We start from the raw sequence: 57671 nt of genomic DNA, 5'->3' as shown, positions 1-57671 counted from the left end.
CGGGAGCAATGGTTGCTTTAGTACTTTCCTGGGGTAAAAACTTTCCGATATTAACTGATTTCTTTATCGATCATGTTCCTATGTATGATAAGTTTAGAGCAGTTTCTTCTATACAGGTTATTTTAGAATTATGTTTCCCAGTTCTTGCAATTATGGGATTACAATCTTTCTTTAAACTAAAAGACATTGACCCAAAACTACAGCAAAAAGGATTGGTGCAAACAGGAGTATTTAGTATTGGTGTTTTACTAATATTAGTTTTCTGCAAGAGTATGTTTAATTTTTCAGGAGGTAGCGATAGTTATTTTTTAGAGAATTACGGACCTGATTTTGTAGATGCATTAAAAGAAGATAGAAGAACATTATACTCAGCAGATTTGTTGCGTTCTGGATTCTTTATAGTAGTTACTTTTGGAGTATTATGGTTCTTTATCAAGAATAAATTATCTCAAAATGCAGCATTAATTATTGTGAGTGTTTTTATGATTTTTGATTTGTTCTTTGTTGATAAAAAATATGTTTCGGCCAAAGATTTTGTAAGCGGAAGAGAGGTTGCAGTTCCTTTTCAGGAAACACCTTCGGATGTGCAAATTTTAAAAGACACTACACATTATAGAGTTTTTGAAGTAAATGGTAACTTATCAAGTGCTAGAGCTTCTTATTTCCATAAATCAATTGGTGGATATCATGCTGCAAAACCAAGAAGAATGCAACAGTTATTTGACTATCAGATAGCCAAAAATAATATGGAAGTATTGGATATGTTAAATATAAAATACATTATCCAAACAAATAAAGAAGGACAAGAATTCCCGACAATAAACCCAAATACTAACGGTAATGCTTGGTTTGTAAAAGATGTTAAATTGGTAAATACTGCCGATGCCGAAATGAAACTTTTGGATCACTTAGATACTAAGAATGTAGCAGTGTTTAATATTCATGATCATGGTTCTAAATTTAAAAGTGCTCGATTAAAGAAAAAATGGGATGCAAGCGGAACTATAAAATTAGACGTTTATAAACCAAATTATATTAAATATACATCGGATAACTTAAATGATGGTTTAGCGGTATTCTCTGAGATTTATTACGAAAAAGGATGGAATGCTTACATTGATGGAAAACTTACAGATCATTTTCCTGTAGATTACGTGTTAAGAGCACTTGAGGTTCCTGGAGGAAAACATACAATCGAATTTAAATTTGAGCCACAAGTTGTTAAAACTGGTAGTATGATTACACTTGCTAGTTCAATAGGTATGCTAGTTCTTTTAATCGGAGGAATTTATTTTGAAAGAAAAAAATCGATTGGCGTTAAGTAATCGGTTTTCAATCTCAGTTTGCAACTTTAAACATTAAACCACTTTTTTCTTGGAACAAAAGAAACTCCTAATTATAACATATTACTTTCCACCAGCTGGAGGGCCTGGCGTGCAACGTTGGTTGAAATTTGTAAAATATTTGCCCGAATTTGGTGTTCAGCCAATTGTATATGTACCAGAAAATCCAACATATCCTATTGTTGATGAAGGTTTGATGAACGAAGTTTCGGATCAGGTAATTGTTATTAAGAATAAAATTATTGAGCCTTATCAATTAGCTTCATTTTTTTCGAAAAACAAAACAAAGAAAATAGCTTCTGGAATTATTCCGAATCAGAAAAAGCAATCTTTTCTGGATAAAATATTCCTTTGGATTCGTGGTAATTTATTTATTCCTGATGCTCGTGTTTTATGGGTAAAGCCATCGGTTTCTTTTTTAGAAAAATATATTGTTGAAAATAATATTGATACGATTGTAACTTCTGGGCCACCACATAGTTTGCATCTTATTGGTTTAGAATTAAAGCAGAAATTAAACGTAAAATGGTTTGCCGATTTTCGTGATCCATGGACTACGATAGGTTATCATAAATCATTGCGTTTATCAAGTTATGCTGCTAAAAAACATAAGAAATTAGAACATCAGGTTTTAAATACTGCCGATACTATTCTTGTTACAAGTAAAACTACCAAAGCAGAATTTCAGGAAATAACAACAAAACCTATTGAAGTTATTACCAATGGTTATGATGTAGAAAATGTAGAGAAGCAAACATTAGATACCAAATTTACTTTGGCGCATATTGGTTCTTTTTTATCCGAAAGAAACCCTCTTTTTTTATGGGAATGTTTGGTTGAGTTATTGCAGGAAATCCCTGAATTCAAACAACACTTGCAGGTAAAACTAATTGGTGCAGTTAGTCAGGAAGTATTAGAAACAATCGAGAAGTTCAAACTGAATGATTACCTGAATAATTTAGGTTATGTTTCGCATAACGAAGCTATTGCTCATCAAAGAAAATCTCAGGTTTTATTGTTAATCGAAATAAACTCAGAAGATACAAAGAGTATTATTCCTGGTAAGTTGTTTGAGTATATGGTTTCTAATAGACCAATAATTGCAATTGGACCTAAAGGTTCTGACTTCTCAGATATTATAACTCAGACAAATACGGGTGTGTTTTTTGACTATTCTGAAAAAATGAAATTAAAAAGTGTAATTTTGGATTTTTATAATCAATTTTTAGAAGGAAAACTACAATCAAACGGAGTTGGATTGCAGCAATATTCTAGAAAAAACCTAACAAAACAGTTAGCACAATTGATTAAATAGAATACTTTTTAAAATTTCAATAAAAAACATAAATACCTTCAATGGGCATAGTCTTAAATCAGTCTTTTAAAAATACTATTATAACATATATTGGTTTTGGTATTGGTGCAATAAACACGCTTTATTTATATCCGATTTATTTAGGCGAAACGTATTATGGTTTAACAAATTACGTTACTTCAGCGGCAAATGTTATCATGCCTTTGTTTGCTATCGGGATGCAAAATACATTGGTCAAGTTTTATTCTCAATATAAAACAGAAGAAGAAAGAGAGCAGTTTTTGTCCTTTACAGCACTATTTCCTGTTTTAATGTGTATTCCTTTGGGAATAATTGGACTTTTCTTTTTTGATGATATCACGGCTTTTGTATCAAAGAAAAATCCTGTTGTAAAAGAGTTTATCTTATTGATTCCTTTTATCGGAATTTGTATGGCTTATTTCGAGATTTTTTATGCTTGGGCAAGAGTACATATGCATTCCGTTTTTGGTAATTTTATCAAAGAAGTTGGTTTAAGATTGTTTTCTACACTTGCTTTGGTAGGATTATATTTTGATTGGATAACCTTAATTCAATTTGTATATGTGACGGCTGCAATTTATTTTATAGCTTTTATCGTAACGATGTTTTATGCTTTTAGTATTAAAAAGCCTAAGTTTCAGATTACAATACCAGCAAATGTAAAAAGTGTAATGGAATATACGTTTTACATAATCCTTTCAGGAAGTGTAGCCAATTTGCTTTTGGATGGAGATAAGCTTATGCTTAATCAGTATATGAAAATTGAGAATATTGCTTATTATTCGGTAGCAACATATATAGCCCTGGTAATCTCGGTTCCAAGTCGTGCTATGCATCAAATTGTATATCCTATTACGGCTAAGTTAATGCACGATGATAAACACGATGAGTTGAATGATTTGTATAAAAAGACATCTATTAACTTACAGATCGTTGGTGGATTTGTGATGTTGTGTATTTTCGTAAATATTAATCAGTTATACGAAATCGTTCCTGAGGAATATAGAGGAGGAGTTCCTGTTGTTTTTATGATTGGATTGTCTAAATATTTTGATCTTATTTTAGGGAATAATAATGCTATTATTTTTAATACAAAATATTACCGAACGGTATTGTTCTTAGGATTAGGTTTAGTTGTTTTAACCTTTGTTTTAAATATAATTTTTATACCGATTTATGGTATTACAGGTTCTGCATTTGCAACGTTGCTATCTATTACAGCATACAGTTTGGCAAAATTACTTTTTGTAGTTAAGAAACTTCATTTGTATCCTTTTACTAAGCAAAATTTGTATTCATTACTGGTTACAACGGTATTGTTTCTATTATTTTACTTTTGGGAATTTCCAGTTTATCCTTTAATCGGAATTGCTTTAAAATCAGTTATTGTGACTGTTTTTTATGTGTATTTAAACTATAAATTCGCTATTTCTAAAGAAATTAATGATGTGATTAATAAGTTTATAAATAAGCTTGGAATTAAAATTTAGTAAGAAATAAGGTCACGAACTAAAAGTGATGCATTTTGTTTTTATATTTGTTATAGCCGCTTGTGGTTTTATTACATACAAATATGAAAAAGAGAGTAATTGTTTTTCTGTTTATTTCGTTGCTATTAGTTTCACAAGTTAGTTTTGCTCAAAAGGCAAAAATGCAACCTGAAAAAGAAATCGTTCAAGGTAATACTGTCGATACGATTGCTAAAATTAATTTAAGGGGATATCCTGTAACACCTTTTAAAGACACCCTTTTTTATGTTTATAATAAAGTAGGTTCATTCTCTGCCGAGAATAGAGCCAAAGCTATTTCTGACAAAATAAAAAAACTTTATGAAGATGCTTTTTTTGTAAGCGATTCTCTAAAAATTATTCCTTCGGATATAAGTTTGGATATTGTTTACGAAAGTGATTTTGTAATAATGTCGATTCTTGAAGCGGATGCGAAATCAGAGAATATGCCTGCTGCCAATGTTGCCAAGCGTAATTTTACGGCAATAAAAAGAGCTATTCTTTTTCAGAATGAAAACTATTCTTTATTACCAAAAAGACTCGGATTTACGGCTCTGCTAATATTAATTCTTGGTCTTGTATTGTTTTTTGTAGGCAAACTTTTTAATAAAGGAAGTCTTTATGTATCCAGAAATAAAAAAAAGTATTTTACAGGATATAAATACAATGAGATAACTATTCTTAGTCCGCAAAAGCAACACTTTTTGGTATTACGATTAATAGGAGCTATAAAGGTTTTCGTTTTGTTATTAATTGTGTATTTATCTTTACCAATACTCTTTAGTATTTTTCCTGCTACCGAAGGTTATACAACAACTTTATTACGATGGATTCTTACGCCTGCAAAATTGGCTGTAATGGGGTTTCTGGCATTTCTTCCTAATTTGTTTACAATACTTGTAATTGCATTTATTTTTAGATACACCTTAAAAGGGATTAAGTTTTTTGTAGATGAGATTAGTAAAGGGAACATAAAAATAGATGGTTTTTATAGTGATTGGGCAAAACCAACCTTTAATATCATCCGCTTTTTAATGTATGCCTTTATGTTGGTTATTATTTTTCCGTACTTACCAGGTTCAGATTCACCTATATTTAAAGGAGTTTCGGTTTTTGTGGGAATCTTATTTTCATTAGGATCGTCTAATGCAATTGCTAATATGGTTGCAGGACTTGTAATAACCTATATGCGTCCTTTTAAAATAGGAGATTTTATAAAAATAGGAGATGTAAGCGGAGAAGTAATCGAAAAAACGGCTTTGGTTACGCGTGTAAGAACACCAAAATTTGAAGACATTACAATACCAAATTCAACTGTTTTATCGAGTACATCGACTAATTATTCGGCAAATACAAAAGAAGATGCAAGAGGATTGGTTATGCATTCTACAGTTACAATTGGATACGATGTGCCTTGGAGAGATGTTCATAAAGCATTAATTAATGCAGCTACAAAGACAGATTTTATAGAAACTACTCCGGCTCCGTTTGTTTTGCAAACAAGTTTGGATGATTTTTATGTTGCCTATGAAATTAATGCTTATACCAAAGAGCCTCAGAAACAACCTCAAATTTATTCATCCCTACATCAAAATATTCAGGATAGTTTTAACGAAGCTGGTATCGAAATTATGTCGCCACATTATAAAGCGCTGCGTGATGGAAATAAAACGACAATACCCGAAGACTATTTAGGTAATAATTACGAAACTCCTACGTTTAATATAAATGGCAAGTTATAATTTGTTTAAAAGGAATTAGATAGCTGAAAAAAAGAGAATTGCCTTATGTGTAATGAAACTTTTAATAAGGGACTCTATCTTGTGGAATTAATATTTTTTAGTGTTTTATGATGAAAAATTAATTGTAATATCACTAAAAGTGGGTATTGTGTAGTTTCTGATTGTGAGCTAATTTTGCTTTCTAAATTCCCCCAAATAAATTATTAAAGTAAATAGCTAAAATAATTTTAATTAACGATTATGAAAAGCCCACAGTTTACACAAGAAGAAAGTCTACAAGTATTTTCGAATATAATTTCAAATAAAATACATAACGGTTTTATCTTAGAAGAAAGAAACGATGAAATGCTTTTTGCAGTTTTATCAAAAGGGGAGAGAGTAGTTGATCATAGTTTTAATTTCCTGATTTGTTGCTTAACATTCGGATTATGGTCTATTGCGTGGTTATACTTAACCATAGAATCATCTAAAAACAAAAAGATATTAGTTGCCATAGATGAAGATGGAATTCCTTTTGAAGATAAATGTTACTACGAATAATTTAAGATTACAGCTTGTCTTTTAGATAAATACCTGTTATAGATTTTTTTACTTTAACGATTTCTTCTGGAGTTCCCTCGGCCAATAATTCTCCACCATTTTCTCCACCTTCTGGACCTAAATCTATTATCCAGTCGGCACATTTTATAAGGTCAAGATTATGTTCAATAACAATTATTGAATGACCTTTGTCTATCAATGCATCAAATGAAGCCAATAATTTCTTGATATCATGAAAATGAAGTCCGGTTGTAGGTTCATCGAAAACAAATAAAGCTTTGTCTTTTGTCGCTCCTTTTACCAAGAACGAAGCCAGTTTTATACGTTGTGCTTCACCACCAGAAAGAGTCGAAGAGGATTGTCCTAATTGTACATATCCTAAACCAACATCTTGTAGAGGTTGCAATTTTTGAGTAATCTTAGTCTGATTGTTTTTAGAAAAGAAACTAATAGCATCATCAATTGTCATGGTTAAGATGTCATTGATGTTTTTGTCGTCAAAAGTAATTTCTAAAACTTCTTTTTTGAAGCGTTTTCCACCGCAAGTTTCGCATGGCAACTGTACATCGGCCATAAAAACCATCTCGACGTTAATAGAGCCTTCACCTTTACAAGTTTCGCATCTTCCACCATCTACGTTAAAAGAAAAATGTTTGGCTTGGTAGCCTCTTATTTTTGATAGTTTTTCTTTGGCATATAATTCTCGTATATCATCATAAGCCTTAATGTAGGTTACAGGATTAGAACGCGAACTTCTTCCAATAGGATTTTGATCGACATATTCGATATGTTTTATTTGCGAGAAAGAACCTTTTATTTCGGTAAATTGACCAGCTTTTTCGGCTGCATTATCTAGTTTTTTCTGAATTGCAGGGAATAAAATCTTTTTAACAAGCGTACTTTTTCCGCTACCAGAAACTCCCGTAATTACAGTTAAAACATCTAATGGGAAAGTAACATCTATATTCTTAAGGTTGTTTTCGCGAGCACCAATAACCTGTACGAAGTTTTTAGATTTACGGCGTTGTTTAGGAACAGTAATTTCTAAATCGCCATTTAAATATTTAGCCGTTAGAGAAGTTGATTTTAATATTTCGTCATACGTTCCCTGAGCTACTAATTCTCCTCCAAAAGTTCCTGCTTCAGGACCAATATCGATGATCATATCGGCAGCTTTCATGATGTCTTCATCATGTTCTACAACAATTACCGTATTACCTAAATCACGAAGAGAAAGTAATACTTTTATCAATCGTTCAGAATCCTTAGGGTGCAAGCCAATACTAGGCTCATCTAGAATATACATAGATCCAACCAAGCTACTTCCTAGAGAAGTTGCCAGATTGATACGCTGAGATTCTCCACCAGAAAGAGTCGAAGAATTTCGGTTTAAAGTAAGATAAGATAATCCGACTTCCGTTAAAAAGGATAATCTATTATTAATTTCGACCAACAAACGTTTTGCAATTTGTTTTTCGTAAACGTTAAGATCTATTTCGTTGAAAAAAGTAACTAAATGCTGAATTGGTAAATCGACTAAATCTGAAACCGTTTTGCCATTTATTTTTACATAAGAAGCTTCTATTCGTAAACGTTTTCCTTTACAAACGTGGCATTTTGTTTTTCCGCGGTAACGCGAAAGCATTACTCTGTTCTGAATTTTATAATTTTTCTCTTCTAGTTCTTTGAAGAAATCATTTAAACCTTCAAAATATTGATTTCCTTTCCAGATTAACTCTTTTTGTTCTTCGCTTAATTGAAAGTAAGGTTTGTGTATCGGGAAATCAAATTTATGTGAATTATTTACCAACTGATCACGAAACCAACTCATGCTTTCGCCACGCCATGGGAAAATAGCATTCTCGTAAATAGATAAAGAAGTATTAGGAACGACTAAATCGGCATCGATACCAATAATATTTCCATATCCTTCGCAAGCAGGGCAAGCGCCGTATGGATTATTGAAACTGAATAAATGCGGATTTGGTTCTAAGAATGTGATTCCGTCTAACTCAAAATTATTAGAATAGCTGAATCTTTTATTGGTGTTTAATTCTTGTAAAAAACAAATTCCTTTTCCTTCAAAAAATGCAGTTTGAACAGCATCCGAAAGACGGTTGAAAAATTCTTCTTCGTCTTTTACAACGATTCTATCAATAATCAATAATATATCCTGATCCTTTTTCGCGTCAAGCGAAGAAGCAAATTCATCCAAACGAACCATTTCGTTATCGATTAAGATACGTGCAAAACCTTGTTGTAATAAAACATTAAGTTTCTCTTCTAGTTTTCTTCCTTTTTCAAGATGAATAGGAGCAAGAAGCAACCATTTACTATCTAATTCGAAGCTTTTTACATCGGTAACAACATCGGTAACGGTATTTTTTTTGACTTCCTGACCAGAAATAGGAGAGTATGTGCGACCAATTCTTGCAAAAAGTAACTTTACATAATCGTAAATTTCTGTAGATGTTCCTACAGTCGAGCGCGCATTGGTAGTATTTACTTTTTGCTCAATAGCAATTGCAGGAGCAATTCCTTTTATGTATTCGACTTTTGGTTTATCTAATCGACCTAAAAACTGACGTGCATACGATGACAAACTCTCGACATAACGACGTTGTCCTTCGGCATACAAAGTATCAAAAGCCAAACTTGATTTTCCAGAACCCGAAAGTCCTGTGATAACAACAAGTTTGTTTCTTGGAATGGCAACATCTACATTTTTTAAATTATGTACCTGAGCACCTTTAATGATGATATTTTTCTTTGGGTCGAGTGTAGAAAGGTCAATTTGCATACAAAAAATCAATTTCCACAAAAGTAATCAATTTTCATTTGAGTTATGTTAAGGATAGGGACTCAATTTGTTTAAAATAATGTGATAATTATTGTTTTAGAGTTTAAATAAGTGTGATAAAATACTATTTGTATTTTTATTTCATTTTTTGCCAAAATAGTGTTTTATCAGTTAATAATGATTTATTTTAGTGCAGTTTTAATACTAAATTAATACCACAGATACCATTGAAATCGAAATTTCACCTTTTGTTCGTTTTTTTATATTGTAGTGTTTATTCTCAGGAATTACCACCTATAATTAAGTATCCTCCCAGCGTTTACGGAGCAGGTAATCAGAGTTGGATGATTTCGCAAGACCAAAAGCATTCTTTATTTTTTGCTAATAATGAAGGTCTTTTAGAATTTAATGGAACCAATTGGGAGTTATATCCATCTCCTAACGAAACGATTATTCGATCTGTAAAAGTTATCGATGATAAAGTTTATACTGGTTTTTATATGAATTTTGGTTTTTGGACAAGACAACCAAATGGAAAATTAAAATATACTTCGCTTAGTGATTCTATAAAAAATAAAATTCTTGATGACGAACAGTTTTGGAACATATTAAAATACGATCAATGGATTCTGTTTCAATCTTTAAACAGAATTTATATTTATGATACTAAAACTAAAAAGTTTCAGATAATAGCGCCCAAAAATGGTGTCGTTAAGTCATTTAGAACAAATACTTCGATTTACTTTCAGACAATGAAAGAAGGTCTTTTTGAAATAGAAAGTGGCAAAAAAGTCTTGATTTCGGATAATCCAATTTTAAAAAATAATACCATTGTAAACATTTTTTCTGTTGATGAAGGTTTGCTAATTCAGACGCAATTAAGCGGATTTTATAAGCTAATCGGGGATAGTTTAACCAAAGTTCATACAGAGATAGATAATCAATTAGAAGCTAGTTTTGTTTATAGTAGTCAGCTGCTTTCGGATGGTAGTTTTGCGCTTGGAACGGTATCTGATGGGATTTTTATAATTTCGAAAGAAGGTAAACTCAAGTATCATATTTCTCAAAATAAAGGACTGAGTAATAATACCGCTTTATCATTGTTTGAGGATGATGATAAAAACCTTTGGGTAGGATTAGATAACGGTATAAACTGTATTAATCTTCAGTCGCCCATTCATAGTTTTACCGATGATACAGGGATTCTGGGAACGGTTTATGCCTCGGCAACCCACAACGGAATTTTATATATAGGAACAAATCAAGGGTTATTTTATAAAAAATACCAAAGCACCGAAGAATTTAAGTTTATAAGCGGAACCAAAGGTCAGGTTTGGTCTTTGTTTACCTATGACGGAACTTTATTTTGTGGGCATGATTCGGGAACATTTGTTATAGAGAATAATATTGCTAAAAAGATATTCTCGGCGTCTGGAACTTGGAAATTTGAAACAATCGCGAGTCATAGTAATTTATTGATGCAAGGTAATTATTATGGTATTTCGATTCTGGAAAAGGGTAATAATCAGTGGGGATTTAGAAATAAAATAACAGGATTTGATTATTCGTCACGCTATTTTGAAATTACTAAGAATCTGGAGATATATGTAAGTCATGAGTACAAAGGTATTTTTAGGTTACAACTAGATAATGAACTAACAAAAGTTAAAACATTTTTTGCGTATGCATCGCCCAAGAAAGGGAAAAATGCGAGTTTAATTAAGTTTAATAATTCTATTTATTATGCTTACAAAGGAGGGATTTTTAAGCTTAATAATGCAACAAAACAGTTTGAGAAAGACAAACTGCTAAGTTCTGTTTTTGAGAAAGACGAATATACTTCGGGGAAATTAATTGTAGATAATTCTAATAAAATATGGTTGTTTTCTAAAAACTATATCCATTATTTTTCGGCAAGTAAACTAGGAAGTGAGCTTAAGCAAAATGTTATTCCGATTCCGGCATCGTTAACCAACTCCATGTTAGGATTTGAGAATATTACACAGTTATCCAAATCAGATTACCTCATCGGTACAACAGATGGTTATTATACGTTGAATATTGATGATTTGAGTTTTAAAAATTATGTAGTTTCTATTGCTGCCATTACTACAAATAAACTTAATGAACGAATTGCCAATGAATCTATTCTTGAAGAAGGAAGTTTTAAATCTGACGAGAATAATATAACTTTTAATTATACGGTTCCTGAATACAATAAATACATTAACTCAGAATATCAATATTTACTAGAAGGTTTTCAGGATGATTGGAGCGAATGGAGTGTAAAGCCAGCGGTGAATTTCAAGAACCTTCCACCAGGAAATTATACATTTAAGGTAAGGGCAAAATTTGCCAATAAAGTATTAGAAAATACAGCAACATATTCATTTACGATATTAAAACCCTGGTATCTTACCAATGTGGCTTATTTTATTTATTTGTTATTAGCATTAATCGTAGCTTATTTTATAAATAAAGCTTACAGGAATTATTACCATAAACAGAAAGAGAAACTAATAGAAGAAAACAACTTGTTATTAGAGATTAAAGAGCTCGAAAATGAGCAACAATTAATGAAGTTGCGAAACGAGCAATTAACTCAGGATGTAGATAGTAAAAACAGAGAATTGGCAGTTTCTACAATGAGCTTAAATAGCAAAAACGAATTATTGGCTTTTATAAAAGAAGATCTAAAGAAAACATCCGAAGACGGGGATAAAAATATAAAATCGGTAATTACGACCATCAATAAAAATATCACCGAAGATGATTCCTGGAACGTGTTTAAAGAAGCATTTGATAATGCCGATAAAGATTTCCTGAAAAGGATAAAACAACTTCACCCTTTATTAACTCCAAATGATTTACGACTTTGTGCATACCTGAGATTGAATCTGTCGTCAAAAGAAATTGCTCCATTACTAAATATCTCGGTAAGAAGCGTGGAGATAAAACGTTACCGTTTGCGTAAAAAAATGGATTTGCAGCATGAACAAGGTTTAGTTGAGTATATTCTTGCTGTATAGGAAGCTACTAAACAGAAAATTTTACCTATACATCACCACAACATTAACGTTATTGTTGTGGTTTTTTTATGATTTACATTAATATTTTAACATAATTTAACATTGCTGATTTACTATTAATACTGGTAATTTTTTATGTTATATTAAAAATAAATAGTCTTTTTTGTGATTGTATGTTTTTTGTAAAGGTTGTTTTTGAATAATTATCAATGAATCCGAATAAATTTATCTTTCAATAAAAACTAACTAATTATGAAATCTAGATTATTACTAATGGTATTGTTACTGTTTACATCTTTTGCGTTTTCGCAAGCCTTTGATGTAAAGGGAACTGTACTCGATGGCTCAGGTTTATCATTGCCTGGCGTAAATGTAAAAGTTAAAAGTTCGTCACAAAGTACAACCACCGATTTTGACGGATCTTTTAAGTTGTTAGGTATCCCAAAAGGAACCACAATTGTTTTAAGTTATATTGGTTTTCGAACACAAGAAGTTGTGGTTTCAAGCAGTATAATTACTGTAAAGATGAGCGATGATGCCAGATCGCTTGATGAAGTTGTTGTATTAGGATACAGCAGTAAAAAGAAAAGAGATGTAACAGGAGCAGTTTCTATTGTATCTAGTAAAACTATCGAAGATTTACATCCTATTAAAGTAGAGCAAGCCTTGCAAGGAACCGTTGCAGGTGTTAGCGTTACTGCACAATCGGGTTCTCCGGGAGCAGCTATGGATATACATATTAGAGGTGTTGCCACCAATGGAAATAATGCTGCAACTGTATTTATAGATGGATATCAGGGAGATTTGAGTATTTTAAATCCTAATGATATAGAGTCGATTACGGTTCTTAAAGATGCGCAAGCAGCAATTTATGGAGTATTAGGAGCTAACGGAATTGTTTTGGTAACTACAAAAACGGGTAAAAAGAATTCTAAAACCAAGGTTTCTTTTAATTCCTCTTTTGGTACACAGGAAACAACCAAAAAGATGTCAGTATTAAATGCTACAGAATATGCATTACTACTAAATGAAAGTTATGCCAATGGCGGACAAACATTGCCTTATCCTAATGTTTCGGGTTTAGGAAAAGGAACAGATTGGCAAGATGAAATTTTTAATCCGGCTCCTATAATTAATAATGATATATCAATATCAGGAGGTTCTGATAAAATCACATATACATTTAGTGGATCTGATTTAAGCCAACAAGGTATTATTGGAGGTTCTAAATCTGACTTTAAAAGAAATACAGCAAGATTGTCTTTAGGAGTCGATTTATCTAGTAAAATAAAACTACAAACCAATATTATTTATACTTACCTAGATAGAGATTCATTAAATGAAAACGGATTGGGTTCTGTGCTTTTTAATGCTATAAATACACCTTCGACTTTACCAGTTCGTGACCAAAACGGGAATTATACATTAGTTCCTAGTACACCAGGTTACGGAGTCGAAATTATTAATCCGCTTGCACAAATAGAGAATACATACAATGACTATAAATTAAAAAAACTGAACGGGAGTGTTAGTCTTACTTATGATGTAACCAAAGAGTTTAAACTTACATCACGTATCGGATTTAATACAGGAAATAGTATTAGGAAAAACTTCTCAAAACAAATAAGTTATGGAGGAAAAGTGTTTGATATTTCCCGAAGCAGTGTTACTCAAAACACAGTAAACGATAATGATTATACCTACGATTTTTTGGCAGAGTATAAAAAGACACTTTTTGACAGTCATAACATCAAAGCAATTTTTGTATCAACAAGTTATAAAACTTGGGGATCAGGACTTGGAGCAACAGGTTATGATGTACCTAATAATTCATGGCAATATGCCGATATAAATCTGGCTAAAGGAACAAGCCCAGCTGGAGGTCGTGATGTTTCGTCTTATAACTACGATGAAAGAAGAATCTCTTATGTTGGAATTTTAGAATATGATTTTAAAGGAAAATACCTTTTTAGCGGAGTTATCAGAAGAGATGCTTCGACCAAATTTGGACCAGATAACAGAGTAGCATTCTTTCCATCATTTACTGGGGGATGGGTAGTCTCTGAAGAATCATTTTTAAAAGATAACAGTTTCATTAATTTCTTAAAACTAAGAGTAAGTTATGGTGTTTTAGGAAACGACTTAATCCCTAATAATGGTTATGCAGGATTGCTAGATGGAGAAGCGACTTATGTATATAATGGAGCTTTAGTAAACGGAACCGCAATTGGGGCGTTACCAAATTCAAAATTGCAATGGGAAGAAGCTAAAAAGTTTGATGTAGGATTAGATTTTCGATTATTTAATGAAAAAATAGACTTTACAGCAGATTATTTTATAGATACACGTGATAACTTATTAATCCCAAGAATTCCAGTATCGGCAATAACAGGAGTTTATGCTCCGGGAGCTTCTCCGCCTACTATGAATGCAGGTTCGGTAAGAAACAAAGGATTTGAGTTTGCTATTAATTACAAAGACAAAATATCTGATAGTTTTAATTTTAATATCGGATACAATATAACAACCATCAATAATGAAGTTTTAGAAGTAGCAAATAGCACAGGTTATACCGATGCAGGAAGTTTTGGAGTAGGGCAACCGCTACCTCCGTCAAGAATGGAAAAAGGACAGCCAATAGGTTATTTTTATGGATATAAAACTGATGGAATTTTCCAGAACCAAGCCGAGATTGCAGCGCATCCATCGCAAGCAGCTTTAGGTTCGGTTACAACAGCTCCAGGAGATATTCGCTATAAAGATTTAAATAATGATGGTGTAATAGATAGTAGAGACAGAACCAACATTGGGGATCCAATTGCAAGTGTAATCATGGGATTAAATTTAAACTTTAATTACAAAAACCTTGACTTTCTTGCTTATTCCTATGCATCTATAGGAAATGATATGGTGAGAAATTACGAACGTACACTTACAGATGTAAATAAATCTAATTATGTTTTAGGAAGATGGACAGGTGAGGGAACAAGCAATACAGTTCCTAGAGTAACAACCGGAGCTACAAACAACACACTTTTCTCTGACTATTATGTAGAAGATGCTTCTTTTTTAAGAATCCAAAACGTGCAATTAGGCTATACATTAAACAAAGCATTCTCGGATAAAATCGGAATCTCAAAACTACGCTTGTATATGGGAGTAAACAATTTGTACACATTTACCAAGTACAGAGGTTTTGACCCAGCAGCTTTATCAGGACCATTAAATGCTGATAATGTTTCGCAATCGTCAGTGGGATCAGGAATCGATAACGGATTTTATCCAACACCAAGGATTTATACAATGGGATTAAATCTAAATTTTTAAAATTAAGAAAATGAAAAAGTATATTATAAATATAGGACTAGGAATCGTGCTTTTGGGAGCAATAAGTATTTCTTGTACAGATAGTTTTGTCGAGCGTGACCCAGTATATTCAATAGATTCCGAAAATTATTTTAATTCAGAATCAGATTATTACAATGCCTTAATTGGAGCCTACGATTTATTGCAATCCTCTTATGTAAATGTTTTATTGGGCGAGATAGCCTCAGATAATACATTTTCGGGAGGAGAAAGTGCCAGTGATGTAATAGGATTCCAGCAAGTAGATGATATGACACACACAGCTGTAAATAGTAATATAAAAGATGTTTGGAACTGGATGTTTGCGGGAGTTAATAGAGCAAGCTACATTTTAGAGTTTAAAGACAAAATAGACTTCCCAGGGAAAAATCAGATATTGGCCGAAGCTCATTTTTTAAGAGCATATTATCATTTTGAATTAGTAAAATGGTTCGGGGCTATTCCGCTAAACGGAGATAAGAGATTTAAACTAAATGATGAGAAAACAATTCCGCGTTCATCAGTTCCAGAAGTTTACGCTTCAATAGAAGCCGATTTGCTTTACGCAGTCGCTAATTTAAACCCAAATGCCCCAGAGGTAGGAAGAGCGACCAAAGGTGCAGCACAAGCACTATTAGGAAAAGTGTATTTGTATCAAAACAAATATTTGGATGCATCCAAAGTCCTAGATAAAGTAATCGAATCAGGTAAATATTCATTAGTGACAGATTACAATACAATCTTTGAAAACGCTGGAGAAAACGGAAGAGAATCTGTGTTTGAAGTACAATATAGCGATGCCGAAGGAGCAAATTTTGGATGTTTGCAATGTAGTGAAGGTAACGTAGCAGTAGGATTTAACGGAGTAAGAAACTATGTAGGACCATTTTTTGACTCGGGGTATAGTTTTAATGTACCAACTCCAAAAATTGCCGATGCATTTGAGGTAGGCGATAAACGTAAAGATGTTGCTATCCTGGATATTGTCGCTTGGGCTGCAGCCAATAATGCCACTTATGGAGTAGGATATAAACACACAGGATATTTTAACCGTAAATATTTACCACGCCAAGGCGATGCTAATATTGGGGATCAAAACCTGACAAATCCTAATAATTATAGAGCAATTCGTTATGCCGATGTGTTATTAATGGCAGCAGAAGCTTATAACAGAGGAGGATTAGACGATGCCAAAGCAAGAACATACTTAAACGAAGTAAGAAGACGTGCATTTGGAGATACAAATCATGATATATCGGCTTCAGGACCAGCCTTAACAGATTTTATCTGGTCGGAAAGAAGATTTGAATTTGTTGGAGAAGGACTTCGCTTTTTCGATTTAGTACGTACAGGAAAAGCAACACAAGAAATTGTGGGTTTTAAGGTTGGAAAAAATGAAATATTTCCAGTTCCTATCGAAGAGATTCAATTCTCAAACGGAAACTGGCAGCAAAATCCTCAATATTAAAAAATAGTATCATGAAAAAATTACATTTTATTATAAGTCTGTTCGTTTTAGCAATGGCAATAGGTTGTTCTAATGACAGTAGTGGCAGCGATGTCGATATCGATTCGGTTGGAGCACCAGTAAATATATCAGCACTTACAACAATTGCACAAGATAATTCAGGAAAAGTTACTTTTTTGCCCAAAGGCGAAGGAGTTACACAATATGAAATTTATTTTGGACACGGAGCCACACAGCCCGTTATTGTAAATCCAGGAGCTACAACTACACATACATATCCAGAAGGAATATATCAGGCAAAAATTGTGGCAATGGGAATTAATGGAAAAAAGACAGAAATAACACAAACACTTACAGTTTCATTTTTGGCACCAACAAATTTACAGGTAACATTAGCGCATGTAGTTGGCGATAATTTATCGGCATCAGTAAGCGCAAAAGCCAATTTTGAAACCTTCTTTCAGGTTTATTTTGGCGAAGACCCAAATGAAATTCCTGTTGATTTTATGGAAGGAGAAACAATTAAGCACACTTATGCAAACGTTGGGACTTATGAAGTAAAAGTTGTCGCTTTAAGCGGAGGAGTAGCAACGACTACACATACAGAATCTATTACAATTTCGAACCCAATTTTGCTACCAGTTGATTTTGAATCAGCTACATTAAATTATGCATTTAATAATTTTGGAGGAGCACTTACTGCTGTAGCCAATAATCCTAGTGTAGATGCCAGTAATGTAAGTGCAAAAGTGGCTAAACTAACCAAAACAGCAGGAGCAGAAGTTTGGGCAGGTTCATTCTTAGAACTAGGAGAACCGATTGATTTCTCTACATTGAAAAAAATCAGAATTAAAGCTTGGTCTCCAAAAGCGGGAATTGTGGTTAAAATGAAACTAGAGAATTTAACTGATTCAAATATAAATACCGAAGTAGATGTTACTAATACAGTGGCTAATAATTGGGAGGAACTTACATTCGACTTTTCGGCTGTAGATAATGCCAACAAATACCAGCGAGTAGTTCTTTTCTTCGATTTTGGTAATGCAGGAACAGGAGCCGATTATTACTATGATGACATTCAGTTAAGCTCCGGAGCAGAATCTCTAGTGCTGCCATTAACATTCGAATCGGCTACGCTAAGTTATGCTTACGGAAATTTTGGAGGAGCAACCACAGCAGTAATTACAAATCCAGAGAAATCAGGAATAAATACATCATCAACCGTAAGTGCTTTAACAAAAGGAAACGGATCCGAAGTTTGGGCAGGTTCATCATTAGCATTAGATACTCCGATAAATTTCTCCACATTCAAAAAATTAAAAATGAAAGTTTGGTCACCACAGGCAGGAATTATTGTAAAATTTAAATTAGAGAATCTAACAGACTCGAGTATAAACAAAGAGATAGATGCTACCACAACAGTTGCCGATGGTTGGGAAGAACTTACGTTTGATTTTGCAGGGATTGTAAACGCCAATAATTATCAGAGAATTGTAATATTCTGTGATTTTGGAAACAGCGGCACAGGCAAAACATACTATTTTGATGATATAAAACAATCCAACTAAAAATATAAGGAATCATGAGTAAAAAAATAATTATAAATATCGTGTGCATACTCACCATGCTTCTTATGGTAGGCTGTCAGGAAGATGATTTAAAATTTGGGGCATTACAAGCGCCAACAAACCTTGTAATTACTGCCGAAATTGTGGGTAAAACGGATGCAGATCCTAACGGAGATGGCTCGGGATTGGTAAAACTTGTCGCTACTGCAAATGATGCAATCTCATACAAGTACGCCTTTAGCGACGGTACATCGTTAAACTCGCCAACAGGTAAAACCGAAAAGCGATTTACCAAAACAGGATTAAATACCTATACAGTAACTGTAATTGCAACAGGAACAGGAGGGATACAATCAAGTACCTCGATAGAGGTTACCGTACAAAGTGATTTTAGCGATCCCGATGCAGTAACGTTCTTAACAGGCGGAACTTCTAAAAAATGGTATTGGTCAGCTTCAGAACCAGGACATCTGGGAGTTGGACAAAATGATGGCGACGCAACCAAGAATTATTATGCCAATTATTATACAGCAGGACCATTTGAGAAAGCAGCTTCACCAGCAAGTAGTTGTTTATATGATAATGTATTGACCTTTTCGCTAGACGGGGAACAAATAAAATACCAGCTGGATAACGGAGGAGCAACATTCTTTAATGCAGCTTTTGCAAGCGTAGCAGGAGGAAGTTCGCCAGACGATGCATGTTTAGCATACAACTCAAGCGGAACAAAAATAGTATCATTAAGTCCTTCAGAATCGGTTATTATGGGTAATCCAGACCATTTAACGCAAACAAGAGGAACAACAATGAATTTTTCTGATGGAGGATTTATGGGGTATTATATAGGTCAGAACTCATACGAGATAATCTCCATAACAGCAAACAGAATGGTTGTAAGAGCAGTTATGGGAGGTAATCCGGCATTAGCATGGTATCATATATTTACCACAACAAAACCTACGCAAGCGCCTCCTGCTGATTATACTACCTTAGTTTGGTCGGATGAATTTAATACTGACGGAGCACCAAATCCTGCAAACTGGGTAAATGAGTTAGGAACTGGTGACAGCGGATGGGGAAATAATGAAAAACAAAATTATACCAACAGTCCAAACAATGTAATAGTGCAAGGCGGAAGTTTAAAGATAACTGCCAAAAAAGAAGCTTCAGGCGGAATGGCATATTCTTCGGCACGATTAAAAACAGATGGTAAATTTAAATTCACTTATGGAAAAATTGAGATAAAAGCCAAATTACCAATAGGAGGAGGGACTTGGCCAGCAATCTGGATGTTAGGACAAAACTATGCAACAAGCACATGGCCAGCTTGCGGAGAAATAGATATTATGGAGCATGTAGGTAATAGCCAAAATCTGATTCATAGCACATTGCATTATCCAGGACATTCTGGCGGAGGCGGAAACACAGGTTCAACAACTATTGCAACAGCATCATCAGAGTTTCATGTTTACAAAGCAGTTTGGAGTCCGGAATCTATTAAGTTTTATGTAGATGATGCCTTGTTTCATTCTTTTGCCAATGATGCTACAACACCATTTAATAAAGATTTCTTTCTGATATTAAATTTTGCAATGGGAGGAAACTTTGGAGGAGTCATAGATCCAGCATTTACACAATCTACAATGGAAGTAGATTATGTAAGAGTATATCAATAATATAAAAGTTAAAGTTAGTCGGAGTAAGGAGGTTAGCGGCACATTTGCTAGCCTTCTTATTTTTAATGATAAATAAAAGAAATAAAATGAAGAGAATTTTAATCCTATTATTAATAGGTAATTTAAGTTTTGCACAACAAGCAAAAAGGAAACTGGTTTGGGAAGAAAATTTTAACGGAAAAACCCTAAACGAAACCGTTTGGAATTACGAACTCGGAGACGGTTGTCCTGATTTATGTGGTTGGGGTAATAACGAAAGACAAATTTATACCAAGACAAACCATCAATTAAAAGATGGAAGCTTAATTATTAATGCAAGAAAAGACGGAAACGTATATACATCAACACGTATTACAACCAAAGGCAAAAAAGAGTTTAAATACGGACGCATCGAAGCCAGAGCCAAATTACCAGTTGGTCATGGCCTATGGCCAGCATTCTGGATGTTAGGAGCAAATAAGGATCAGGTAAACTGGCCAAAATGTGGCGAAATAGATATCTTAGAGTATATAGGCAGAGATCCACACATGGTTTATACCACTTTGCACACCCAAGATAGCCACGGGAATACAATTAATACCAAGAAAACTGCATTTCCAGATATCGAAAAAGGATTCCATGTATTCGCAATAGAGTGGACAAAAGACAAAATCGACTTTTTTGTCGATAAAGATTTAGTGTACACATTCGAACCAAAAGATAAAACCGAAGATGTTTGGCCTTTTGATAAGCCATTTTATATATTAGTTAATCTGGCAATAGGAGGAAATTTTGGAGGACCTGAAGTAGACGATAAAGTTTTTCCACAAGATTTTATTGTCGATTATATTCGGGTATATCAGTAATTTAAGATTGCAAAAAAAAGAAGGTTAAATCGTAATTGCTTTATTTTGTGAGATTTAAGCTTCTTTTTTAACTGTTGTAACCAAAATGTTAATTTATTGTTTCTTGGTCTTTTTTTAGAAATCATTGACTTTATTTTAATGTTTCTCAGTTTTTTGTGTTAATTATTCTTAATTTAATTTGCTTTATAAAATATTTATTTGTTAAATTTGAACACTTAATTAACACTTTAAAAACCAGAAGCCTATACATTAAAATTACTTTTTAGAAAATTACTCCAATTCAAAACTAAAACTAAAAGGTAGTATTATGGCTAATCTGCAAATTCCTGACGCTCTATTGGTGAAGAACTATGTTGAAGGTAACGAAAGTGCCTTGTCAACATTAATAAAAAGACATGAATCTAAGATTTATGGATTCATATATTCAAAAATAGCAGACAGAGATATATCAAATGATATTTTCCAAGATACATTTATAAAAGTAATCAAGACATTAAAAAGTAATTCTTATAACGAAGAAGGTAAATTCCTTCCTTGGGTAATGCGTATATCACACAACTTAATTGTGGATCATTATCGAAAAAATAAGAAAATGCCAATGTATAGAGAAACCGAAGAGTTTTCGATATTCTCCATCATGTCCGATGATTCCTTAACGATAGAGAACAAAATGATTATGGATCAAGTTGAGGTTGATTTAAAAAAATTAATCGAAGAACTTCCAGATGATCAAAAAGAAGTACTCGTAATGCGTATGTATCAAGACATGAGCTTTAAAGAAATATCCGAAATAACTGGTGTAAGTATTAATACAGCATTAGGTAGAATGAGATATGCATTGATGAATATTCGAAAAATTATAGAAAAACATCAAATTATTTTAACTAATTAATATACTAAATTGAGCAATAGGTCGTTGTTATATAAAATAAACATTTATTAGCATGGCAAAAATTTACTCAAAAAAAGTGATGATTAGTAAAAATCTAAAACCAAACAAAGAAGTAGTTTCTTTTTTATTGAGCTATTCACAAGCCTTAACAGTAGTGAAAATCGAAGATAAAAGTTTTGAGATTATAGCTAATTAAACAGCCCACAGCAACTGTCGGATGTTTTGAAAGTAAATGAAATTAATCAAATTGGTCGTTTGATTAAAAAATCACTAAGGGCAATATGCAATTAGTGATTTTTTTGTTTTCTAGAAGACTGATTTTCGTAATACTCATCAATAACCGATTTTCTTCCAATAGTCTTTGTAATAATATCTTTGTCAAGATCCCATCCTCGAGCAGGCGAATATTCTCGACCGTACCAAATAATTTCAAGATGCAAATCATTCCAAACCTCCTCAGGAAAAAGACGTTTAGCATCCTTTTCGGTTTGAGTTACATTTTTTCCGTTAGATAAATTCCATCTATACATCAATCTATGAATGTGAGTATCTACAGGAAATGCAGGAACACCAAAAGCTTGCGACATAACAACACTTGCTGTTTTATGCCCAACAGCAGGCAATTCCTCCAGATATTCATAACTCTGAGGAACCTCTCCGCCATGTTTATCAATCAGGATATGCGACAAACCATAAATACCTTTAGCCTTCATAGGCGATAAACCACACGGACGAATAATATTCTGAATCTCTTCAACCGACATTTTAATCATATCATACGGATTATCAGCCTTTGCAAACAATATAGGCGTGATCTGGTTCACGCGAACGTCAGTACACTGAGCCGACAATAAAACAGCAATTAATAAAGTATAAGGGTCTTTATGATCTAGAGGGACAGGGATAGTAGGATATAATTCTTTTAACGTATTTATAACAAAAGTTACCCGTTCTTGTTTATTCATTTCCGTAAATTTAATCCCGTAAAAATAGTACAAATTTTATCATGAGCCTAATCCAGCTTTCCGTTACAACACCTCATTGTGGCAGTAACATTTTTAAGTATTCGCAAGAGCTTCCGCTGGTCGCTTTGCCAATACATAAAATGTAAACCACCACAATTCCAGGGTTTTCACTACAATCTGGGCTAACAAATCAAGAATTATGGCAGATGAGTTAGGAATTATAAGTCATGAATTATTTAAATTTGCTATCAAAATTCTAAGCGAGTCTAAAACTCTAAGTAGCCTAAGCCAGTCTAAGCCAGTCTAAAAAAAACAAAAATCTAAAATAAAATGACAACATTACAAATAGGAGATAAAGCACCAAATTTTTCAGGAACAGATCAGGACGGAAATACACATAAACTAGCTGATTATGCAGGCAAGAAATTAGTAGTATTCTTTTATCCAAAAGCAAATACACCAGGCTGTACAGCCGAAGCTTGCGATTTAAGAGATAATTACGAACGTTTTCAAGCAAACAATTACGCTCTTTTGGGAGTTAGTGCCGATGCACAAAAAGCACAAGCCAAATTCAAAGAAAAATACGATTTCCCTTTCCCATTATTGGCAGATGAAGATAAATCAGTAATTCAAGCCTTTGGAGTTTGGGGACCTAAAAAATTCATGGGCCGTGAATACGACGGAATCCATAGAACAACATTTGTAATCAACGAAAAAGGAATTATCGAAGATATAATCTCAAAAGTAAAAACCAAAGAACACGCCGATCAAATCTTGAAGTAGAGATTACTATTTCGGTTTTTAAACTCAGTTTTCATGAGGTCTTTGTCAAAGTTTTGAACTTTGACAAAGATTACCACTCGTTTTTTATTTGTTGAGGTTTAGTGTTTTACTCTCAGTTTTGTCATCCTGAGCGGAGTCGAAGGACAGTACGAGGATTTAAATTAGCCTGATAATTTTGCGTTAGTTTCTTTGTAAAATATATTTTTTCGAACTATTTTGGTTATAGCTCACGGTTTTAACTATAGCCCACGGTTTCAACCGTGTGGTACTGTGATAATACATTGCGCTCCAACGGTTGAAACCGTTGGCAATGTTTATAACATGTTATTTGTGTTGGGTTTTGGTTTGATTTATATCGACAGTTCAATATCGTTTGAATTTCTTTATATCAAAAAGACAAGATTGAGTAGATACTCTCAAACTTGTCACCCCGAGGCACGAGAGGTCTCCGCAAGAAACTCTATAATCTTTACTGAGTTACTCGTAGAAATTCTTTCTTTGTCAGAAAGACAAGATTGCGATTGTTTTGCGCGTAAACCAAGTCAAAAACAAAAAAGCATCAATCGTAAAATTGATGCTTTTTTTTATGTGTTCTGGGTCTTTGAACCTTTGTTTCTCAGAATCTTAGTTCCTCAGAAAACTAATTAGACTCTTTTAAAACTTTATTCGGTTCATAACCAAATAAGTGATGTTCTTTTATAATTTCGGCAATACCTACAGGAAGCATTGGTTCCCATCCAGGTTTTCCTTGACTAATCATTTTTAATACTTCTCTCGAGAATACTTCTAATGTATGAGGATCGAAATCGGCTACATCGACAACTTTACCATTGAATTTAAAGAATTTGTACAATTCTTTCATTCTAGGATGTACTTTTAAGTTAGTCGAATTCATGATAGTACCATCTTCATCAATCATAGGATATAAGAATACTTTCATATCGCGGTAGAATAATTTTCCGAAAGCTTCAAGAATTCCTCCACTTAAATGGCGGTAATATTTCTCATCAAAGATGTCGACTAAATTGTTAACACCCATTGCTAATCCCATTCGGGCTTTAGTATAATTTGCAAAATACTCAACAACTTTATAATATTCCTGGAAGTTCGAAATCATTACAGTTTGTCCTAACGAACAAAGTAATTCGGCTCTATCCATAAAATCGCGTTCATCGATTTCTCCATCAGAACGAAGATTAGATAAAGTGATTTCAAAAATTACAAGCGTATTGTCTTTTTCGACTTTATTTTCTTCGAGAAACATTTTTAATGATTTCTCGTACATATCCATATTAACCTTCGTTACAGGACGAAAACTCCCACGTAAGGCAAGAATATTCTTTTTGTATAATATCGCAGCAGGAAGGATATTTTTACCTTCAGGATTGAACATAACGGCATCAGTCATACCGTTTTTTACCAATTGTAAGCTAATCAATCGATTATCTACATCGGCAAAACGTGGACCAGAAAAGTTAATAGTATCAATCTCAAGCTGATCTTTATCTAAGTGATCATATAAATAACGAAGTAATCTTTTAGGATCATTGTATTTATAAAATGCTCCATAAATTAAGTTTACTCCAAGAATACCTAATGTTTCTTGTTGTAATCGAGCATCAGTTTCTTTAAAACGAATGTGAAGTATAATTTCATTATAAGCTTCATCGGGTTCAATTTGGTATCTTATTCCTACCCAACCATGACCTTTAAATTGTTTTGCAAAATCTATTGTTGCAACAGTATTAGCGTAGCTAAAGAAAAGTTTTGTAGGGTGTTTTTCTCTGCTTAAACGTTCTTCAATTATTTGCCCTTCAAGAGTTAACATTTTCTTTAATCTCTCTTCAGTTACATAGCGGCCATCACTTTCAATTCCGTAAATGGCATCACTAAAATCTTTGTCGTAAGCAGACATCGCCTTCGCAATTGTTCCAGACGAACCACCAGATCTAAAAAAATGTCTTACCGTTTCTTGCCCCGCACCAATCTCTGCAAAGGTTCCGTAAATATTTTCGTTTAGATTTATGCGTAGTGCTTTGTCTTTTATGGATGGTATCTGAGCGATGACTTTGTCACCTTTAAGTTTTATTTCTATACCCATTTTATTTTAAATATGGCTGATTTGTTACAAAGTTAGTAAATTAGGCTTCTAATGAAAGATAATTAATCCTATTTTTGTAAAAAAATAAAGTACAATTGAAGGTATATTTTTTAGGCACAGGCACATCACAAGGCATTCCGATAATAGGGGTAGATCATCCTGTATGCAAAAGTACTGACGCTAAGGATAAAAGGCTTCGAGTATCGATTTGGATTAGTTGGGATGACCATTCTTATGTTATAGATTGTGGTCCTGATTTCAGGCAACAAATGTTATCTTGTAACTGTCAGAAATTAGATGCAATTTTATTTACACATGAGCATGCAGATCACACTGCAGGTTTGGACGATATACGTCCGTACAATTTCAGACAAGGCGAAATGCCAATTTATGCACACGAGCGTGTTATTGGTAACTTAAAAAAACGTTTTGATTATGTTTTTGAAACCGTAAATAAATATCCAGGAGCACCATCTGTAAAAACAATCGAGGTTATTAACGATGAGCCATTTGCTGTGGGTGATAAAATGGCAATTCCAGTAAATGTTATGCACGGAGATTTACAGGTTTTTGGGTATCGAATTGATGATTTTGCTTATTTAACAGATGTAAAAACTATTGAAGAAGTCGAAATCAAGAAACTAAAAAACTTAAAAGTATTAGTGATAAATGCATTACGTGTTGAGCCACACGATACACATTTTAATTTGCAGGAAGCCTTAGATTTTATAACTTTGGTTCAGCCAGAAAAGGCTTATTTAACACATATTAGTCATGTATTAGGATTTCATGAAGAGGTACAAAAAACGCTGCCTAAAAATATTTTTCTAGCCTATGATAATTTAGAAATCACAATTTAATTACATTTAAAAATGAAAAAATCCCTATTGCTTTACCTTTTTATCATTGCGATACTTATGAATATATTTACCTATATGTTTTATAGTAAAGAAGTAAAGTTTGAACAGGAACGTTATGTTAAAACAACTAAAAAGCTTAGAGATAGCCTTAATTTAGTAGAAACTAAATTAAACGAAGCCAATTACTTTTCATTAGAAAATAATCAAAACGCCCAAAATTATTTTGATTCAGCAGATGCTTCTAAAACTATTCAGTACGAGAAACTAATTCCTATTGTTACTGAGAAATTAATGGATCTAAATGCGAATCCAAAAGGGAATCCATATACAGGACAAGACCAAATAGGCGCCAATAAATTTATCATCAATAAAGTTAAGGTTTTAAATCACAGATGGGTTATTGCAGACTTTAGTGATGGAGAAATATGGGGAGAAGTCTTGTTAAAATACTTTGTTAATAATGATGAAAGTATTACTTTTGAAGTAAATCAATCATTATTATACCAAAAATAGGATTCCTAACACAGTGTAATAATTGTAACAACTAATAAATAGAACATATGAAAAAAGTATTTTTATTTTCGATTATTATAGGTCTTACATTTTCTTGTGCTAAAAAAGTTTCTCAGGAAGAAACAAAACCTATTAAAGAAGAAGTTAAACCCGAGCGTATTGTAGGAGGAGATTCGGATGCACATGGATGTAAAGGATCTGCTGGTTATACTTGGTCGGTTGTTAAAAATGAATGTGTACGATTGTTTGAAGTAGGTACAAAGTTAGAGCATGCCAAAGATGGTAAAACGTATTCTACAGTTGCTTATGTTATTTTTGAAAAAGACGGAAACAAAGCCGAACTTTTTCTTGATACAGAAGATGGAACAATTATTTTAGAGCGTAAAGCCGAAGGAGAACCTTGGATCAATGGAGATTACGAACTAATACCTTGGAAAGGTTACGTACTCAAAAAAGCTGGAAAGATTATTTATACTGGCGAGTAAATTAAAAATATAACAAAGGCGAGAAGTAATCCTCGCCTTTGTTGTTTATATATAAATCTGTTATTTCTTTCTACCACAGATTAAAATGATTTTCAAAAATAATAGAAGGAAATCCGTTTTTATCCGCGTTTTCGCCGTAGCGAATCTGTTTTATCTGTGTCCTTTTTTAAGCAACAGGATTTTAGCCTTTGCATGCTTTGCGTAACTCTTAGCGATGCTTTGCGGTTAAATTAAATATTCTGCTTTATAAAATCGGTTGTTACTACTTGAGCAAATTCTTCGTTTAAACTGGCAAGAGCAGTTTCGTGAATTGTCTCGGCACTAAATTCCTGTCCATTCAATCCCTTCTTATTAAAAGTGGCAGTTGCATCAGAAATTAGAAAGGTATTATAGCCAAAATTCCCAGCCATTCTTGTAGTTGTCGAAACACAATGATCGGTTGTTAAACCTACAATAACAAGCGTATCGATTTTATCATCATCAAGTTGTTCTTTTAAATTGGTACCAATAAAAGCGCTATTTACATTCTTCTGAATTACGGTTTCTCCTAAATAAGGTTTTACAATATCTTTAAATGCATTTCCAGGATTGGTTTCATGGAGCAATGAATTGGGATTAGAGGAACAATGCTGAATATGGAAAATAGGTAATTTATTAGCTCGCCAAATTTCGAGAAGCTCACTTGCATTTTTTTCGGCATTTGGATTATTGCGTTCTCCACCCCAATATTCTATATTATCAAAACCTTTCTGGATATCAATTAGAATTAATGCGGGATTGTCAAGTTTAGATATTTTCATTTTTATAGTTTAGTTGATGTTGTAAAAAAGTGAAAAGTGAAAAGTGAAAAGAGAGATGAAAATCAAATTTTTACACAATAATGCCAACACTGTTTTTATCATTTTTTTAGTTTAAAAGGAGACTGTTATGCGTTATTTTCCTTTTTGAAGTTCTTCCAGTTTTTGTTTCGTTTCGGCACTTTCCTTGTTGATGGATAACGCTTTTTTGTAATTGCTTATTGCATTAGTTTTATCATTCACTTGTTTGTAATAATCTCCTAGAGAATCATATACATTAGCGCTTTCTGGATAGTTTTTTACATTTAGTTTGAAAAAATACTCGGCTTGAGCTAAGTTCTTTCTGCCTAGTGCCATATATCCACATTGATTAATAGGAGCTTCGGGAGGTGGTATTTTATGCCCCATTTTTTCGGAAACATTTTGATAATGTTTTTCAATTTTTGTAGGTAATGCCATCCCTGTTTCCATTAAATCAGTAATAGTCAAGTTCAGATTATAGAAATCAAAAATGAATCTAAGTGCGTCATATTCGGCAATAAACGGAACAGAACCATGACTGTCTTTATCATAATATTTGTATTCAAAGTGTAATTGGTTTTGTTTGTTCTTTTTTAAATCATTGGCTAAATCTAATATTGAACGAATGTGTCTTGTAACTTGAGTAGTATCTTTCTTTACTCTAAGAGTGTCCATTCCTGCTTCCATCGTGTTTGCAATACCTAAAAATAAACTAGTGTTTTTGAATTTTTTCTCAGCAAATGTTTTTTTGCTTTGACCTAAAAATTTCTGTTTGTCCCACCACATACTTGGGTCGATAGCAACATAAGAATTAAATAAATTAGCATGATTTGCAAGTGTATTTATAACTGTTAAACCGCCAAAAGAATGACCAATTAGCATTTTGTATGGAGCAGTAGGATAGTTGGTTTCAACGTATGGTATTAATTCTTTTTCAATAAATGCAATAAAATTTTCATTTCCGCCAGTAGTTTTACTCGCTTCACTAGTCATCATTGGTAAATCAGATTCAATGTGTGTAGGGGTTAAATCACGCGCTCTGTCAGTATTGAGTATTCCCACTACAATCATTTTTGGACAAATTGTGTTACCGTTCATGGTACTTAATTGCTCCGTCATACCAACAATAGAAGTGAAATGTACGTTTCCATCTAATAAATAAAGAACAGGATAATTCTCAGTTTTAGGAGCGCCTTTGGTATAACCATCCGGGACATATATCCAAACTTTTCGATCTTCATTAAGTATTTTAGAATGAATGGTTTCAATCGTACCAATAGTAATTTTGTTATCCGATTGTGCTTTTGCGAAAAAAGAAGTGCCAATAAAAAGCAGTGAAAATAATAGTTGTTTCATGGTTAGTTAAATCAGGTTTATCGAGTTAGTCTTATACTTTGTTATTTGTTACAAAGTATAATAGTTTAAAGATAAGATGATTTATTATTATATGTAAAAAGTGAGAAGTAAAATGTAAAAAAAAGCAAGAAGGTGAAATGTGTGTTGTAAAAAGGAAATGTAAAAAGTGAGTTTAAATTCCTATTCTTGAATTGCCTCCTGCTTTAGTTCGATGTCATTAAGTTAAGCTTTTTTGAACTGATCATGGTTAATTATTTTCTCGCAAAAGCGCAAAGATTTTAGGATTAAACTTGGCGGCTTGGCGACTTTGCGAGAGATTTATTCAGTACAGTATTAAAAGTTTTTTTCTTAACTTAATGGCATTGTGCTTTAGTTGGAGGTTTAAGAATTGTTTATAAATGTGGCTTTAGTCAAAATAACGGGGCATTTTGACTAAAGTCAATATATTATTACTCCAGCTAAGGCTGGAGACAATTCAAAATATCAAAACTGATATTAAAGAAAAAATAGAAGATATAATTTCATTAATAAATTTAGAATCCCTAAAATGAATAATATCTTCCAGTATTTTTTTGAAGTTTGGAAGTTCGGATTTTTAGTGTTTTTTATAAAAAGACCACCGGCAATTAATACTATTGGTAAAATAAAACCAATTAAACTTTCTATTCCCATAATTGTGTTTTGTTGTTACTATTTTTAAACTGAATTCAGTGAACTATTGAGCTAACCAATTCTTAAAATCAAAGAAATTTTGGGGAGCAACTCCATGTCCAACTGGATATTCTTTATAAGAAACAGGAATATTTAGATTTTCTAGAATTGCAGGTGTTTTTCTAGCCCAATCAATAGGGATTACCTGATCTACAGTTCCGTGAGAAGCAAATATTTTTAAGTTTTTGAAGTCGTTTTTCTCGTAACCATCTTTAATGATTTCATCATTAAAATAACCACTCATTGCAACTACTCTCTGGATTTTTTCAGGATAAGAAAGCGCTGTTGCATAACTTAAAATTGATCCTTGGCTAAAGCCAATTAAAGTTATATTGTTTGAGTCGATTGGGTAATTTGCAGTTAACTCATCAATGAAATTTGCAATTAAATCACGTGATGTTTTAGCTTGTTCGTTATCAGAGAATTTGTTTTGATCTGCATCAAAATTAATAGCATACCATGCATAACTACCATATTGTAAATCATAAGGAGCTCTAGCCGAAATAACATGATAATTATCAGGAAGTTCGCTGGCAAAAGAAAATAAATCTTCTTCGTTGCTGCCATATCCGTGAAGTAATAGTAATAGTGGGTTTTTGTCTAAGATAACTTTTGGTTCTCTTATTTTATATTCTAAAGATAAATTCATTCTTTTAATGGTAAATTGTGAGTTGTAAATTGTGAAATGCAGTTGTCGGCTCTTAGTTTATATCTGAATTTAAAAATCAAAGACTAACCGATGCTTTTAAACCATTTTTGAAAAAGTGCACCTACTAATGGTATTGGTTTTGTTTGCCCTTGTATAGCGCTGAAAATCCCGTATGTCCATAAAATAGAGATACAAATCCACATTGGGAAAGTAATCATAAAGCTGTCAAAGTTGCTTATGATAAGTCCGAAGGAGATAAAAGTTAATGATAACCCTAACGCCTGACGTATATGAAAAGAAGCAAAGCTATTTTTATTTTCAGAGTTCATCGACATAGCGATTAAAACACCAATTATTAATATATAGCTGGTTATAGCGGGAGTTTTTCCTTCTTCGATTGAGTTGTTCATTCTTGTGTTTTATTTTTGTTTTTTACCACAGATTATTAAGATTAAAATGATTCTTCAATCATCTATATAAATTAGAACTTAATTTTCTTAATCTCTTAATGGTTTAATTTTTTTTAAATACCAATTGATTCTGATTCACGATTCCGTAAACAGAACCTTTTAATTGAGCTCCCAAAAAGGCAGAATTTTTAGATTTAGATTGTATGTTACTTTTTGCGAAAACACTTTCTCCATTAGGATTAAACAACGTGATATTTGCTTTAGAACCTTCGGTAATTGTGTCGTTTTTAATACCAAAAACTGACTTTCCTAGAGTTAGTTTTTCGATTACAGTTTCTAGAGGTAATACAGTTAGCAAAGCACCAAAAGCACTTTCTAGACCAATTGTTCCGTTTTTCGCCATATCAAATTCCATTTTTTTGAATTCAATATCAATCGGGTTATGATCAGATGTAATCATATCGATAGTTCCGTCTAGAACACCATTAAGCAATGCTTGTCTGTCAGTTTCAGTTCGTAATGGAGGCGTAACTTTAAAACGGGTATCAAAACCTTCTAATTTTTCATCGGTTAAAACCAAATGATGTACAGCAACACTAGTTGTTACGTTTAGTCCTTTTGCTTTAGCATCTTTAATTAATTGAACCGATTTAGCAGTCGAGATAGTTGGAATATGAAGTTTTCCTCCTGTATATTCTAATAAAAATAAGTTGCGAACGATTTGTAATTCTTCAGCAAGATCTGGGATTCCTTTTAATCCTAATTTTGTTGAAACGATTCCTTCATTGGCAACACCATTTCCTTTTATATTTTGATCTTGCGAGTAAGCAATTACCAAACCATCAAAATCTTGTACATATTGCAATGCAATCTTTAGCAAGTTGGCATTGTCAAGGCTTTTATTATAATCACCAAAAGCTACCGCTCCTGTTTTTTTCATGTCAAATAGTTCAGCCATATCCTTTCCTTCGCTAGCTTTGGTTAAAGCTCCTATTGGGAAAAGTTCTGTAGCAAAACCATTGGCTTTGTTTTTTACAAAATTAACTTGTGATTGGTTATCAATAATCGGGTAGGAGTTAGGTTGTAAAGCAATGGCGGTAAATCCACTTTTTGCAGCTACATTTAATCCGTTTGAGATTGTTTCGCGATCTTCATAACCTGGTTCTCCAAGCGAAACGCTACTGTCAAACCATCCTTGCGAAATATGTAAATTGTCGAGTTTTATCTCTTCGGCATTTTCAGTATTAGGAAGCGAAGTTCCTATTTTTTCGATTAAACCATCTTTAATTAAAATATCTGCAGTCTTATTATGAAACGGACTTTTAGAATCTATAATTTTTGCTTCACGGATGATTATTTTCATATGTAGATAAATTTATTTTAATTGTAACAATTAAGTTTTAAAATAGTAAAGCTTAATTTATTTGAACCATTAAGGAATTAAGTTGATAAAGGAAAAACTTAATTTTCTTAATGTCTTAGTTGTAAAAAATTACTTCACAAACCTGATAATTGCCATTTCTAATGCTAAAAATAACAGTGCAAAGATAACAAACCATTTCCAAATTTGATTGTCAGTTCGTTCAGTTTGTAAGGTGTTAAAAATAGTCGAAATCGTATCGGCAGTTTTGTAATCAGAAACTAGATTTGACTTGACTTGACTTAAATCGCTTTCGCTTCGTTTGTAATTAAAACTTACGTTCTCTAATGCTTCTTTTTTATTGTAAATGGTATAATTACCAGCTTTTTCAGGATAATCGTTGAAAACGATTTTTACTTTATTATTTAAAATCTGTTGAATCGGAATAAATTGTTCATCAGTTCCTCGTACTTCCAGAATTGCATCTTTAGATAATAAAGCTTCAACAAAATAAGGCTGATTATTACCAATTGTTATTGCTACTATTCCAGATTTCTGATTGCTTTGTGCCATTTTATAAAAAACAGGAACAATTAAAGGTGATTGCTGAAAGTTAGAATTAATACTGTTTATAGGTGCTGAAAAAACGGAAACTGCCGAAACTTGATTTTGTATCGAAGTTAAAAATGCACTTTGATCTTCATAGGACAAAGCCGATGAATAAGAACTTGTAATAGGGAATGAACTTTTAGTTTTTGGATATTGAAAATTCTTGATTTTATTTTCGAAAACACCTGAGAATATAGGATGATCAAAGTTGATTTTGGTAATCAGTTTTTCTTTGTTTTCAAGTGAACCCATTTGCACTTTACCAAAATTTGATAAAAACTTATTTATATTGGCTACAGCCATTTTTTCTGATGGAATAACAATAACGTTTCCACCTTTGGATACAAATGATTTTAAAGTGGTTTGCAATGCTTGAGGAATTTCTTCTAACTCATTCAAGACAATTGCGTCTTGTTTATCCAGACTATTGTAATCAAGCGAACGTATATCAAAATTATGATAGTTGAATTCTTCAGATGTATAAATTCGAGATAAGAAATTGCTTTTTGCAGGATCTCCAATACTAATAACATTGGTTTTTTTAGGGTCAGAAATACTAAAATACAATCTATTGTCGTATTCTAAACCATTGTCTTCAATAGCTACATAGCCATGAAAAGCTTGTTTAGGAATGGTAAAATTAACTTTCTTCTTTTTAGTGTCAAAGTTTACAATGGTTTTAGCTATTAGTTTGCCATTGTTGAATAAAGACATAGAAATAGGTTTGAAATCATCACCATATCCAGATAAATTAATACCTATATCATAAAAGTTATCCAAGGTTTGATTGATAAAAACGCTATCAATCGCCACATTATTTTTTTGCTCTGCTTTTGGAATTATAAAATACGGAGCATCTTCAGTGTTTATATTTTTTAATTGTTTTTCGTCTAGTCCAACGGCATCTGTAATAATGATGATATCTTTTTTAAAGGCCGATTTGCGAGCTTTTACTTTTGCCATTATATTGTCCAGCTCAAAAGGAGTTGCGCTATAATTTAGACTTTGCAATGAGTTACGAACTGATTTTATGTCGGTATTCCAATAATTATCAGTGTTAGTCAATAAAGAAAATTGAGCATTTTCGGGCGTATTCTCTAATAATTCCTGAACGGCACGTTTTAGTAGTTCGCCTTTTTTGCCTTTAGCCTGCATACTAAACGAGTTATCTAGAATGATATACATTTCGTTATTGGTATTTTTACTGTCTTTGGCGGTAAAAAAAGGTTGAGCAAAGGCAAGAATAAGGCAAGTAAGCAACAATAATCGAGAAGCTAGTAATAGCCATTTCTTGATTTTAGAACTTTTTCGGGTTTGAATAGAGAGTTTTGCTAAAAGTCGAACATTGGTAAAATAGGACTTTTTAAAACGGCGTAATTGAAATAAATGAACCAAAATAGGAACAATCAATAAGAACAGAAAGTATAAAATTTCGGGATGTTTAAAATGCATTCTAAAGTTTAGTTTATTTCACTACGTTTTATTTTTCGCGAAGATGCTGGTCAAAAATACAAATTTGTTTAGAGTTAAAGGTTTTAAAGATTATTTTTTATTGAAAATAAGTATGTTGCTCAGTTTTTATCTAATCAAAAAAAGCAAAATCTCCCACATTTATATTACCTATTAGGTGGTTAGTAAATTCTTTTTTTGCAATATAAAAATATCCTTCAAGATGAGGCATTTTATCTCCTTTTTTTATAATAGAATTATCTTTGTCAACTTCTATAACTATAGTATTACTTTCATTATTTAAAAAAGTGCAATATTTTAATAACTTATCATCATTTACCCAAGTATAAAAAATTATATTTTTAGAAAACACTTTGCTTTTGGTTATAATTGGTTTGCCATAATCTGAGATTAATAAATGAATGAATTTGTTTGAATTTTCTAAGCTAATTTCATCAATTAATCCACTCACTAAGATTAGTTTATTGTCTAATGTAGTCAGTACGTTTATAGCTTGAAAAGGAAATTTTTCATATACTGCTACGGTATCTATAGAAGAGTAATTCTTTTTAGTATATACAATCCATTTTGAAGTTTTGTTTTTTGTAAAATTAGAATTATCAAGCGTACCATCATCGTTAATAAATAGTGTGTCTTTCTTAATTAATTGCGTATGTAAATCAATCCCTAAATTATTATTTATAGGGATTTCATAATATTCGGGATTATTTTTCAACTTATATTTTTCAGGAAAAAAAACGGGAATGTTCAAATCAAATATTTTATTTTTAAGATTTAAAGGCTTTTCTCCAAATATTTCTGGTTGTTGAGCATTGCAACTAGAAATAATCATAAGTAATAATAAAACTGAAAGTTGTTTCATTTATAATGTTTTGATTTAAAATAAAAAAGAAGAATATTCTTAATTAAAAGCAAAAGTACAATTTAATTTTTGAGATTCCATTTGTTATAAAAAAAACAATCTCTATTGATAATATTGAGTATTTTAGCATACTCAAAAAAACATTTTTATACTATGAAAAGAACATATATACTACTTTTAGTGGCTTTTGCTGTTACAAATTTAAAGGCGCAAAACAAAGTTAATTTATTAGTAGGAACGTACACTAATAGTTGTGATAGCAAAGGTATTTATGTGTATGAATTCGATACTAATTCGGGTGAATCTAAATTAAAAAACACGTCAGAAAGTACCGTAAGTCCAAGCTATTTATCGGTTTCTGCAGATAATAAATTTATTTATGCTGTTAACGAAAGTGGAGCAGAAAGTACAGTTAGTGCTTTTGGATATGTACCTGTATCAGGAAAGGTTACTTTTTTGAACAAGCAAAAAGCAATGGGAGCAGATCCATGTTACTTAATTAATGATGGAGAAAATGTAATTACAGCTAATTATTCTGGAGGAAACATCTCAGTATTTAAAAAGACTGCCGAAGGAATTTCGGAAGCAAAACAAGTGATTCAACATACAGGAAAAGGAGTTAACCCACAAAGACAAGAAGGCGCTCACGTGCATATGGTTTATTTTTCGCCAGACAAGAAATATGTTTTATCGAATGATTTAGGTCTTGATAAAGTTTTTATCTACAATTACAATCCAACTTCAAAAGATAAAGTCCTTACCTTAAAAGGAAGTGTTGATGTAAAAGCAGGAAGCGGTCCAAGACATTTAACGTTTAGCAAAGACGGGAAGTTTGTGTATTTAATTCAGGAATTAGATGCTACCTTAACTACGTTTAGTTATGATAAAAACGGAAGTTTGAAATTAATCGCTGAAACAAATATTCTTGCTAAAGATTTTAAGGGAGGAACAGGAGCAGCAGCTATCAAAATTTCGCCTGACGGTAAATTTTTATACGTATCTGATCGTGTAGATGCTAATAATATTTCAGTTTATAAAATTCTTAAAAATGGAAAAATTGAATTAGTAGAACAAGTGAGTACATTAGGAAAAGGACCAAGAGATTTTTCTATAGATCCTACAGGGAAATTCCTTTTGGTAGGACATCAATACACCAATAATATTGTAGTATTTAAAAGAGATAAAGCAACAGGAAAACTTACAGATACAGGAAAGAGAATTGAGTTGTGCGCGCCAGTTGGTTTAGTTTTTACGAAGATTTAATTAAAGGTTCAAAGGTTCAGAGTTATAAAGGCTCAAAGGTTTCTCTATCTTGTGAGTAAAATATAAAAAGAAAAAAATCCAATAAAAAAATTCCAAATTCCAAGCGTAACAGCATTGGAATTTGGAATTTTTAATTTTTGGAATTTAAGAAAATCTATTTATTCTTATCTTTTCTTTTCTTATCTCTTGTTTTTAGCATGTTTCTGTTAACAGATCCGTGCGTTTTCTTTTTAGTTTTAGAAGGACCTCCCAAGTTGATTTTCTTGTTCTTTTTGGCTTTATCATGAAAAGCTCCGTCACCATCTAGTTTTTGTTTTTTCATCAAGAACTTAACGGGTTGTCTGTCTTTTTCAGGCTCAATTAGTTTAATAGAAACTTCTACTTCTTCAGGGAAATCGGCAATTTCAAGTTCTCTGTTCATTAAAACTTCTACTTCTACTTTAAACTCCTCTTCACGTGGCGTGATGAAGCTTATTGCAGTTCCTGTTGCATCGGCACGACCAGTTCTACCAATTCTGTGCATATACAATTCTGGGAATTCAGGAAGTTCAAAGTTTATAACGTGAGTAATATTAGAGATATCTAAACCTCTCGCCATAATATCGGTAGTTATAAGTCCGCGTAGGTTTCCTTCTTGGAAAGAAGCCATCGTGCTCAAACGATAATTTTGTGATTTATTAGAGTGAATTACTCCAAACTGACCTTCAAAATCTTCTTCGATACGGTCATGAAGCATATCCGAAATCTTCTTATTGTTTACAAATACCAGGACACGACTCATGTCTTCGTTAGTTTGTAATAAGTGTTTCAGTAAGTTTACTTTGGTATTAAAGTTAGGAACGTTGTATGTAATTTGCTCAATGTTCTCTAAAGGTGTTCCAGATGCTGCAAGTGTAACTTCTTCAGGGAAATCAAAAAAGTCATTTAAAACCGCATCAACTTCATCTGTCATCGTTGCAGAAAACAATATGTTCTGACGTTTGGTTTTCATCATTGCCAAAAGTGCTGTTAATTGCGTACGGAAACCAAGATTAAGCATTTCGTCGAACTCATCAATAACTAGTTTTTGAGTTTCATCAAAACGAACCACTGCATCTAAGGCTAAATCCATAGTTCGTCCTGGTGTTCCCACCAAAATATCGATTCCTTCGTAAACAGCTTTCTTTTGTGTATTTATATTTACACCACCAAAAATACCCAATGTTTTAACCGACATGTATTTGGTTAATTTCTCTACTTCTTCTACAACCTGAACTACTAATTCACGTGTTGGAACAAGGATTACAATTTTTGGCGTATTGGTTGGAGTAAACTTGTATAGTTTTAATAAAGGCAATAAGTAGGCAAATGTTTTACCTGTACCGGTTTGTGCAATTCCCATCATATCACGACCGGACATAATTACAGAAAAAGATTTTTCCTGGATAGGAGTAGGCGTAACGAAGCCTAATTCATCGATTGCTTTTTGTACGGATTTAGGAAGATTGAATGTCTCGAAAGTGCTCATTTGCATTAAATTTTGTGCAAAGGTACATTAAAATCATGGTTAGTTCACTAAATTCTTGGAATCATCTAATGATTTAGTAATATAACAATCTAATTATCAATCTTAAAAGCCTTCAAAAACGCCTAGTCCAAATAATGCAAAATCGTATTTTACTGGGTCAAGTGGGTCCATTTTGCGGAGATTTAAATCTAGTTCTGCCAGTGCTTTACCATCGTTTTGCTTTCGCGAAAGCAGTTCTAGTTTACGAGCGACATTTCCAGAATGTACATCAAGCGGACAAGAAAGTTTTGCAGGCGAAATATTTTTCCATATTCCTAAATCTACTCCTTTTGTATCTTGGCGAACCATCCATCTTAGGTACATATTAATGCGTTTGGCTGCCGAATTGTTTAAAGGGTCTGAAATGTGTTTTTGAGTTCTTTGTAAATGATCGATTTCAAAAAATGCTTTTTTAAATTCGTGAATGCTTTTTTGTAAACTATCTTTTTCCTGATTTTTAGAGAAAATAGCTTCTAAGCCGCCATGATTTTTGTAAATGTGCTGCAATCCTTTTATAAAACTTCCAAAGTCTTTTCCGTTGAAGGTGCGGTGCACAAAATTTTCTAATCTTGCTATGTCTTCATCGTTGTGGTTCATGATAAAATCGTAGGGAGTGTTACCCATTAATTCCATCATTTGGTGTGAGTTTTTAATAATCATTTTTCGATTTCCCCACGCAATTGTTGCACTCAGGAAACCTGCAATCTCGATGTCTTCTTTTTGTGAAAATAAATGCGGAATCTGTACCGGATCACTTTCTATAAAATCCTGATTGTTATATTGTATGACTTTTTCGTCAAGGAAATCTTTAAGCTCAGTTTGATTCATTTGATATGTTTTTGGCGTAAAAGCCGTCTTTTAAATTAGTTGTTCGCATTTGAGGTTTTATCTTGTAATAAGCCTCAAAATATTTAATCTGTTCTTTATTAACGCAAGGTATTAGACCATCTCCGGTTCCCCAGAAAAAAGAATTATCTACAGGAGAATTGTATCGTAAATTGCCATTAATGATAGGTTTATATTCGGTATCAAATTTGGAGTTTTTATATGGATAAACGATGTTGCTTATAGAGAAGGTACTATTACTCGTTAAAAAAGTATTTGTTGTAAATACTTTTAAATTAATTGGAAAGATTACAATAAATGCCAGTATTGATAATGATATATAAAGAACAACAATAATCCTGTTTTGATTATTAAGAATAAGACTCGCTATTAGAAATGAAAATAGCAGTATAAAATTCATGAAGAATCTATATTGTGGTGAAGATAATAACAGCAATATTATTTGAAAAACAAATATGCCATATAAAGCCCAAAATGTTTTTTTATTGAAAAATTTAAAGATAAAAAAAGGCATGATTATAAGTAATAATACAATCAATTTATTAAATAAGCCATGTAATGCGGGTCTTGAAATCCATGTTTTAAAGATTTCGAATACACTCATAGTATCGAATTCATTCTGTGTAATCGAAAAAGCTGCCCGTTTAGTTTCATCATAATAAAAATGCGCCATTGATACAGGAATTTGAAAATCAAAATGGAATATATTTAGTGTTATAGGGAATAAAGGATATCCGCTAATAATGGTGTTTTTTATTAAAAATAAAAAGAAAACAAGTATTCCAATGCTTAAGGGTTTTGCTATTCTTGGAATTAAAATTTTGTAGTGTTTTATAAATAATAACAGCGGAATCAAGATAAGTGCAATTGCTGTTGTTTTAATATATATCGCAAAAACAACTAGAATAAAAACGGTGTTAAATGTCCCAATATTAAGATTTTTATAGCTGCTTAAGAAGCTGAAAAAGATAATCAGAGATAAGATATAAACAGGTAAATCGGGGGAAGGAGAACTAATAAAAGAGAAAAAGAAAAGATTTGCCAAAGGCAGCAACCCAATTACTAGGTAATTGATTTCTTTATTCTTGAAATAGGAATTGAGATGTAAAATGGCATAAATATTCCCTAGCAAAAGACAAAAGCCACTTAAATCATTAAACTTATCATACAAGAATGAAAAATTAAATGCACTTTGGGTAATATGCCAACCACTTGTTTGGGCAAGAAAAAGATGCAAATTGGCAAGACCTTTTACAAAACCATATTCATTAATCCATTTAATGGTTTGTATGTAATAAGATTCATTATCTATTATGTAAGGAATTGATGCACATTGAGCTAAAATTAAAAGAGTTATACTAATTAAAGCTATTTTTAAGGATCTATCTAAAGATCGTAATTCATTAAAAAATGAGGTGTAAATAACTTTAATTTCCTTTTTTAACTTTAGGCAGATTCCAATATTTGCTATTAAAAGAAAAAGATGGAACTCAATATTTATCCTGCCAAAAATAGCCCAAATACTCGCAAGAATAGTTGCTGTAAAAAGACCTAGAATAGAGAGAATTACAAAGTTTGAATTCTTTAATCGTAGAATCTTATCAGTTTCTAAACCAAGATTTATGGTTGTGAAAAGAATATAAATCCAGCTTAAAAGAATTAAAATCATTTTAGGATATTATTTGCCCATCCACCATTACTAGTTTTCTATCGGCCATATTAGCAAGTTCTTCGTTATGTGTTACGATAACAAAAGTTTGTCCAAATTCGTCACGAAGCTGGAAGAATAATTGATGTAAATTCTCTGCAGAATGAGTATCTAAATTCCCTGAAGGTTCATCGGCAAAAATAACATCGGGTTTATTGATTAGAGCTCTGGCAACTGCAACACGTTGTTGTTCTCCACCCGAAAGTTCATTTGGTTTATGATGTATTCTGTGAGATAAACCTAGATATTCTAAAAGTTTTTTAGCTTCTTTTTCTATTTCGCTTTTAGATTTATTGGATATAAATGCGGGAATACAAACGTTTTCTAATGCTGTAAATTCAGGTAATAGTTGGTGAAACTGAAAGATGAAACCTAAATTAAGATTTCTAAATTCAGACAATGTTTTGTCTTTTTTACTTTTCTCTTTAAAATATCTAAAGTAATAAATAAATAGAGATACTATTGGTAAAAATATTGATACTAAGGTAACTGTTCCAAGCAAATCATCTCCTATTTTTGATCTAAAAAATAATAAGTATATGGCTAAAACTACAGCGTAAATTCCTCCTATCCAAGTAACAATTTGAAGTCTTTTTTCTTGTTTCGAATTATCATTTTCTACATCCTGAAGTGCTAAAATATTCTCGCCATTTATAGTTAGAGATGATTCTTTATTTCTTTCAGGTTTGTCTAATGTTCCTAAAATTTGTAAAAGTGTTGTTTTTCCTGCTCCAGAAGCTCCAACGATAGAAACAATTTCTCCTTTTTTTATATGCAAATCAACTCCTTTTAAAACTTCAAGTTGATCATAGAATTTATGTATATTTTTTGCCTTTATCATTACGAAACTGTTTTTACAAAGAAACAAAGATTCTACCGATATAAAAATGTGTTGTAACAGAATTTTAGGAACATTTTTTGGTAAAAGTAAATTGTGAAAAAAGGGAAGAGGATTCTAAAAAAGGAAATCTCTTTTTTGATGAAGATTATTTTAGGAATGAAATTTGATTAATGGTTACGGAATGATAAGTTTATTCGAAAAAAAATAAATAGACAATCTGTTCAAAATGAATTATATTTGAAGTAACTCAGGTTTTAATATATATTAAAATGGAAGAAAAAACACTTGTGAAAGACGAGAGAACAAAAAAACTTTTATTAGGATTGCTTTTTGATGCAATCGGAATGGTAAGTTTTACAATTCCTTTTTTAGGGGAATTTGCCGATGTTATTTGGGCGCCACTAGCTGGTTTCTTAATGACTTATATGTATAAAGGTCGAGTAGGGAAGGTGGCAGGAATCTTAACTTTTGTCGAAGAGATACTTCCGTTTACAGATATTATCCCATCATTTACCCTAACATGGATTTATACTTATTTTATCCAAAAGAAAGATAAGCATATTGATAACGATATTATTCTTTAAACAAGAATCCTAGTCCCATATTCTTAAGCATTTTTTTCTCGAAGTTCCAGAAAAAACGGAATTGCCCAAAAATAGCTCCTATTGCTACAAGTAATACTTGGTAGATAGGGAAAATAATTATTAAGCGGATAAGGGTAAACCAAAAGCCAAAATCTTCTTTTGTAATTCCTAACCAAACGCAAAAAGGTTTTGATAACCATGCCGAAGTAGAACCGGTTATAGCAAATACAATAAATATGATAGTGAGTTGAAAATTAGAAGTAATCCCCCAACGTTGTTTTAATTTATTCATTTCTATTTATAATGAATACAAATATAGTAACATTATCTTGATGGGACATATCCTGCTAGCTTTTGTTTGTAAGTATTTTGAAAATAAATCATGTAGTTGTAAATTAAGTAATTTACCTCGTATCCATAATTAATTGTAGTGTCGTAATCAATTCTCATTTCGTACAAATTGGGACTGAAACGCTGTGGTTGTAAAACCCTGTTATTCCATTCACGTACATATTGTTGGTTTTTATTTTCAAGATAAGCTTGTGAATAATAATTTCGAGGTAATGCAGTAGAAGCTAGCCAGGTACTAAAATCGTTGTCTATTATAATTACTTCATATTCTAAATCGTCGTTTGCAATGCGAACTGTATCATTTACCGATGTAGCAGGTTGTTTTGTAATGGCCATACTTGTTTTTTGAGTAGAACACGCAACAATAACAAATAGAACAAGCAATATGTAGATACTATTTTTCATGGCTTAAAAATGAGATATAAATTTACAAAAAAATCAGCGAAGGCTTTTTTTATTTAACAGTTTTTTCAAGAGAGGTTCTCAGGAGCTAAGGTTCAAAGGTTTTCTGTAGAGACGCACCGCAGTGCGTCTAAAAGGTGCAAAGAGACAAAGGTTTTTTAGGAAGGTACTAAGGTTCAAAGGTTCAAAGGCTTCTTGTTGGGGTGTAATTGCATATCTTTTTAGGTTCAAAGGTTTTCTGTAGAGACGCACCGCAGTGGGTCTAAAAGATTCAAAGAGACAAAGGTTTCTTGTTGGGGTGTAATTGCATATCTTTTTAGGTTCAAAGGTTTTCAGTAGAGACGCACCGCAGTGCGTCTAAAAGGTGCAAAGGGACAAAGGTTTCTTGTTGGGGTGTAATTGCATAATTTTTAGGTTCAAAGGTTTTCAGTAGAGACGCACCGCAGTGCGTCTAAAATATTCAGAGACACAAAGTTTTTTGCAATAGGCTTATGTATTAAGAATGAAAACTTCAATAAACATACTCACAAAAAAAAGCTGTTTACATTTATGTAAACAGCTTTTGATTATTTTTTTAACTTAGAATTTAGAAACTTTAAACATACTGAGTTGCGTCTCTACAGAAAACCTTTGCGCCTTTGCGCCTTAGTACCTCAGTACCTTCCTAAAAAAAACTATTTCCCGAATAATTTACCTAGTAAACCACCTATGCCACCGCTTTTGTTTCCTAATGCCATAGCATCGCTGACATCTACTTTCCCATCACCATTTTGATCTAAGCCAAATTGAGTTCCGTATTTAGAAATTGCATCCATAATACCCGAAGCTTGCCCTCCGTTACCAGAAATAGCAGTAATAATATCTGAAATTTGAAAGCTACTATCGTTTGAGTCTTTTGCTTTCCCTACAAGAGAACCTAAAATTTGCGGAATCATACCTGCAGCAACACCACTAGATGCTTCACTACTTAATCCAAATTTTTCTCCAAGATTACCAGACAACTGTTGTGTTATTTGTTGTACAACAGGGTTCGAACTGTCAATAGGTGATTTTCCGCTAAATAAACTGGCGAGTTGTTCTGCGCCACCTTCCGAAGCAATTTTTTGCAATCCTGCAAAAATAGAATTACTTGTTTCACTTATTACAGCTTCATTGTGTTCATTAGGAACAGCGGGGTTGTTTACGACTGCACTGCCTCCGTATTGTTGCACTAATTGGGTTAATTGTTCAAACATGATGTTTACATTTAGATTAGACGACAAATTTAATAAAAAGAAAGGGATTTACTACAATGCGCAGTAAATCCCTTTAAAGTTAAACTATTTTTTAATTACTTAACTCAACAAAGTAATAATTTGTGAAGCTAGTTCAGTACCAATTCTGTCTTGTGCCTCTCCAGTTGCGGCTCCAATGTGTGGAGTCAAAGAGATTTTTGAGTGCATTAAAATAGCCATTTCTGGTTTTGGTTCGCTTTCAAAAACGTCTAAACCAGCAAATGATACTTTTCCGCTATCCAATGCTTTTACTAGCGCCACTTCGTCGATAACACCACCACGAGCACAATTTACGATTCCAACACCATCTTTCATGATTTCAAATTCTTTCTCTCCAATGATGTAACCATTTTGAGCAGGAACGTGTAAAGTGATGAAATCAGCTTCTTTAAATAAAGATTCTAATGATTGAGACTCTATTGTTGTTGTGATAGATTGACCGTCAAAGAATTCAACTTTAACGTCTACTTTAGGAATAAAACTATCAGCAGCAATAACTTTCATACCTAAACCAAGAGCCATTTTTGCAGTAGCTTGACCAATACGACCAATACCAACGATACCAAGAGTTTTACCTCTTAATTCAGTACCATTTGCGTACGCTTTTTTCAAACCATCAAAGTTTGTGTCACCTTCTAAAGGCATATTTCTGTTAGAATCGTGTAAAAAACGAACTCCATTAAATAAGTGTCCAAAAACTAATTCAGCCACAGATTCAGATGAAGAAGCTGGAGTATTAATTACATGAATTCCTTTGCTTTTTGCATAGTCAACATCAATGTTATCCATACCAACACCACCACGACCAATAATTTTTAATCCTGGGCAAGCATCGATTATATCTTTACGTACTTTGGTAGCACTACGTACCAAAACTACATCTACGTTGTTTTCGTTTACAAAATTAGCTACTTGTTCCTGAGCCACTTTTGTAGTTATAACTTCAAATCCACCTTTTTCTAAAGCTAGAATTCCACTTTTAGAAATTCCGTCATTTGCTAATACTTTCATTTTTTTGATATTTAAAGATTGAAAAATTTAATAATTAAAATATTCAATCTGAATTTTTAAATAAAGAAATAGAATGATTTAGTGTAGAAATAAATCTTTAAATCATTCAATATTTTAATTTTTAAATCTTTGTTTCTAAAGCTTTCATTACATCTACCAATACCTGAACGCTTTCTATAGGCATTGCATTGTATATAGATGCTCTGTAACCACCAACTGAACGGTGACCTGGTAAACCAGAAATGTTAGCTTCTTTCCACATAGCATCAAATGTTGCAGTATGGTCAGGATTGTTTAATAAGAAAGTAACGTTCATGTTAGAACGATCCTCTACAACTGCAGCTCCTTTAAATAAAGGGTTTCTATCAATTTCTGCATAAAGTAGCGCCGCTTTTGCATCGTTTAATTTCTCAACGGCTGCAACACCACCTTTTTCTTTAATCCATTGTAATGTTAATAATGAAACATAAACAGCAAAAACAGGAGGAGTATTATACATACTTTCTGCTTTAATATGTTTAGCATAATCTAACATACTAGGAATTGTTCTTCCGTTTTTCTCTAAGATTTCTTCTTTAATAACTACCAAAGTAGTTCCTGCAGGACCCATATTTTTTTGAGCTCCAGCATAAATTAAATCAAATTGTGAGTAATCTAAACTGCGAGAAAATATATCCGAACTCATGTCGCAAACTACTGGTACACTCGTTGTCGGGAATTCTTTCATTTGAGTTCCAAAAATGGTATTGTTACTTGTACAATGAAAATAATCTGCATCGGCAGGTATTTCGTAACCTTTTGGAATATGGTTGTAATTTTCTTCTTTAGATGAAGCTACAGTAATAGTTTCTCCAAAAAGTTTTGCTTCTTTTATAGCGGCAGTTGCCCAAGTTCCAGAATCTAAATAAGCTGCTTTACCATTCTCTTTCATTAAGTTATAAGGAGCCATTAAGAATGCTGTACTTGCACCACCTTGTAAAAACAGGGCTTGATATCCTTTTCCTTGAAGTCCTAATAATTCTAAAGCAAGAGAACGAGCTTCTTCCATTACAGCAACGAAATCTTTACTTCGGTGCGAAATTTCTAAAATTGATAATCCTGAGTCATTAAAATTTAAAATAGCTTTTGATGCTTTCTCAAAAACTTCTTGAGGTAAGATACTTGGTCCTGCGCTGTAGTTGTGTTTTTTCATGGTGTAGTTAAATTCCAATATTTTTTAGAAACGCAAATTTCGGTAATAGCGCCCGAAAAATCGTTAAATTATTCGCAATAATTATCAGATTTTAACTTATGTTATTAACAAAAACGATATAGTATCTATATTGTCTGCATAATCCCACAAATCAGGAGTTTGCGTTTTTCCAAATAAAATGCTGTTTTCTATCATGTTATCGCTTACAATGCATTGAATTTGCTCATTCTCAGCTTGTAATCGTTGTTTTAAATCTTCGATATTATTGTAGGTTTCATAAAAAACACTCGAAATAGGAGAGGCGTGGCTTGTATCTTCTTTTAAAGTTAAGAAGCCATTATCTAGTAATTTAAAATTACTCATTAAGAAAACTGCCTTATTGTAATCGTAATTGTTAGCGTATTTTTCATAATGAATAACATCCTGATATTCGAAAATTGCTTCAAAAAAAGCATCAAATTTATATCCTTCAGGAACAAATAGCTTAGAAACATTTCGGCATCCTAAACCAAAATATCTAAATATATCTTCACCCAAAGCAATAAGTTGTTCTTTAGTTTCTTTTCCGTTTAAAACGGCAATAGAGTTTCTGCTTTTTCGAATAATCGAAGGTTTATCTTTAAAATAGTATTCAAAATAACGTGCCGTATTATTACTTCCTGTAGCAATTACAGCATCAAAATTTTCTAGTTTTCCTTCCACGAAAGTGATTTTATTAGCAAAATCAGGATTGATAGCAATAAGATATTTCGCCAAGAAAGGAAGTAAATGTTGATCATTAGAAGATGTTTTTACCAAGACATTATGTCCGGTAATTAAAACAGATAGAAAATCATGAAAACCAACTAGCGGAATGTTTCCAGCTAGTATTAAGGCTACGTTTTTACTTTCTTTAACAGAGTCAAAAGAATAAGCAGAAAGCCATTTATTAAGGTTCTCTTCTGTTAAAGCATTGGCCCATGATTGGATAGAAAAAAAAACTTGTTCAGGAGTGTACCAACCGTTATGTGATTGAGACAAGTGAATCAGTTTTATGAAATCATCAAAAAACAAGTCATTACATAAAACATTATTGTGTTTTTTACAATCATTTTCTGAAAATTGGCTCAAAAATTTGCCCAGTTCTATAAAAGATTGTTTTTTTTCGTTTTGTAACATAAGTAATTTGTATATGAATAGTTTTGATTGTAATTTTGCACAAAAATAAGGATAAATAAGTCGAAAGTCAAAAGTCATTAAGTCAAAACGCTAAAATGCTCTTTTTTGTTTTTTTTTGACTTTGATAACTTTAAAGCTTTTAACTTTAAGACTAAAAAACAATGGCAATAATTATAACCGACGAATGTATCAATTGTGGTGCTTGTGAACCAGAGTGCCCAAATACAGCAATCTATGAAGGTGCTGATGATTGGAGATACAAGGATGGAACAGCTTTAAAAGGAAAAGTAATTTTGCCAGACGGTACAGAAGTTGACGCAGATGATGCTCAGACTCCTATTTCTGACGAAGTTTATTATATCGTTCCGGGTAAATGTACAGAATGTAAAGGTTTTCATGATGAACCACAATGTGCGGCAGTATGTCCTGTAGATTGTTGTGTACCAGATGATAATCATGTAGAAGATGAAGAGACGCTATTAAATAGACAAGCGTTTTTACATAACGAATAAATACTAAAGTCTTTTTAGATTTTAAACATAAAGAAAATCCTGGGTTTACGCTCAGGATTTTTTTGTATATAACCTTTTTTTTGTATTGTATTGGTTTTTAATGTTTTATTTGTAGTTTTATAGCGGTTAATTTTTTTAACAAAGCCTATGAAGAGACTTATACTTTTATTTATTGTGTTTTTTAACGTGAGTATTTTTGCACAAAGCAAAGAATATTCTATAATCGTAAAAGATATAGAAACGCAGTTGCCGATAGAAAATGCAATGGTAGTTATAATGAAAACTAAGCAAGTTTTATTGAGTAATGAAGAAGGTAAGGTTACTTTTATGTTAACAGGAGCTTCAAATGTTCAGACTTCCGAGACAAATTATGAGAGCTTAACAACTCGTTGGATAGCTTTAAAAGAGAATGAATTTGTAGTTTATTTAAAGAACAAGAAGAATAGGTTAACTGAGATTGTTGTGTCTAAAGAATCTCCACAAAAAATACTTCAAAAAATTGTCTCTAATTCGGTAGAAAAACTAACAATGCCATATCGATTAAAAGTATATGTACGAGAGTATTTTATGCTTGATGATAAATATTCGTATTATAATGACGGACTTGTAAATTTTCAGTTCTCAGGAAATCGCAAAAAAGCAACAACAACATTATTGGTAGAGCAAAATCGATCTTACGGCTTGCTAGAAGCAGATGTAAGTGCTGATTTAAAAGGATATAATCTGAATAATATCATGGAGAATTATTCTAATTTGGATTATTTTGAGCCTATTTTAGATTCAAAAGCAAAAAAAGAATATGATTTTATAGTAAAAGGATTTCCGGGTAATAAAGACTATTATGTAATGAGTATTACTCCGCTGGACAAGTCTAAGAAGGAGATGGATAGTTTTGAAGTTATTTATGACCACAAAAAAAAGATAATTATTGAGTTTACGTGTGCTTTGATTCCTGCAAAGCCAGTTGAAACGGAAGAAAAACCAGATGTAGGTTCTAAAAACATTACGAGATCATTCATAAAAGTTAAATACAGAATAGATGGGTCGGATTATTATTTATTGAGTTCTAACGAAGAAATAGCTTATAATCTTATTTTAAAAGACAAAGTCAAGAATATTCAAGTTCGGAATAGTTTTATAACGACCAATTTCAATAAACAAAAATTCACTTATAACGAAAGCGATGTTTTTAAAGAGAAAACACTCTTTAATAAAAAGAATAAAATCCTAACCAATTACTGGGATGTTTCGGGATTTACCGCCACCGATAAAGAAAAAGAAATAATAAGTTCTTTAGATTATAAGTTGTGAATTGTGAGATGTGAAATGTAATCTTTATATAAAAAAATCCTGAGTTTGACGCTCAGGATTTTTTTTTGTTTTGTCAGGCTGAGTCCATTCGACTTCGCTCAGGATGACAAAAGAAAGGCATTGTATTAAAACGTAAATCCAAGTCTTGCATAGTAATACGCTCCGCTGAAACCCATTTGTACAGCGTCCCAATATCCACCAGCCTCAGTATTTCCTTGTTCATCTTGTTTTGTTGGGTAAACATTAAATAAATTGTTACTACCAACACTTAATTTTAATGATTTTGTAAGCTGGTATCCTACAGTTAAATCTGTTACAATTCTTGGGTAATACGTATCATCTTCATCACCATAATCTACTAAAACTACTTTGCTGAAATGAGTAAAAGCTAAACCAGCATCAAATTTATGACGAGCATAATTTAAGTTCAAACCAAATTTGTTTTTTGGAGCCGAAGCTAATAAAAATGCTCTATCGCGTCTTCCGAAAAAAGTTTCTTCAGGTAAGCTGCCATTTTTTATATTGTCAATTTTCATGTTATTGATGTTTCCTACCAATGTTGCACTAAATAGCGATTCTCCAAATTTTTTCTTCCATGCAAGAACCAAATCCAATCCAGTTGTTTTAGTATCAACACCATTAACGAAAAATTGAGCTTCAGAGACACCAATGTTTAATGCGGTTGCATCAAAATAACCCGTAAGTACGATACGATTTTTTACTTTTATAAAATAACCATCGACAGTTGCTGTAAAATCACCAAAAGTTGCAGTGAAACCCAAAGAAGCGTTCAACGCTTTTTCTTCATCTAGTTTTTGGATGCCAAAAGCGCGGGTAATTGGGCTGTTATTTGGTGCAAGTAATACTTCTGTTGCTCCACCAGCATTAAAGTTTGTAAAATGTAGATTATAATATATTTGTGCCAATGATGGGGCGCGGAATCCAGTACTCACAGATCCTCTAAAATTTATGTTTTTGCTCGCTTTTAATCGCATAGCAAGTTTACCATTTAAAGTGCTTCCAAAATCGCTATAATTTTCAAAACGAACAGCACCACTAATTAAGAAAGCATCCGTAATATCTAGTTCGGCATCAGTGTATAAAGATAGATTAGTACGACCTTTATCAACTGTATTGAGAGGGCTGTATCCAGGGAAACCTTGAGAGCCTCCAGGTCTTGGATTGCCAGAAATAGGATCTATTGGAGCACTTTGATTTGCGGGATCTCTTATCGGAATTCCGTTTGTGTCATAAGTAGCGTAAGAGCCTTCATCGCCAGCAAAAATGGTGAAATTTTCAGTACGATATTCAGCTCCAAAAGCTAAGTTTAATCCATCAAGTACAGAGTCGTAATTTTTGGAGAAATCAAAATTAGTTGTGTTTTGTGTTAGCGTATGGCCTCCAGCATCAAACTCAGTTGGAGAAGCAGCTTCAAGAGAAGCATTTATGGTTCCTTTTATATAATAGTGAAAAAGGTTTTTTCCGTACGTATTACTAATATCTATTTTCCATCCACCAGTAGTTACAGTTCTAAATCCTGCGGATAATGAGTTGTCAATAATATTCGATGTAATTCTTGGTGTGTATCCGCCAGGATATATAGATTCTACGACTCTCTCGCCATCATTACGAGTAAATGCATAAGCATCAGTATCTCTGTAATTTCTTCCTCCAAAGGCGTAGAACTCCGTTTTATCCGAAATTGGGATAGCAATATTTGCAAAAAGATTAAAACTCTGAATTGCAGCATCTCCAAAGCCTTTTCTAAAATCGTAAGCAGGGCGAAGTGTTTTGTTTTTGTTGATATATTCAGTAGTAAAATTAGCAAATCCACCTTTTTCTCCAATGGCAACACCATAATTGGCAGCAACTTTTACGGAACCTCCGTCAAAATCTTGATTTTTTCCATACGAGTTTCCATTTCCGTTTTTATCCAAACGATATCCCTTAGTGTTAGGAGTTCCAGGGAGAAAATCACCTTTAGCTTTAGTATTAAAAACTCCATAAGTAACCGAACCATTAAGTTCGTTTATATTATCGTTTAGTACGATATTAATAACTCCCGCAATAGCATCAGAGCCATATTGAGCCGCTGCACCATCTCTTAAAATCTCAATTCTTTTTATAGATGAAGCAGGAATAGCATTTAAATCCGTTCCAGTATTTCCGCGTCCACGAGTTCCAAATAAATTTACGAGCGAAGATTGGTGTCTTCTTTTACCATTTATTAAAACCAAAGTCTGATCAGGACCTAAACCACGTAAAGAAGCAGGGTCAACGTGATCTGCTCCGTCAGATCCAGATTGTTTGTTAGCATTAAAAGATGGGGCTATGTATTGCAGTAATTGGTTAATTTCCAGTTTTCCGCTTTGCGTAGTAACATCTTTTATATTAATAATGTCAATAGGTACAGCAGAGTTTACAACTGTTCTTTTTGTATTTCTGGAACCAACAATTACAACATCTTTTAAGGTTTGTCCGCCGTTTTCGTTCATAGTAATATCGATAATACCACTTGTAGCATTTTTTTCGGTATTGGAGTACCCAACATAACTAAAAACTAAGACCGCACCTTCTTTAACCTTAATAATGTAACCACCTTGTATGTCGGTAGATACTCCGTTATTAGTTCCTTTTTCCATAATGTTTACCCCCGGAAGCGCTACGCCATTATGGTCTTTTACGACGCCACTAATTTCTTTTTGAGCAAAAAGAAATGTAATATTTAGTATAAATACTAATACTGTAAATTTTTTCATAATTAATTGAATTTGGTTTTGTTGTTTGGTTAGATGTTTAGCTAAAAGTAATTCTTTTTAACAAAATATTAATATAATGTTTAATTTTTTTTAAGGGTTTGTTTAAAAGTGTATTAATACGCAGTTTTTGTTCGGCAACGAAGTATTAAATCTTATATTTGCAAACTTTTAAAAGCGAGAACATAAATTTCAGCAGAATTGAAGCGCTGCAAATAAAAATAAATAGAAACTACATATGAAAGCAGGAATTGTAGGATTGCCAAATGTTGGAAAATCAACATTATTTAATTGTTTATCAAATGCAAAGGCACAAAGTGCAAACTTTCCGTTTTGTACAATCGAGCCAAATATTGGTGTTGTAAACGTACCAGATCCAAGAATTGAAAAATTAGAAGAATTGGTAAAACCAGAACGCGTGCAAATGGCAACTGTAGATATCGTAGATATTGCAGGTTTGGTAAAAGGAGCAAGTAAAGGTGAAGGACTAGGAAATCAATTTTTAGGAAACATCAGAGAGTGTAATGCGATTATTCACGTTTTACGTTGTTTTGATAATGATAATATTGTTCACGTAGATGGGAATGTAAACCCAATTCGTGACAAAGAAACAATTGACATTGAGTTGCAATTGAAAGATTTAGAAACTGTTGAAAAACGTTTGGAGAAAGTAAATCGTGCAGCTAAAACTGGAAATAAAGAAGCTCAGACAGAAAAAGCACTTTTAGACAGAATTAGAGAGTCATTATTACAAGCTAAATCAGCTCGTACTATTACGCCTCAAGGTAATGATGAAGAGGTTTTAATGGAATCTTTCCAGTTAATTACTGCAAAACCAGTATTGTACGTTTGTAATGTTGACGAAAGTTCTGCTGTAAACGGAAACAAATACGTAGATCAGGTTCGTGAGTTGGTAAAAGATGAAGATGCAGAAGTTATTATCCTTTCAGTAGGAGCAGAAGCAGATATTACTGAATTAGAAAGCTACGAAGAACGTCAGGTTTTTCTAGAAGATATGGGCTTGAAAGAGCCAGGAGCATCAGTTTTAATTCGTGCTGCTTATAAATTATTAAAACAACAAACTTATTTTACAGCAGGAGTAAAAGAAGTTCGTGCCTGGACAATCAATATTGGAGCTACTGCGCCACAAGCTGCAGGAGTTATCCATACCGATTTCGAAAAAGGATTTATCCGTGCTGAAGTAATTTCATACGAAGATTTCGTTCATTACGGTTCAGAGGCAAAAGCTAAAGAAGCAGGGAAATTCAAAGTAGAAGGAAAAGAATATATCGTAAAAGATGGAGATGTAATGCACTTCCGTTTTAACGTATAATTTTTCTTTAGAAAAAAGAATCAAGATTAAAGAGAATAGACAAAGCTGCTGAAGAAATTCAGCAGCTTTTTTTTGTTTAAATTTTTATTTTTAAAGGTAATAAAGAGGTTAATCTGCTTTTATCTGTAAAATCTGCGTGAAAATGTTTTTTGTGCTCATTTTGGTTTTTTTTAACATTTGGCTTGAATTTTGGTTAATCTAATTAAAAAACAACTTATGAAAAAAATCGCTCTAATTTTAGGAATATTAATTGCTCTATCATCTTGTAGAAAAGCCAATCGTGCTCCTTATGAAGGTTTTGATTTATATTTTGAAAATCCTCAGCCTGTTAATGATTCTGAGTTAGACCGATTTCCTGATAAATTTAAAGGGCTGTTTATGGATAGTGATTCTACATTTTTAAGAATTGATGAAAATGCAATTAGGTTTGAGAATTATAATAAATTTATAATCCATAAAAATAAATTAGATTCTTTAAAAGGAGAATATGATATTGTAGATGGGAAATTAATAAAAAAAGAGAAGAATCAGAAGTATGATATGAATTCAAAGGGTGATTCAATAGAATTAATCGAAAAACATGTAGATACATTATTTAGATTTTCATACTATAATAAAGCAAAACGAATTGATGGTAAATTGGTTTTAAGCATACGTGATTCTATTTTCTGGAGAGCAAAAATTTTCTCAATAGATAATAATGTTATAAAGATTAATGATATCCATTCAATGGAGGATTTGAGGAGATTAGATTCTATTACAGCGATTAAATCGCAAAAGCTAGATTCAACTTCTTTTGTTGTTAAACCAACCCGTAGAGAATTCAAAAGCTTATTAAAATTAAAGAATTTCGGATATGAACAACAATTCAAAAAAGTTTCAGAATAGCTTGGTTTTAAATGTATAAAAAGGAAAACTGTTGAAGATATTCAGCAGTTTTTTTGTTTTTACCATTAAGGGATTAAGAGAAGTTAAGTCTTAATAAAACTCAATGTCTTAATGGTTTAAATTTTTATTTTCAGAACCCATTTCCAGCTTTCCGTTTCAAGATTTTTCGGTAAAACCTTTTTTTGTAATACTATAAAAAGAGCTTCCGCTGGTCGCTTTTTTACAGTAACAAAAAAGTGGTTTTCCTCTCAAAATGCTTTCCACTACAATCTGGGGTAGTCATGGATAAAGTATAACATTTACAGGAAATATGAGAATAATTTTATTTTTTTAATTGCTTATATTTGAGAGAAATAATTAATTAAAGTATTGTGAAAAGTCAAAATATAATATCCAAATCATGGTATTTGTTAAAAACTACAGTGTTGGAGTTTAACGATGATAATGCAATAAAGTTAAGTGCTGCATTGGCTTATTATACCATTTTTGCATTACCACCTTTGTTAATTATAATTATTACCATTTGTGGTGTTTTCTTTGGAGAAGATGCTGTTGCAGGTGAGCTTTATGGTCAAATAAACGGATTAGTGGGAGATAGTGCAGCGATACAAATTCAGGAAACAATAAAAAATGTACAGCTATCAGGAAGCAATGTTTTTGCAACTGTTTTTGGAGTCGGGATGTTATTAATTGGAGCTTCAGGAGTTTTTGCCGAAATACAGAGTTCTATTAATTTTATTTGGGGATTACGCGCCAAACCAAACAAAGGACTTAAGAAGTTTATACAAAACCGATTAATGTCATTTTCTATGATTGTTTCAGTAGGATTCTTAATGCTTGTGAGTCTTTTTGTAAGTACAATTTTGGATTTAATGAGTGCACGTTTAAAGTTGTATTTTCCAGAGAGTACCGTTTATTTATTTAATATAATAAATCTGATTATTATATTGATTAGCATCACGTTGCTTTTTGCAATTATATTTAAAGCATTGCCAGATGGAATAATAAAATGGAAAGATGCTTTTATTGGAGCAACTTGTACCGCAGTACTTTTTATGATAGGGAAATTTGCCATAGGATTTTATTTAGGAAGTTCTACAACAGCATCGGTTTATGGTGCGGCAGGTTCCGTAATAATAATTCTGGTTTGGGTCTATTATTCGGCAATTATTCTGTATTTTGGAGCTGAATTTACGAAGGTATATGCTAAGACATATGGAGGTAAGATTTACCCGAATGAATATTCGGTAGAAATAAAAAAAGAAATCTTAGAAATAGAGTAAACACTAAAAATAAAATCATGAAAATCATAGCATTTGGAGGAAGTAATAGTCGGCATTCCATCAATAAAAAACTGGCAACATATGCTGCAAGTCAATTTAATAATGCCAGTGTAGAAGTGCTGGATTTAAATGATTTTGCAATGCCTTTATTTAGTGTTGATGTCGAAAAAGAGATAGGGCAGCACCCAACAGCAAAAGCTTTTCTTGGAAAATTAGCAGAAGCAGATATTTTGGTGGTTTCTATGGCAGAAAATAACGGGAATTATTCAGTAGCTTTCAAGAATGTTTTCGATTGGTGTTCGCGTATAGAGAAAGATGTTTTTCAGCACAAACCAATGCTGTTATTAGCTACATCACCAGGAGGGAGAGGGGGAGCTTCAGTTTTAGAAATTGCCACAAAATTGTTCCCACGTTATGGTACCGAGATTAAAGCAAGTTTTTCATTGCCGAGTTTTAATGCTAATTTTGATTTAGAAGAAAATAAAATATCAAATACAGAGTTAGATAAAGAATTAAAAGACATTATTAAGTCTAGTTTTTAATCGATGACAATAAAAAAGATTGCTTTTATATTTCTTTTTCTGAATTATATTTTTCTCTATTCGGCATATTCACAAAAGTACAATGCGATTGATGATATTGTGCGGAAATACCCAAAACATTTTAGTTCAACAGAAGATTTAGCGACAAGAATTCAAAAAGATTTTACTTCAGAATATGATAAGGCAAGAGCTATTTATAGCTGGATTGCTTTAAATATAAAATATGATTACAAAGCGTATTTAAATCCGCAGAAGCCCGTACAATTTAGCTATAGAACTGAAGCCGAAAAGCAAAAACAAATAGAGTTAATAAAGGAAAAAACGTGGCAAAAGGCATTTGATTCTCAAAAAGCAGTTTGCGAAGGTTTTACGCTTTTGTATCAACGTTTAGCTTCTTTGGTAGATTTGAAATCTCAAGTAATTCGAGGTGATTCCAAGCAATCATTGACAGATATTGGTCGGAAAAATTTGTTGACTAATCATTCATGGAATATTGTTTGGGTTGACGGAAAATGGATTTTGGTCGACGTTACTTGGGGGCAAGGATATTATGATAGTAATAGAAAAGTAATGGTAAATTATTTTAACTCAGTTTACTTTAATACGGATCCAAAATACTTTTTTGCGAAGCATTTTCCTGATTCAGGAATGTATTTGGATCGTAAATTAAATCAGGAAGATTTTTTAAATGGCCCTTTAATTTCTGATAAAGCTATTGAAGAAGATCTCGAAATTTTAAGACCTGAATCAGGAATAATTAAAGCCAATGATGGTGATAAAATATCTTTCAAAATAAAAAATATTTCAAAATCGGATACATTTTTTT

At 32.4% G+C, this 57671-nt stretch carries 46 protein-coding genes and 2 pseudogenes (2 of these 48 only partly in view); 26 read left to right on the top strand and 22 right to left on the bottom strand.

Annotation, left to right across the window (positions count from 1 at the left end):
• From ACJ6WR_RS03400 to ACJ6WR_RS03380, 5 genes are all read left to right on the top strand, one after another.
• On the top strand, window positions 1–1325 hold the 3' portion of the coding sequence (locus ACJ6WR_RS03400) for a YfhO family protein (RefSeq protein ID WP_409417055.1). Its footprint begins 1117 nt before the window's first position; 1325 of the gene's 2442 nt are visible here — the last part of the coding sequence; its start codon lies off the left edge, out of view; its stop codon occupies window positions 1323–1325.
• A 49-nt stretch (window positions 1326–1374) separates the two neighbouring features.
• Window positions 1375–2658, top strand: a complete 1284-nt coding sequence (locus ACJ6WR_RS03395) for a glycosyltransferase family 4 protein (RefSeq protein ID WP_409417054.1) — start codon at window positions 1375–1377, stop codon at window positions 2656–2658.
• A gap of 41 nt (window positions 2659–2699) precedes the next feature.
• Entirely contained in the window at window positions 2700–4169 is a 1470-nt protein-coding gene (locus tag ACJ6WR_RS03390; protein WP_409417053.1) for a lipopolysaccharide biosynthesis protein, read from the top strand.
• 83 nt (window positions 4170–4252) lie between these two features.
• A complete protein-coding gene (locus tag ACJ6WR_RS03385; protein WP_409417052.1) occupies window positions 4253–5929 on the top strand; it encodes a mechanosensitive ion channel family protein in 1677 nt (558 codons plus the stop codon).
• Window positions 5930–6169: 240 nt separating this feature from the next.
• Window positions 6170–6469, top strand: coding sequence for a hypothetical protein (locus ACJ6WR_RS03380; protein ID WP_035623094.1), 300 nt, complete (start codon window positions 6170–6172; stop codon window positions 6467–6469).
• Window positions 6470–6476: 7 nt separating this feature from the next.
• Here the strand turns inward: ACJ6WR_RS03380 and uvrA are convergent, their stop codons facing one another.
• On the bottom strand, window positions 6477–9269 hold the full coding sequence (gene uvrA, locus ACJ6WR_RS03375; RefSeq protein ID WP_409417051.1) for an excinuclease ABC subunit UvrA: 2793 nt from the start codon (window positions 9267–9269) through the stop codon (window positions 6477–6479).
• A 248-nt stretch (window positions 9270–9517) separates the two neighbouring features.
• Between uvrA and ACJ6WR_RS03370 the strand changes: the two genes are divergently transcribed.
• The 8 genes from ACJ6WR_RS03370 to ACJ6WR_RS03335 all read left to right on the top strand — a co-directional run bounded on the left by ACJ6WR_RS03370 (window position 9518) and on the right by ACJ6WR_RS03335 (window position 22288).
• Window positions 9518–12298, top strand: coding sequence for a triple tyrosine motif-containing protein (locus ACJ6WR_RS03370; protein ID WP_409417050.1), 2781 nt, complete (start codon window positions 9518–9520; stop codon window positions 12296–12298).
• 252 nt (window positions 12299–12550) lie between these two features.
• Window positions 12551–15625 (top strand): TonB-dependent receptor, encoded by a 3075-nt coding sequence (locus ACJ6WR_RS03365; RefSeq protein WP_086894892.1) that lies wholly within the window; start codon window positions 12551–12553, stop codon window positions 15623–15625.
• 10 nt (window positions 15626–15635) lie between these two features.
• Window positions 15636–17111, top strand: a complete 1476-nt coding sequence (locus ACJ6WR_RS03360) for a RagB/SusD family nutrient uptake outer membrane protein (RefSeq protein WP_409417049.1) — start codon at window positions 15636–15638, stop codon at window positions 17109–17111.
• 11 nt (window positions 17112–17122) lie between these two features.
• Window positions 17123–18679, top strand: coding sequence for a hypothetical protein (locus ACJ6WR_RS03355; RefSeq protein ID WP_409417048.1), 1557 nt, complete (start codon window positions 17123–17125; stop codon window positions 18677–18679).
• Between the two features lie 14 nt (window positions 18680–18693).
• Window positions 18694–20355, top strand: coding sequence for a family 16 glycosylhydrolase (locus tag ACJ6WR_RS03350; protein WP_409417047.1), 1662 nt, complete (start codon window positions 18694–18696; stop codon window positions 20353–20355).
• A gap of 86 nt (window positions 20356–20441) precedes the next feature.
• Entirely contained in the window at window positions 20442–21200 is a 759-nt protein-coding gene (locus ACJ6WR_RS03345) for a family 16 glycosylhydrolase (RefSeq protein ID WP_409417046.1), read from the top strand.
• A 307-nt stretch (window positions 21201–21507) separates the two neighbouring features.
• Entirely contained in the window at window positions 21508–22092 is a 585-nt protein-coding gene (locus ACJ6WR_RS03340) for an RNA polymerase sigma factor (RefSeq protein WP_039112632.1), read from the top strand.
• A 52-nt stretch (window positions 22093–22144) separates the two neighbouring features.
• Window positions 22145–22288, top strand: a complete 144-nt coding sequence (locus ACJ6WR_RS03335; protein WP_165572092.1) for a hypothetical protein — start codon at window positions 22145–22147, stop codon at window positions 22286–22288.
• Between the two features lie 91 nt (window positions 22289–22379).
• Here the strand turns inward: ACJ6WR_RS03335 and nth are convergent, their stop codons facing one another.
• Complete coding sequence (gene nth / locus ACJ6WR_RS03330) at window positions 22380–23057, bottom strand: endonuclease III (protein ID WP_323489105.1); 678 nt, start codon at window positions 23055–23057, stop codon at window positions 22380–22382.
• 330 nt (window positions 23058–23387) lie between these two features.
• On the opposite strand from nth, the gene bcp reads away from it, so the two are divergent.
• Complete coding sequence (gene bcp, locus ACJ6WR_RS03325) at window positions 23388–23840, top strand: thioredoxin-dependent thiol peroxidase (RefSeq protein WP_035624919.1); 453 nt, start codon at window positions 23388–23390, stop codon at window positions 23838–23840.
• 640 nt (window positions 23841–24480) lie between these two features.
• Here bcp and ACJ6WR_RS03320 read toward each other — a convergent pair.
• Window positions 24481–25941 (bottom strand): TonB-dependent receptor, encoded by a 1461-nt coding sequence (locus ACJ6WR_RS03320; protein WP_039112636.1) that lies wholly within the window; start codon window positions 25939–25941, stop codon window positions 24481–24483.
• A 95-nt stretch (window positions 25942–26036) separates the two neighbouring features.
• Here ACJ6WR_RS03320 and ACJ6WR_RS03315 point away from each other — a divergent pair, with 95 nt between their 5' ends.
• From ACJ6WR_RS03315 to ACJ6WR_RS03305, 3 genes are read left to right on the top strand one after another with little or no spacing between them, the layout of a single operon-like run.
• Window positions 26037–26801 carry an MBL fold metallo-hydrolase gene (locus ACJ6WR_RS03315; RefSeq protein WP_409417045.1) on the top strand — a complete coding sequence of 255 codons (765 nt, stop codon included), beginning with the start codon at window positions 26037–26039 and terminating at the stop codon, window positions 26799–26801.
• 12 nt (window positions 26802–26813) lie between these two features.
• A complete protein-coding gene (locus ACJ6WR_RS03310) occupies window positions 26814–27314 on the top strand; it encodes a hypothetical protein (protein ID WP_409417044.1) in 501 nt (166 codons plus the stop codon).
• A gap of 47 nt (window positions 27315–27361) precedes the next feature.
• On the top strand, window positions 27362–27799 hold the full coding sequence (locus ACJ6WR_RS03305; protein ID WP_039117147.1) for a hypothetical protein: 438 nt from the start codon (window positions 27362–27364) through the stop codon (window positions 27797–27799).
• Window positions 27800–28029: 230 nt separating this feature from the next.
• On the opposite strand, the gene ACJ6WR_RS03300 is transcribed toward ACJ6WR_RS03305, so the two are convergent.
• The 7 genes from ACJ6WR_RS03300 to ACJ6WR_RS03270 all read right to left on the bottom strand — a co-directional run bounded on the left by ACJ6WR_RS03300 (window position 28030) and on the right by ACJ6WR_RS03270 (window position 36044).
• Window positions 28030–28599, bottom strand: coding sequence for a cysteine hydrolase family protein (locus tag ACJ6WR_RS03300; RefSeq protein ID WP_039117148.1), 570 nt, complete (start codon window positions 28597–28599; stop codon window positions 28030–28032).
• Between the two features lie 132 nt (window positions 28600–28731).
• Entirely contained in the window at window positions 28732–29973 is a 1242-nt protein-coding gene (locus ACJ6WR_RS03295) for an alpha/beta hydrolase-fold protein (RefSeq protein ID WP_409417043.1), read from the bottom strand.
• 715 nt (window positions 29974–30688) lie between these two features.
• Complete coding sequence (locus tag ACJ6WR_RS03290; RefSeq protein ID WP_409417042.1) at window positions 30689–31333, bottom strand: alpha/beta hydrolase; 645 nt, start codon at window positions 31331–31333, stop codon at window positions 30689–30691.
• Window positions 31334–31416: 83 nt separating this feature from the next.
• On the bottom strand, window positions 31417–31743 hold the full coding sequence (locus tag ACJ6WR_RS03285) for a membrane protein (RefSeq protein WP_039112645.1): 327 nt from the start codon (window positions 31741–31743) through the stop codon (window positions 31417–31419).
• A 103-nt stretch (window positions 31744–31846) separates the two neighbouring features.
• The gene (locus tag ACJ6WR_RS03280; protein WP_409417041.1) at window positions 31847–33106 is read right to left on the bottom strand and encodes a dihydroorotase; all 1260 of its coding nucleotides are present in this window, start codon (window positions 33104–33106) and stop codon (window positions 31847–31849) included.
• A gap of 129 nt (window positions 33107–33235) precedes the next feature.
• Window positions 33236–35164: a BatA domain-containing protein gene (locus ACJ6WR_RS03275; protein WP_409417040.1), complete on the bottom strand. Its 1929-nt coding sequence runs from the start codon at window positions 35162–35164 to the stop codon at window positions 33236–33238.
• 130 nt (window positions 35165–35294) lie between these two features.
• Window positions 35295–36044 carry a hypothetical protein gene (locus ACJ6WR_RS03270; RefSeq protein WP_409417039.1) on the bottom strand — a complete coding sequence of 250 codons (750 nt, stop codon included), beginning with the start codon at window positions 36042–36044 and terminating at the stop codon, window positions 35295–35297.
• 153 nt (window positions 36045–36197) lie between these two features.
• Here ACJ6WR_RS03270 and ACJ6WR_RS03265 point away from each other — a divergent pair, with 153 nt between their 5' ends.
• Window positions 36198–37307, top strand: a complete 1110-nt coding sequence (locus ACJ6WR_RS03265; RefSeq protein ID WP_409417038.1) for a lactonase family protein — start codon at window positions 36198–36200, stop codon at window positions 37305–37307.
• Window positions 37308–37461: 154 nt separating this feature from the next.
• Here the strand turns inward: ACJ6WR_RS03265 and ACJ6WR_RS03260 are convergent, their stop codons facing one another.
• The 5 genes and pseudogenes from ACJ6WR_RS03260 to ACJ6WR_RS03240 form a co-directional block, all read right to left on the bottom strand.
• A complete protein-coding gene (locus ACJ6WR_RS03260) occupies window positions 37462–38814 on the bottom strand; it encodes a DEAD/DEAH box helicase (protein WP_409417037.1) in 1353 nt (450 codons plus the stop codon).
• Between the two features lie 102 nt (window positions 38815–38916).
• Window positions 38917–39681 carry a TIGR02757 family protein gene (locus ACJ6WR_RS03255; RefSeq protein ID WP_409417036.1) on the bottom strand — a complete coding sequence of 255 codons (765 nt, stop codon included), beginning with the start codon at window positions 39679–39681 and terminating at the stop codon, window positions 38917–38919.
• Window positions 39668–41368, bottom strand: a complete 1701-nt coding sequence (locus ACJ6WR_RS03250) for an LIC_10190 family membrane protein (RefSeq protein WP_409417035.1) — start codon at window positions 41366–41368, stop codon at window positions 39668–39670. Before ACJ6WR_RS03250 ends, ACJ6WR_RS03255 begins: the two co-directional genes overlap by 14 nt.
• A 1-nt stretch (window position 41369) precedes the next feature.
• A pseudogene (locus tag ACJ6WR_RS03245) lies at window positions 41370–41819 on the bottom strand (ABC transporter ATP-binding protein); the annotation flags it as partial.
• Between the two features lie 216 nt (window positions 41820–42035).
• Window positions 42036–42248: pseudogene (locus ACJ6WR_RS03240) on the bottom strand (ATP-binding cassette domain-containing protein); the annotation flags it as partial.
• A gap of 269 nt (window positions 42249–42517) precedes the next feature.
• Here ACJ6WR_RS03240 and ACJ6WR_RS03235 point away from each other — a divergent pair.
• Entirely contained in the window at window positions 42518–42832 is a 315-nt protein-coding gene (locus ACJ6WR_RS03235) for a hypothetical protein (RefSeq protein WP_086895188.1), read from the top strand.
• Here the strand turns inward: ACJ6WR_RS03235 and ACJ6WR_RS03230 are convergent.
• From ACJ6WR_RS03230 to ACJ6WR_RS03205, 6 genes are all read right to left on the bottom strand, one after another.
• Window positions 42822–43124: a DUF6787 family protein gene (locus ACJ6WR_RS03230; RefSeq protein WP_039112657.1), complete on the bottom strand. Its 303-nt coding sequence runs from the start codon at window positions 43122–43124 to the stop codon at window positions 42822–42824. The two genes, ACJ6WR_RS03235 and ACJ6WR_RS03230, sit on opposite strands and share 11 nt — an antisense overlap.
• A gap of 32 nt (window positions 43125–43156) precedes the next feature.
• Window positions 43157–43588, bottom strand: coding sequence for a DUF6146 family protein (locus tag ACJ6WR_RS03225; RefSeq protein ID WP_409417034.1), 432 nt, complete (start codon window positions 43586–43588; stop codon window positions 43157–43159).
• Window positions 43589–44259: 671 nt separating this feature from the next.
• A complete protein-coding gene (locus tag ACJ6WR_RS03220; protein WP_039112659.1) occupies window positions 44260–44820 on the bottom strand; it encodes a hypothetical protein in 561 nt (186 codons plus the stop codon).
• 99 nt (window positions 44821–44919) lie between these two features.
• Window positions 44920–45870, bottom strand: coding sequence for a D-2-hydroxyacid dehydrogenase (locus ACJ6WR_RS03215; RefSeq protein ID WP_039112660.1), 951 nt, complete (start codon window positions 45868–45870; stop codon window positions 44920–44922).
• Window positions 45871–45991: 121 nt separating this feature from the next.
• Entirely contained in the window at window positions 45992–47062 is a 1071-nt protein-coding gene (gene serC / locus ACJ6WR_RS03210; protein WP_039117156.1) for a 3-phosphoserine/phosphohydroxythreonine transaminase, read from the bottom strand.
• Window positions 47063–47158: 96 nt separating this feature from the next.
• Window positions 47159–48220 (bottom strand): acyl-CoA reductase, encoded by a 1062-nt coding sequence (locus ACJ6WR_RS03205; RefSeq protein ID WP_409417033.1) that lies wholly within the window; start codon window positions 48218–48220, stop codon window positions 47159–47161.
• Window positions 48221–48381: 161 nt separating this feature from the next.
• Between ACJ6WR_RS03205 and ACJ6WR_RS03200 the strand changes: the two genes are divergently transcribed.
• Window positions 48382–48732 (top strand): 4Fe-4S dicluster domain-containing protein, encoded by a 351-nt coding sequence (locus ACJ6WR_RS03200; protein WP_035624858.1) that lies wholly within the window; start codon window positions 48382–48384, stop codon window positions 48730–48732.
• 147 nt (window positions 48733–48879) lie between these two features.
• Window positions 48880–50043, top strand: a complete 1164-nt coding sequence (locus tag ACJ6WR_RS03195) for a hypothetical protein (protein ID WP_409417032.1) — start codon at window positions 48880–48882, stop codon at window positions 50041–50043.
• Window positions 50044–50168: 125 nt separating this feature from the next.
• Here the strand turns inward: ACJ6WR_RS03195 and ACJ6WR_RS03190 are convergent, their stop codons facing one another.
• Window positions 50169–52802 (bottom strand): TonB-dependent receptor domain-containing protein, encoded by a 2634-nt coding sequence (locus ACJ6WR_RS03190; RefSeq protein ID WP_409417031.1) that lies wholly within the window; start codon window positions 52800–52802, stop codon window positions 50169–50171.
• Window positions 52803–53037: 235 nt separating this feature from the next.
• On the opposite strand from ACJ6WR_RS03190, the gene ychF reads away from it, so the two are divergent.
• The 5 genes from ychF to ACJ6WR_RS03165 all read left to right on the top strand — a co-directional run.
• Window positions 53038–54132, top strand: coding sequence for a redox-regulated ATPase YchF (gene ychF / locus ACJ6WR_RS03185; RefSeq protein ID WP_039112665.1), 1095 nt, complete (start codon window positions 53038–53040; stop codon window positions 54130–54132).
• 216 nt (window positions 54133–54348) lie between these two features.
• On the top strand, window positions 54349–55020 hold the full coding sequence (locus ACJ6WR_RS03180; RefSeq protein WP_409417030.1) for a hypothetical protein: 672 nt from the start codon (window positions 54349–54351) through the stop codon (window positions 55018–55020).
• Window positions 55021–55391: 371 nt separating this feature from the next.
• Window positions 55392–56303, top strand: coding sequence for a YihY/virulence factor BrkB family protein (locus ACJ6WR_RS03175; protein WP_086895182.1), 912 nt, complete (start codon window positions 55392–55394; stop codon window positions 56301–56303).
• 17 nt (window positions 56304–56320) lie between these two features.
• Complete coding sequence (locus ACJ6WR_RS03170; RefSeq protein WP_409417029.1) at window positions 56321–56845, top strand: NADPH-dependent FMN reductase; 525 nt, start codon at window positions 56321–56323, stop codon at window positions 56843–56845.
• 3 nt (window positions 56846–56848) lie between these two features.
• Window positions 56849–57671: the 5' portion of a transglutaminase domain-containing protein gene (locus ACJ6WR_RS03165; protein WP_409417028.1), read on the top strand. The gene runs 155 nt beyond the window's last position; only the first 823 of its 978 coding nucleotides appear in the window; it begins with the start codon at window positions 56849–56851; its stop codon lies off the right edge, out of view.

Origin of the sequence: Flavobacterium sp. PS2, from assembly GCF_046250155.1 — a bacterium.
Classification (GTDB): domain Bacteria; phylum Bacteroidota; class Bacteroidia; order Flavobacteriales; family Flavobacteriaceae; genus Flavobacterium.
The sequence above is the reverse complement of the archived record's forward strand: the minus strand, read 5'-3'. Positions and strand labels throughout refer to the sequence as shown.

Excerpts from the sequence above, each read along its gene's own strand:
- ACJ6WR_RS03360 (WP_409417049.1), top strand. The coding sequence starts at position 15,636 with ATGAAAAAGTATATTATAAATATAGGACTAGGAATCGTGCTTTTGGGA.
- ACJ6WR_RS03290 (WP_409417042.1), bottom strand. The coding sequence starts at position 31,333 with ATGAATTTATCTTTAGAATATAAAATAAGAGAACCAAAAGTTATCTTA.
- uvrA (WP_409417051.1), bottom strand. The coding sequence starts at position 9,269 with ATGCAAATTGACCTTTCTACACTCGACCCAAAGAAAAATATCATCATT.
- ACJ6WR_RS03205 (WP_409417033.1), bottom strand. The coding sequence starts at position 48,220 with ATGTTACAAAACGAAAAAAAACAATCTTTTATAGAACTGGGCAAATTT.
- ACJ6WR_RS03215 (WP_039112660.1), bottom strand. The coding sequence starts at position 45,870 with ATGAAAGTATTAGCAAATGACGGAATTTCTAAAAGTGGAATTCTAGCT.
- ACJ6WR_RS03190 (WP_409417031.1), bottom strand. The coding sequence starts at position 52,802 with ATGAAAAAATTTACAGTATTAGTATTTATACTAAATATTACATTTCTT.
- ACJ6WR_RS03335 (WP_165572092.1), top strand. The coding sequence starts at position 22,145 with ATGGCAAAAATTTACTCAAAAAAAGTGATGATTAGTAAAAATCTAAAA.
- ACJ6WR_RS03305 (WP_039117147.1), top strand. The coding sequence starts at position 27,362 with ATGAAAAAAGTATTTTTATTTTCGATTATTATAGGTCTTACATTTTCT.
- ACJ6WR_RS03295 (WP_409417043.1), bottom strand. The coding sequence starts at position 29,973 with ATGAAACAACTATTATTTTCACTGCTTTTTATTGGCACTTCTTTTTTC.
- ACJ6WR_RS03340 (WP_039112632.1), top strand. The coding sequence starts at position 21,508 with ATGGCTAATCTGCAAATTCCTGACGCTCTATTGGTGAAGAACTATGTT.
- ychF (WP_039112665.1), top strand. The coding sequence starts at position 53,038 with ATGAAAGCAGGAATTGTAGGATTGCCAAATGTTGGAAAATCAACATTA.
- ACJ6WR_RS03320 (WP_039112636.1), bottom strand. The coding sequence starts at position 25,941 with ATGGGTATAGAAATAAAACTTAAAGGTGACAAAGTCATCGCTCAGATA.
- ACJ6WR_RS03280 (WP_409417041.1), bottom strand. The coding sequence starts at position 33,106 with ATGAAAATAATCATCCGTGAAGCAAAAATTATAGATTCTAAAAGTCCG.
- ACJ6WR_RS03170 (WP_409417029.1), top strand. The coding sequence starts at position 56,321 with ATGAAAATCATAGCATTTGGAGGAAGTAATAGTCGGCATTCCATCAAT.
- ACJ6WR_RS03365 (WP_086894892.1), top strand. The coding sequence starts at position 12,551 with ATGAAATCTAGATTATTACTAATGGTATTGTTACTGTTTACATCTTTT.
- ACJ6WR_RS03225 (WP_409417034.1), bottom strand. The coding sequence starts at position 43,588 with ATGAAAAATAGTATCTACATATTGCTTGTTCTATTTGTTATTGTTGCG.
- ACJ6WR_RS03350 (WP_409417047.1), top strand. The coding sequence starts at position 18,694 with ATGAGTAAAAAAATAATTATAAATATCGTGTGCATACTCACCATGCTT.
- ACJ6WR_RS03355 (WP_409417048.1), top strand. The coding sequence starts at position 17,123 with ATGAAAAAATTACATTTTATTATAAGTCTGTTCGTTTTAGCAATGGCA.
- ACJ6WR_RS03275 (WP_409417040.1), bottom strand. The coding sequence starts at position 35,164 with ATGCATTTTAAACATCCCGAAATTTTATACTTTCTGTTCTTATTGATT.
- ACJ6WR_RS03265 (WP_409417038.1), top strand. The coding sequence starts at position 36,198 with ATGAAAAGAACATATATACTACTTTTAGTGGCTTTTGCTGTTACAAAT.
- ACJ6WR_RS03260 (WP_409417037.1), bottom strand. The coding sequence starts at position 38,814 with ATGAGCACTTTCGAGACATTCAATCTTCCTAAATCCGTACAAAAAGCA.
- ACJ6WR_RS03300 (WP_039117148.1), bottom strand. The coding sequence starts at position 28,599 with ATGAAAATATCTAAACTTGACAATCCCGCATTAATTCTAATTGATATC.
- ACJ6WR_RS03195 (WP_409417032.1), top strand. The coding sequence starts at position 48,880 with ATGAAGAGACTTATACTTTTATTTATTGTGTTTTTTAACGTGAGTATT.
- ACJ6WR_RS03390 (WP_409417053.1), top strand. The coding sequence starts at position 2,700 with ATGGGCATAGTCTTAAATCAGTCTTTTAAAAATACTATTATAACATAT.
- ACJ6WR_RS03220 (WP_039112659.1), bottom strand. The coding sequence starts at position 44,820 with ATGTTTGAACAATTAACCCAATTAGTGCAACAATACGGAGGCAGTGCA.
- ACJ6WR_RS03270 (WP_409417039.1), bottom strand. The coding sequence starts at position 36,044 with ATGAAACAACTTTCAGTTTTATTATTACTTATGATTATTTCTAGTTGC.
- ACJ6WR_RS03380 (WP_035623094.1), top strand. The coding sequence starts at position 6,170 with ATGAAAAGCCCACAGTTTACACAAGAAGAAAGTCTACAAGTATTTTCG.
- ACJ6WR_RS03180 (WP_409417030.1), top strand. The coding sequence starts at position 54,349 with ATGAAAAAAATCGCTCTAATTTTAGGAATATTAATTGCTCTATCATCT.
- ACJ6WR_RS03285 (WP_039112645.1), bottom strand. The coding sequence starts at position 31,743 with ATGAACAACTCAATCGAAGAAGGAAAAACTCCCGCTATAACCAGCTAT.
- ACJ6WR_RS03255 (WP_409417036.1), bottom strand. The coding sequence starts at position 39,681 with ATGAATCAAACTGAGCTTAAAGATTTCCTTGACGAAAAAGTCATACAA.
- ACJ6WR_RS03230 (WP_039112657.1), bottom strand. The coding sequence starts at position 43,124 with ATGAATAAATTAAAACAACGTTGGGGGATTACTTCTAATTTTCAACTC.
- ACJ6WR_RS03385 (WP_409417052.1), top strand. The coding sequence starts at position 4,253 with ATGAAAAAGAGAGTAATTGTTTTTCTGTTTATTTCGTTGCTATTAGTT.
- ACJ6WR_RS03310 (WP_409417044.1), top strand. The coding sequence starts at position 26,814 with ATGAAAAAATCCCTATTGCTTTACCTTTTTATCATTGCGATACTTATG.
- ACJ6WR_RS03200 (WP_035624858.1), top strand. The coding sequence starts at position 48,382 with ATGGCAATAATTATAACCGACGAATGTATCAATTGTGGTGCTTGTGAA.
- ACJ6WR_RS03250 (WP_409417035.1), bottom strand. The coding sequence starts at position 41,368 with ATGATTTTAATTCTTTTAAGCTGGATTTATATTCTTTTCACAACCATA.
- nth (WP_323489105.1), bottom strand. The coding sequence starts at position 23,057 with ATGAATAAACAAGAACGGGTAACTTTTGTTATAAATACGTTAAAAGAA.
- bcp (WP_035624919.1), top strand. The coding sequence starts at position 23,388 with ATGACAACATTACAAATAGGAGATAAAGCACCAAATTTTTCAGGAACA.
- ACJ6WR_RS03235 (WP_086895188.1), top strand. The coding sequence starts at position 42,518 with ATGGAAGAAAAAACACTTGTGAAAGACGAGAGAACAAAAAAACTTTTA.
- serC (WP_039117156.1), bottom strand. The coding sequence starts at position 47,062 with ATGAAAAAACACAACTACAGCGCAGGACCAAGTATCTTACCTCAAGAA.
- ACJ6WR_RS03345 (WP_409417046.1), top strand. The coding sequence starts at position 20,442 with ATGAAGAGAATTTTAATCCTATTATTAATAGGTAATTTAAGTTTTGCA.